This window comes from Streptomyces sp. NPDC059832 (assembly GCF_042731715.1).
Lineage (GTDB): Bacteria > Actinomycetota > Actinomycetes > Streptomycetales > Streptomycetaceae > Streptomyces.
The window spans coordinates 56,113-112,460 of record NZ_JBHWIY010000022.1 but is presented as its reverse complement, the minus strand read 5'-3'; the positions used below and the strand labels follow the sequence as shown (position 1 = coordinate 112,460).

General features: G+C 70.7%; 50 protein-coding genes and 3 pseudogenes (2 of these 53 only partly in view). 25 read left to right on the top strand and 28 right to left on the bottom strand.

Annotated elements, in window-relative coordinates:
• Positions 1–424 carry the 3' portion of a response regulator gene (locus ACFV8T_RS30945; RefSeq protein ID WP_385334097.1) on the top strand. It extends 242 nt beyond the left edge of the window, so the window shows 424 of its 666 coding nt (coding positions 243–666); the start codon falls outside the window, past its left edge; it ends in the stop codon at positions 422–424.
• Positions 425–501: 77 nt separating this feature from the next.
• On the opposite strand, the gene ACFV8T_RS30940 is transcribed toward ACFV8T_RS30945, so the two are convergent.
• Positions 502–2,013, bottom strand: coding sequence for an MFS transporter (locus tag ACFV8T_RS30940; RefSeq protein WP_385334094.1), 1,512 nt, complete (start codon positions 2,011–2,013; stop codon positions 502–504).
• Between the two features lie 87 nt (positions 2,014–2,100).
• Between ACFV8T_RS30940 and ACFV8T_RS30935 the strand changes: the two genes are divergently transcribed.
• Complete coding sequence (locus tag ACFV8T_RS30935) at positions 2,101–2,502, top strand: MarR family winged helix-turn-helix transcriptional regulator (RefSeq protein ID WP_385334091.1); 402 nt, start codon at positions 2,101–2,103, stop codon at positions 2,500–2,502.
• 55 nt (positions 2,503–2,557) lie between these two features.
• On the opposite strand, the gene ACFV8T_RS30930 is transcribed toward ACFV8T_RS30935, so the two are convergent.
• Together ACFV8T_RS30930 and ACFV8T_RS30925 are read right to left on the bottom strand one after the other, a co-directional pair.
• Entirely contained in the window at positions 2,558–3,313 is a 756-nt protein-coding gene (locus ACFV8T_RS30930; RefSeq protein ID WP_385334088.1) for a maleylpyruvate isomerase family mycothiol-dependent enzyme, read from the bottom strand.
• Positions 3,314–3,365: 52 nt separating this feature from the next.
• The gene (locus ACFV8T_RS30925) at positions 3,366–4,580 is read right to left on the bottom strand and encodes an MFS transporter (RefSeq protein WP_385334085.1); all 1,215 of its coding nucleotides are present in this window, start codon (positions 4,578–4,580) and stop codon (positions 3,366–3,368) included.
• Between the two features lie 108 nt (positions 4,581–4,688).
• Here ACFV8T_RS30925 and ACFV8T_RS30920 point away from each other — a divergent pair, with 108 nt between their 5' ends.
• From ACFV8T_RS30920 to ACFV8T_RS30900, 5 genes are all read left to right on the top strand, one after another.
• On the top strand, positions 4,689–5,903 hold the full coding sequence (locus ACFV8T_RS30920) for an ROK family protein (RefSeq protein WP_072485212.1): 1,215 nt from the start codon (positions 4,689–4,691) through the stop codon (positions 5,901–5,903).
• Positions 5,904–6,269: 366 nt separating this feature from the next.
• Entirely contained in the window at positions 6,270–6,731 is a 462-nt protein-coding gene (locus ACFV8T_RS30915) for a hypothetical protein (protein ID WP_385334082.1), read from the top strand.
• A gap of 718 nt (positions 6,732–7,449) precedes the next feature.
• Positions 7,450–7,740 (top strand): SHOCT domain-containing protein, encoded by a 291-nt coding sequence (locus ACFV8T_RS30910; RefSeq protein ID WP_385334079.1) that lies wholly within the window; start codon positions 7,450–7,452, stop codon positions 7,738–7,740.
• The gene (locus ACFV8T_RS30905; protein WP_385334073.1) at positions 7,737–8,525 is read left to right on the top strand and encodes an ABC transporter ATP-binding protein; all 789 of its coding nucleotides are present in this window, start codon (positions 7,737–7,739) and stop codon (positions 8,523–8,525) included. The genes ACFV8T_RS30910 and ACFV8T_RS30905 overlap by 4 nt, the downstream gene beginning before the upstream one ends.
• 4 nt (positions 8,526–8,529) lie before the next feature.
• The gene (locus ACFV8T_RS30900; protein WP_385334069.1) at positions 8,530–11,094 is read left to right on the top strand and encodes an ABC transporter permease; all 2,565 of its coding nucleotides are present in this window, start codon (positions 8,530–8,532) and stop codon (positions 11,092–11,094) included.
• Positions 11,095–11,204: 110 nt separating this feature from the next.
• On the opposite strand, the gene ACFV8T_RS30895 is transcribed toward ACFV8T_RS30900, so the two are convergent.
• Together ACFV8T_RS30895 and ACFV8T_RS30890 are read right to left on the bottom strand one after the other, a co-directional pair.
• Positions 11,205–11,726 carry an ATP-binding protein gene (locus tag ACFV8T_RS30895; RefSeq protein ID WP_385334066.1) on the bottom strand — a complete coding sequence of 174 codons (522 nt, stop codon included), beginning with the start codon at positions 11,724–11,726 and terminating at the stop codon, positions 11,205–11,207.
• Between the two features lie 186 nt (positions 11,727–11,912).
• Positions 11,913–12,230: a hypothetical protein gene (locus ACFV8T_RS30890; protein WP_072485217.1), complete on the bottom strand. Its 318-nt coding sequence runs from the start codon at positions 12,228–12,230 to the stop codon at positions 11,913–11,915.
• Positions 12,231–12,437: 207 nt separating this feature from the next.
• Here ACFV8T_RS30890 and ACFV8T_RS30885 point away from each other — a divergent pair, with 207 nt between their 5' ends.
• Complete coding sequence (locus ACFV8T_RS30885) at positions 12,438–13,568, top strand: PLP-dependent cysteine synthase family protein (RefSeq protein WP_385334063.1); 1,131 nt, start codon at positions 12,438–12,440, stop codon at positions 13,566–13,568.
• Positions 13,569–13,607: 39 nt separating this feature from the next.
• On the opposite strand, the gene ACFV8T_RS30880 is transcribed toward ACFV8T_RS30885, so the two are convergent.
• From ACFV8T_RS30880 to ACFV8T_RS30870, 3 genes are all read right to left on the bottom strand, one after another.
• Positions 13,608–14,087, bottom strand: a complete 480-nt coding sequence (locus tag ACFV8T_RS30880; RefSeq protein ID WP_385334060.1) for an SRPBCC family protein — start codon at positions 14,085–14,087, stop codon at positions 13,608–13,610.
• Positions 14,088–14,254: 167 nt separating this feature from the next.
• Positions 14,255–14,707, bottom strand: a complete 453-nt coding sequence (locus ACFV8T_RS30875; RefSeq protein WP_385334058.1) for an SRPBCC family protein — start codon at positions 14,705–14,707, stop codon at positions 14,255–14,257.
• 88 nt (positions 14,708–14,795) lie between these two features.
• On the bottom strand, positions 14,796–15,632 hold the full coding sequence (locus tag ACFV8T_RS30870) for a DeoR/GlpR family DNA-binding transcription regulator (protein ID WP_385334055.1): 837 nt from the start codon (positions 15,630–15,632) through the stop codon (positions 14,796–14,798).
• 187 nt (positions 15,633–15,819) lie between these two features.
• Between ACFV8T_RS30870 and ACFV8T_RS30865 the strand changes: the two genes are divergently transcribed.
• A complete protein-coding gene (locus ACFV8T_RS30865) occupies positions 15,820–18,222 on the top strand; it encodes a hypothetical protein (RefSeq protein WP_385334052.1) in 2,403 nt (800 codons plus the stop codon).
• Here ACFV8T_RS30865 and ACFV8T_RS30860 read toward each other — a convergent pair.
• From ACFV8T_RS30860 to ACFV8T_RS30845, 4 genes and pseudogenes are all read right to left on the bottom strand, one after another.
• Positions 18,192–20,630 (bottom strand): right-handed parallel beta-helix repeat-containing protein, encoded by a 2,439-nt coding sequence (locus ACFV8T_RS30860; protein WP_385334049.1) that lies wholly within the window; start codon positions 20,628–20,630, stop codon positions 18,192–18,194. The two genes, ACFV8T_RS30865 and ACFV8T_RS30860, sit on opposite strands and share 31 nt — an antisense overlap.
• A gap of 153 nt (positions 20,631–20,783) precedes the next feature.
• Entirely contained in the window at positions 20,784–21,392 is a 609-nt protein-coding gene (locus ACFV8T_RS30855) for a hypothetical protein (protein WP_385334046.1), read from the bottom strand.
• A gap of 224 nt (positions 21,393–21,616) precedes the next feature.
• Positions 21,617–22,108 carry a DUF6643 family protein gene (locus tag ACFV8T_RS30850; RefSeq protein ID WP_385334043.1) on the bottom strand — a complete coding sequence of 164 codons (492 nt, stop codon included), beginning with the start codon at positions 22,106–22,108 and terminating at the stop codon, positions 21,617–21,619.
• A gap of 579 nt (positions 22,109–22,687) precedes the next feature.
• Positions 22,688–22,792 (bottom strand): annotated as a pseudogene (locus ACFV8T_RS30845) (IS481 family transposase); the annotation flags it as partial.
• Positions 22,793–23,391: 599 nt separating this feature from the next.
• Between ACFV8T_RS30845 and ACFV8T_RS30840 the strand changes: the two are divergent.
• Both ACFV8T_RS30840 and ACFV8T_RS30835 read left to right on the top strand, forming a co-directional pair.
• Positions 23,392–24,291 carry a TIGR03619 family F420-dependent LLM class oxidoreductase gene (locus ACFV8T_RS30840; RefSeq protein ID WP_385334041.1) on the top strand — a complete coding sequence of 300 codons (900 nt, stop codon included), beginning with the start codon at positions 23,392–23,394 and terminating at the stop codon, positions 24,289–24,291.
• An 89-nt stretch (positions 24,292–24,380) separates the two neighbouring features.
• Positions 24,381–24,629: pseudogene (locus ACFV8T_RS30835) on the top strand (aldehyde dehydrogenase family protein); the annotation flags it as partial.
• 224 nt (positions 24,630–24,853) lie between these two features.
• Here the strand turns inward: ACFV8T_RS30835 and mdlC are convergent.
• The gene (gene mdlC, locus ACFV8T_RS30830; protein ID WP_385334038.1) at positions 24,854–26,464 is read right to left on the bottom strand and encodes a benzoylformate decarboxylase; all 1,611 of its coding nucleotides are present in this window, start codon (positions 26,462–26,464) and stop codon (positions 24,854–24,856) included.
• 273 nt (positions 26,465–26,737) lie between these two features.
• On the opposite strand from mdlC, the gene ACFV8T_RS30825 reads away from it, so the two are divergent.
• A complete protein-coding gene (locus ACFV8T_RS30825) occupies positions 26,738–26,986 on the top strand; it encodes a hypothetical protein (RefSeq protein WP_385334035.1) in 249 nt (82 codons plus the stop codon).
• A 450-nt stretch (positions 26,987–27,436) separates the two neighbouring features.
• Here ACFV8T_RS30825 and ACFV8T_RS30820 read toward each other — a convergent pair whose 3' ends face one another.
• The 6 genes from ACFV8T_RS30820 to ACFV8T_RS30795 all read right to left on the bottom strand — a co-directional run bounded on the left by ACFV8T_RS30820 (position 27,437) and on the right by ACFV8T_RS30795 (position 30,605).
• Complete coding sequence (locus tag ACFV8T_RS30820) at positions 27,437–27,760, bottom strand: MafI family immunity protein (protein WP_385334032.1); 324 nt, start codon at positions 27,758–27,760, stop codon at positions 27,437–27,439.
• 17 nt (positions 27,761–27,777) lie between these two features.
• Positions 27,778–28,056, bottom strand: a complete 279-nt coding sequence (locus ACFV8T_RS30815) for a hypothetical protein (protein WP_385334030.1) — start codon at positions 28,054–28,056, stop codon at positions 27,778–27,780.
• A 9-nt stretch (positions 28,057–28,065) separates the two neighbouring features.
• Positions 28,066–29,097, bottom strand: coding sequence for a hypothetical protein (locus ACFV8T_RS30810; protein ID WP_385334027.1), 1,032 nt, complete (start codon positions 29,095–29,097; stop codon positions 28,066–28,068).
• A gap of 123 nt (positions 29,098–29,220) precedes the next feature.
• Positions 29,221–29,547, bottom strand: coding sequence for a helix-turn-helix domain-containing protein (locus tag ACFV8T_RS30805; protein WP_385334025.1), 327 nt, complete (start codon positions 29,545–29,547; stop codon positions 29,221–29,223).
• On the bottom strand, positions 29,547–30,428 hold the full coding sequence (locus ACFV8T_RS30800; RefSeq protein WP_385334022.1) for a tyrosine-type recombinase/integrase: 882 nt from the start codon (positions 30,426–30,428) through the stop codon (positions 29,547–29,549). Before ACFV8T_RS30800 ends, ACFV8T_RS30805 begins: the two co-directional genes overlap by 1 nt.
• A gap of 15 nt (positions 30,429–30,443) precedes the next feature.
• Positions 30,444–30,605, bottom strand: coding sequence for a hypothetical protein (locus ACFV8T_RS30795; RefSeq protein ID WP_385334019.1), 162 nt, complete (start codon positions 30,603–30,605; stop codon positions 30,444–30,446).
• 112 nt (positions 30,606–30,717) lie between these two features.
• On the opposite strand from ACFV8T_RS30795, the pseudogene ACFV8T_RS30790 reads away from it, so the two are divergent.
• Positions 30,718–31,627 (top strand): annotated as a pseudogene (locus tag ACFV8T_RS30790) (Tn3 family transposase); the annotation flags it as partial.
• Positions 31,628–31,780: 153 nt separating this feature from the next.
• Here the strand turns inward: ACFV8T_RS30790 and ACFV8T_RS30785 are convergent.
• Genes ACFV8T_RS30785 through ACFV8T_RS30775 form a run of 3 tightly spaced genes read right to left on the bottom strand, consistent with a single transcriptional unit; the run spans position 31,781 to position 34,055 of the window.
• On the bottom strand, positions 31,781–33,244 hold the full coding sequence (locus ACFV8T_RS30785) for an MFS transporter (RefSeq protein WP_385334016.1): 1,464 nt from the start codon (positions 33,242–33,244) through the stop codon (positions 31,781–31,783).
• Positions 33,244–33,705 (bottom strand): SRPBCC family protein, encoded by a 462-nt coding sequence (locus tag ACFV8T_RS30780; protein ID WP_385334013.1) that lies wholly within the window; start codon positions 33,703–33,705, stop codon positions 33,244–33,246. The genes ACFV8T_RS30785 and ACFV8T_RS30780 overlap by 1 nt, the downstream gene beginning before the upstream one ends.
• Positions 33,702–34,055 (bottom strand): ArsR/SmtB family transcription factor, encoded by a 354-nt coding sequence (locus tag ACFV8T_RS30775; RefSeq protein ID WP_385334011.1) that lies wholly within the window; start codon positions 34,053–34,055, stop codon positions 33,702–33,704. The genes ACFV8T_RS30780 and ACFV8T_RS30775 overlap by 4 nt, the downstream gene beginning before the upstream one ends.
• A gap of 247 nt (positions 34,056–34,302) precedes the next feature.
• Between ACFV8T_RS30775 and ACFV8T_RS30770 the strand changes: the two genes are divergently transcribed.
• Both ACFV8T_RS30770 and ACFV8T_RS30765 read left to right on the top strand, forming a co-directional pair.
• On the top strand, positions 34,303–35,361 hold the full coding sequence (locus ACFV8T_RS30770; RefSeq protein ID WP_385334008.1) for a recombinase family protein: 1,059 nt from the start codon (positions 34,303–34,305) through the stop codon (positions 35,359–35,361).
• Complete coding sequence (locus ACFV8T_RS30765; RefSeq protein ID WP_385334006.1) at positions 35,358–36,323, top strand: DUF5996 family protein; 966 nt, start codon at positions 35,358–35,360, stop codon at positions 36,321–36,323. Before ACFV8T_RS30770 ends, ACFV8T_RS30765 begins: the two co-directional genes overlap by 4 nt.
• A gap of 304 nt (positions 36,324–36,627) precedes the next feature.
• Here the strand turns inward: ACFV8T_RS30765 and ACFV8T_RS30760 are convergent, their stop codons facing one another.
• Positions 36,628–37,254: an isochorismatase family protein gene (locus ACFV8T_RS30760; RefSeq protein ID WP_385334003.1), complete on the bottom strand. Its 627-nt coding sequence runs from the start codon at positions 37,252–37,254 to the stop codon at positions 36,628–36,630.
• Between the two features lie 425 nt (positions 37,255–37,679).
• Between ACFV8T_RS30760 and ACFV8T_RS30755 the strand changes: the two genes are divergently transcribed.
• On the top strand, positions 37,680–38,609 hold the full coding sequence (locus ACFV8T_RS30755; protein ID WP_385334001.1) for an NAD(P)H-binding protein: 930 nt from the start codon (positions 37,680–37,682) through the stop codon (positions 38,607–38,609).
• Positions 38,610–39,023: 414 nt separating this feature from the next.
• Here ACFV8T_RS30755 and ACFV8T_RS30750 read toward each other — a convergent pair whose 3' ends face one another.
• On the bottom strand, positions 39,024–39,404 hold the full coding sequence (locus tag ACFV8T_RS30750; protein ID WP_385333998.1) for a hypothetical protein: 381 nt from the start codon (positions 39,402–39,404) through the stop codon (positions 39,024–39,026).
• Between the two features lie 282 nt (positions 39,405–39,686).
• On the opposite strand from ACFV8T_RS30750, the gene ACFV8T_RS30745 reads away from it, so the two are divergent.
• Positions 39,687–41,009, top strand: coding sequence for a TerD family protein (locus tag ACFV8T_RS30745; RefSeq protein WP_385333995.1), 1,323 nt, complete (start codon positions 39,687–39,689; stop codon positions 41,007–41,009).
• 52 nt (positions 41,010–41,061) lie between these two features.
• Here the strand turns inward: ACFV8T_RS30745 and ACFV8T_RS30740 are convergent, their stop codons facing one another.
• Positions 41,062–42,234, bottom strand: a complete 1,173-nt coding sequence (locus ACFV8T_RS30740; protein ID WP_385333993.1) for a glycosyltransferase — start codon at positions 42,232–42,234, stop codon at positions 41,062–41,064.
• 58 nt (positions 42,235–42,292) lie between these two features.
• Here ACFV8T_RS30740 and ACFV8T_RS30735 point away from each other — a divergent pair, with 58 nt between their 5' ends.
• From ACFV8T_RS30735 to ACFV8T_RS30720, 4 genes are all read left to right on the top strand, one after another.
• Positions 42,293–43,078, top strand: coding sequence for a glutamate racemase (locus ACFV8T_RS30735; protein ID WP_385333990.1), 786 nt, complete (start codon positions 42,293–42,295; stop codon positions 43,076–43,078).
• Between the two features lie 59 nt (positions 43,079–43,137).
• A complete protein-coding gene (locus ACFV8T_RS30730; protein WP_385333987.1) occupies positions 43,138–43,701 on the top strand; it encodes a hypothetical protein in 564 nt (187 codons plus the stop codon).
• A 119-nt stretch (positions 43,702–43,820) separates the two neighbouring features.
• The gene (gene lnt, locus ACFV8T_RS30725) at positions 43,821–45,407 is read left to right on the top strand and encodes an apolipoprotein N-acyltransferase (protein ID WP_385333984.1); all 1,587 of its coding nucleotides are present in this window, start codon (positions 43,821–43,823) and stop codon (positions 45,405–45,407) included.
• Positions 45,408–45,437: 30 nt separating this feature from the next.
• A complete protein-coding gene (locus ACFV8T_RS30720) occupies positions 45,438–45,917 on the top strand; it encodes an NUDIX domain-containing protein (protein ID WP_385333981.1) in 480 nt (159 codons plus the stop codon).
• Between the two features lie 55 nt (positions 45,918–45,972).
• On the opposite strand, the gene ACFV8T_RS30715 is transcribed toward ACFV8T_RS30720, so the two are convergent.
• From ACFV8T_RS30715 to ACFV8T_RS30705, 3 genes are all read right to left on the bottom strand, one after another.
• Positions 45,973–47,358, bottom strand: coding sequence for an MFS transporter (locus ACFV8T_RS30715; RefSeq protein ID WP_385333978.1), 1,386 nt, complete (start codon positions 47,356–47,358; stop codon positions 45,973–45,975).
• Positions 47,355–47,798: a hypothetical protein gene (locus ACFV8T_RS30710; protein WP_385333975.1), complete on the bottom strand. Its 444-nt coding sequence runs from the start codon at positions 47,796–47,798 to the stop codon at positions 47,355–47,357. Before ACFV8T_RS30710 ends, ACFV8T_RS30715 begins: the two co-directional genes overlap by 4 nt.
• 502 nt (positions 47,799–48,300) lie before the next feature.
• A complete protein-coding gene (locus ACFV8T_RS30705) occupies positions 48,301–51,114 on the bottom strand; it encodes an AAA family ATPase (RefSeq protein ID WP_385333973.1) in 2,814 nt (937 codons plus the stop codon).
• Positions 51,115–51,310: 196 nt separating this feature from the next.
• Between ACFV8T_RS30705 and ACFV8T_RS30700 the strand changes: the two genes are divergently transcribed.
• The 4 genes from ACFV8T_RS30700 to ACFV8T_RS30685 all read left to right on the top strand — a co-directional run.
• The gene (locus ACFV8T_RS30700) at positions 51,311–54,163 is read left to right on the top strand and encodes an AAA family ATPase (RefSeq protein ID WP_385333970.1); all 2,853 of its coding nucleotides are present in this window, start codon (positions 51,311–51,313) and stop codon (positions 54,161–54,163) included.
• Between the two features lie 69 nt (positions 54,164–54,232).
• Positions 54,233–55,219, top strand: coding sequence for an alpha/beta hydrolase (locus ACFV8T_RS30695; protein WP_385333968.1), 987 nt, complete (start codon positions 54,233–54,235; stop codon positions 55,217–55,219).
• A 74-nt stretch (positions 55,220–55,293) separates the two neighbouring features.
• The gene (locus ACFV8T_RS30690) at positions 55,294–56,331 is read left to right on the top strand and encodes a helix-turn-helix domain-containing protein (RefSeq protein ID WP_385333965.1); all 1,038 of its coding nucleotides are present in this window, start codon (positions 55,294–55,296) and stop codon (positions 56,329–56,331) included.
• A protein-coding gene (locus ACFV8T_RS30685; protein ID WP_385333962.1) for a helix-turn-helix domain-containing protein crosses the window boundary here: on the top strand, positions 56,325–56,348 show its start. 948 nt of this gene lie beyond the right edge of the window; 24 of the gene's 972 nt are visible here — the first part of the coding sequence; it begins with the start codon at positions 56,325–56,327; its stop codon lies off the right edge, out of view. Before ACFV8T_RS30690 ends, ACFV8T_RS30685 begins: the two co-directional genes overlap by 7 nt.

Below are 56,348 nucleotides of genomic sequence, written 5' to 3'. Positions count from 1 at the left end.
CATGCTCACCACCTTCGAACTCGACGAGTACGTCTTCGAGGCGATCCGGTCCGGAGCCTCCGGCTTTCTGGTCAAGGACACCGAACCGGAGGAACTGCTGCGCGCCGTACGCGCCGTGGTGGGCGGCGACGCCCTGCTCTCGCCGGGGGTCACCCGCCGCCTGATCGCCGAGTTCGCGGCCCGTTCCAAGGAACCCGCGACGGCGGCGGGGCTGAGCGGACTCACCGAACGGGAAAGGGAGGTGATGGCGCTCGTCGGCATAGGGCTCTCCAACGAGGAGATCGCCCGACGGCTGGTCGTCAGCCCGCTCACCGCCAAGACCCATGTCAGCCGCACCATGGTGAAGCTGGGCGCCCGCGACCGGGCCCAACTCGTCGTGCTCGCCTACGAGTCGGGGCTGGTTCGGCCGGGCTGGCTCGGCTGATCCGGGCGGGGGACAGGTGCGGTGTCCGGCCGAGATGCCTGCCGGCCCGACACCGCGCCTGTCCCCGTCGCCGGTTGTCAGTCCCGCACCGACACCTTCTGCGCACCCGCGGTCTCCCTCGCCCCGGTCTCGGCCGCACGGTCCATCTCGGACGACGCGACCAGCACGGTGTGCTGAACCGGTCGGCGGCGCCGCAGGCCGGTGAGCGTGACCAGCAGTCCGGCGAACGCCACCGCGGTCACCACGACCAGGCCGGGCCGGTAGCTGTCCAGGACCGCCTGACGTGATCCGTCGCCGCTGCCGTGCGCCGTGATCACCGCGGTCACCACCGCCAGGAAGATCGCTCCGCCGACCTGGATCGAGGTGTTCAGCAGGCCCGAGACCATGCCCTGCTCGTCGTCGTCGACCCCGTTGGTCGCCTGGATGTTGAGCGAGGGGAAGGTCAGCGCGCAGGCCGCGCCGAGCAGCAGCATGGACGGCAGGATCACCACGGCGTACGACGGGGTGAGGGTGATCCGCAGGAAGAGCGCGTAGCCGACGACGAGGAATGTGAAGCCGGCCGCGATGACACGCGGTGTCCCGAACCGGTCCACCACATCACCGATCTTCGTCGAGGACAGGGCGACCAGCACGCCCGCGGGCAGGAAGGCCAGCGCGGTCTCCAGCGCGGACCAGCCCAGCAGCGACTGCATGTACTGGGTGACGAGGAACTGGAAGCCCACGTAGCTGCCGAAGAAGGCCGCGGCGCCCAACTGCGCCCTGACCTGGCTCCCGGAGCGCAGCACCGCCAGGCGGATCAGCGGGTTCGCGGTGCGCCGCTCGATCGTGACGAAGACGGTGAGCAGTACGGCTACGGCGAGGAACGACAGCAGAGTGCGGGCGGAGGTCCAGCCTGCCTCGGGTGCCTGTACGACCGTGAAGACCAGCAGCAGCATGGCGGCCGTGCCGGTGACGGCGCCCGGCAGGTCGTAGCCGCGGTGGGTGTCCTCGCGCTCGCTGTGCGGGATCAGCTTGAGGCCCGCGATCAGGGCGATCAGGGCGATCGGGGCGGGCAGCAGCATCGTCCACCGCCAGGACAGCTGGGTGAGCAGGCCCGAGAGGACCAGGCCCATGGAGAAGCCGGTGGCCGCGCAGGTGGTGTAGATGGAGAGGGCGCGATTGCGCTGCGGGCCCTCCTTGAACGTGGTGGTGATGATCGAGAGGCCGGCCGGTGCGGTGAAGGCGGCGCTCAGGCCCTTGATGAAACGGCTGGCGATCAGCAGCGGTCCGGAGTCGACGAATCCGCCGAGCAGCGAGGCGAGGGCGAAGACGCCGAGCGCGACGAGGAAGACCTGGCGCCTGCCCAGCAGATCGGCCGCCCGGCCGCCGAGAAGCAGCAGTCCGCCGTAGCCGAGGATGTAGCCGCTGACGATCCACTGGAGGGTCGACGTGGTCAGTCCGAGATCGTCGGCGATGGACGGCAGCGCGACGCCGACCATGGAGACGTCGAGGGCGTCCAGGAACATCGCGGCGCAGAGCACGAGGAGGGTGCCCCACAGGCGCGGGCTCCAACGCTCGTGGGAATCGGGGACGTTGAGCGGAGTGGTCATGAGGAGCACGGTACATGCACATGCATTGAATGCAAGTGCATTTAATTCCGGTGCAACAATCGGCCTCATCTCTGCTAACGTGCGGTTATGGCAGCGGACAAGTCCGAGCGGATGCTCGTCGACGAGTGGCGGGACATCCTCGCGCTGCACGCCAGGACGCTCTGTGAGCTCGACCGCGAGCTGCACCGACACGGCCTCGGCGCCAGCGATTTCGAGGTGCTCGACGTCCTGGCGGAGGGCGCGCCCGAGGACGGCGGCTCCGCCTGTCGCGTGCAGGAGCTGGCTTCCAGGGTCCATCTCAGCCAGAGCGCGTTGTCCCGTCTGGTCGCGCGGCTGGAGAAGGACGACCTCGTGCGCCGGGGGATGTGCAGCGAGGACCGGCGGGGCGTCCGGGTGGAGCTGACGGCGAAGGGCCGGGCGCGCCATGCCGAGGTGAAGCCGTTGCAGAGGTCGGTGCTCGCCCGGATGCTGAACGGGGCGGGGGACTGACCGCGGCGTCGGAGCGGGCCGGGGGACCGGGCGTCTCGCTCGCCCCGGCCGGTCGTCAGGACCAGGTGATCCCGGATTTCTCGCACCAGGTCCGGGCGGGCTCCGGGTCGCCCGTCACGGTGACCGCCGTGAGCGGCAGCCGGTTCCAGAGCGTCAGGTAGAGCCTCTCGGCCGGCCCGCTCAACTCGCAGTCGACGGGCCTGCCTTCGGGCGCCCCGTCCGCCCGTACGGCCTGTGGCGGTTCCGGCGAGAGCCGTACGGTCCAGGCGGCGCCGGTGTCCGTGGCACGTACCCGGAGGGAACACGGCGCCGGGGTGCGTACCCGGCTCTTCGGGCGGGCGTGCATTCCGCGCAGCAGTTCGTCGATCCCGTCCACCGCGTGAGCTGCCGGGACCGGTGACAGCGGACCGCCGCGGGCCGACTCCGCGTCCACCCGGTGGATCGTGGTCTCGTGCGCCTGCCGCCGGGCCCAGAAGGCCAGGGGCGACGGCGCGGGCAGGAAGGACCAGCACTCCAGCCCGGCCGGTGCGGTGTCCAGCGCGTCCACCAGGAGGCCGTGGCCCTCGCGGAACCAGTCGAGCAGTTCCGGCCCGTCCAGATCCGGTTCCCCGCCGTCGGGGTGGTACGAGGTGTGGCCCTCGACCACGAACGCGGTCGCCCAGCGGTGGACCATCCCGGCGTGCCGCAGCAGATCGTGCACCCGCCAGTCCGGACACGTCGGCACCCGCGCCCCGGTCCCGGCCTCCTGCGCGGCGGTCGCCAGCAACTGTCCCTCGGTGGCCAGGGACTTGATGTGGTCCGTGATCTCCATGGCTTCGATTGTGCCAGTGGTACGGGCCTCCGGGCGCGGTGAGTTCGGCCGCTCACGCGTGGGTCGCGTTGCGTGCTCCGTACCCCAGTGCCGCGGCGGCGGTGGCCAGCAGCGCCACCGTGGTGAGGGCCACCGGGAGCGAGGACCAGTCGGTCAGGAAGCCGATCGCGGGCGGCCCGAGCAGCATGCCGCCGTAGCCGAGCGTCGACGCGGCGGCCACTCCGCCGGGTCCGGCCAGCTCACCGGCCCGGCCGACCGCGACCGGAAAGATATTGGCCAGGCCGAGGCCGGTGACCGCGAAGCCGAGGAGGGCCGCCCATGTGGTGGGAGCGAGCGAGCCGAGCAGCATCCCGGCTGCCGCCGTCGCACCGCCCATGACGAGGGTGCGGGTCTGGCCGAGCCGTTCGAGCAGTGCCGTGCCGCTGAGCCGGCCCGCCGTCATGGCCAGTGCGAACAAGGAGTAGCCGGCGGCGGCGACGCCCGGGTGGGCGTGCAGGTCCTGTTCCAGGTGGAGGGCGCCCCAGTCGGCCAGCGCGCCTTCGCCGTAGGCGGTGCAGAGCGCGATCACGCCGAACAGGAGCACCAGCCGGCGGGCCCTGCCGCTCAGCCGCCGCGGCGCCTCGGAGCCGTTGGCCACGGCCGCGGGCCGGGGTGCCGGGTGGCGCAGCAGCACCGGCCCCACCGCCGCGGTGACCAGGAGTCCGACCCCGGTGAGGACGAAGAGGTGGGTGGCGGGGGAGAGGCTGCCCGCGACCAGCCCGCCGAGTCCGGCGCCGACCATTCCGCCGAGACTGAACGCGGCGTGGAAGCCGGGCATCACGGGACGCCTCAGGGCGGCGACCAGATCGACCGCGGCGCTGTTCATCGCCACGTTCAGCCCGCCGTACGCGGCACCGAAGACCAGCAGCACCAGGCCGAGCGCGAGCGCCGAACGCGTCTGCGCGGGCAGGGTGATGGCGAGGGAGAACAGGACGCCGCAGACCACGGTCACCAGGTGACTGCCGAAGCGCCGGCACAGCCGGCCGGTGAACATCATGGTCACCACGGCCCCGGCCGAGACTCCGAGCAGGGCCAGGCCCAGGGTGGCGGCCGAGGCACCGGTCTGGTGCTTGATGGCCGGGATGCGGACCACCCAGCCGGCGAAGAGGAAACCGTCGAGGGCGAAGAATACGGTCAGGGCGGTACGGAGGCGGGCCGACGAAGGTGCGGCGGTGATTCCGCCAGGTCCCCCCGGTAGGGCCGTCCGCAGTTTGTTTAGTTGCGGCACAAACTCAGCATAGGGGGGCCTCGACAGCGCGCGCAAGACGGTTGCCAGGGGCGCGACCGCGCCACCGGGGCGTCGGACGCACCTTCGGACCATGGGAGACTCGCCCCCATGAACGGCAAGGTGTCCACCACCCGGACAAAGTTGGAGAGGGGCCGCAGCGCGCTCGGACCCGCGCTGGAACTGGTCCACACCGGACGCGCGCCCACCCGCGCCGTCCTCACCTCCGAGCTCGGCGTCACCCGTGCGACGGCCGGTGCGGTCGCCGCGGAACTGGAGGCACTCGGCCTGATCCGGGTCGACTCCCGGCCCGGTTCCGCCGCCGGCTCGCAGGGCCGCCCCTCGCACCGGCTCTCGGTCCGGGAGTCCGGACCTGTCGCCATCGCCGCTCAGGTGCACGCCGACGGATTCCGGGCCGCGCTCGTCGGGCTGGGCGGGCGGCTCGTGGCCACCGCTCCCGGCTGTGTCACCGTCACGGCGGACCCTGCGCAGGTCATCGGTGAAGTGGTCGACGACTGCGCCCGTTTGCTGCGGGACAGCGGACTGCGCTGCGTCGGCGCGGGCCTCGCGGTGCCGTCGGCGGTCGCCGAACCGGAGGGCACCGCGCTCAACCCGCTGCACATCGCCTGGCCGGCCGGCGCCCCGGTGAGCGAGATCTTCGCCGACTGCGTACGCGAAGCGGGCATCCCCGGACCCGCGTTCACCGGGAACGACGTCAACCTCGCCGCGCTCGCCGAGCACCGGCACGGCGCGGGCCGCGGCGCCCAGCACCTGCTCTGTGTGGCCACCGGCCACCGGGGAGTGGGCGGCGCCCTGGTCCTCGACGGCCGCCTGCACACCGGGAGTTCGGGACTCGCGCTGGAGGTGGGCCATCTCACCGTGAACCCCGAGGGGCGCCCCTGCCACTGCGGCGGGCGCGGCTGCCTGGACGTCGAGACCGACCCGCTGGCCTTCCTCGTCGCCGCCCGACGCGAACCCGGCCCGGAGGAGTCGCTGCTCAAGCAGGCCGGCGATCTGCTGCGCACGGAGTACGAGGACGCGGCGGTACGGGGTGCGGCCGAGGAGCTGATCGACCGGCTCGGCCTAGGGCTCGCCGGTCTGGTCAACATCCTCAACCCGGACCGCATCATCCTCGGCGGACTGCACCGCGCCCTGCTCGACGCGGACCCGGAGCGGCTGCGCGCGGTGGTCGCCGACCGCAGCCTGTGGGGGCGGAGCGGCAGCGTGCCCATCCTGCCGTGCACGCTCGACCACAACAGCCTTGTGGGCGCGGCGGAGTTGGCCTGGCAGCCGGTACTGGACGATCCGCTGGCCGCACTGGCCTGACGGGGACTCGGAGCGGTCGTACATGCCCCGGCATTCGGCGTAGTACGGGTCCGAAGCCGTCCGTGCCGCCGCGCGCCGCACGCCGAGGTCAGTCGAGCCGATGCCTTCGGTCGGCTCGTCGACGAAGAGGTCGTCGAGGCGGGCGCGGAGACGGCCGGCGGATCCGCTGACGACGGAACCGGTGCAGGTGGGCGATGCCGCGCTCGCGGTCGATGGCTTGTGGACTTTCCGGGGCCCAGGCACAGGGGCAGCGGCGAGGCAGGCGTCCGCTGTCTCCCCGCGGCGGGTTCTGCAGTCGCGGCGCCGAAGGATTGCGGTGATCCTGGCAGAGGAGCGTGGCTGGCCTCGCACGGGCAGTGTGCGTCGGTGACCGCGCTGTACAGGAAGGCGACGGCCATGACAGCGATGCCGGACAGGACACGGCCGCGGCACGGCGGGCCCGACAGCGAAAAGGTCAACGGCGCGTCCCTGTTCGCCGGGGCTGCGCTGATGCTCAGCGGGCCACTCAGCATTCTGATGGGCGCCGCAGGCATCGCAGAGGACACCCTGTTCGCCGCCTCGTCCCACTACGCCTACCGGTTCGGCCTGACCTCGTGGGGCGTGATTCACCTCGTGGTCGGAGTGGCGCTCGTTGTCGCCGGCCTGGGAGTCCTGACAAACAAGAGCTGGGGCCGCGGGGCCGGCGCAGCAGTCGCAGGGATCAGCCTGATCACCCAGTTCATGTTCGTTCCGTACTACCCGGCGTGGGCCATCCCCATGATGGCACTCGACCTCATGATCGTGTTTGCGCTGACGAGGTTCCATGCCGGAACCAGCGGCGGTCAGTGAATCCGGACAGGACCGTGGTCGGTAGGAACCGTGCCTGCGTACCACCGCGAGCCCTCGTCGCATCCGCGGCGGGGCTCTTTCGTGTTCTACGCACCCGGACCCGCGTGTACAGGACGTCACCCCTGGGCGTGCACAAGGCGTCACCCCTGGCGCGCGATGGGCGGCGGAGGCCGGTTCTCCTCGTGAGGTCGACAGTCGGCCCTTGTCCGTCCGTACCCGAGCCCCCGGTCCCTCCTGCACAGGCAGGTGCCAGGCAGCGGTATCGGCGGGGGCGAGCACGGACAGCAGACCTCGGACGCCCGCGCCGAAGGCGTCCGGTGAACCGGAGGCGCGGGCCGGCACATGGCCGCCCTGCACCGTCGCGACGATCGTCCCCGCCACCTCCTCGGCGACGATCGGGCGGGTGAACCCGCCCTGGTCCAGGCCCTCCTGAACGATCCCGGTGAGCCGGTTGCGCAGCCGGTCGAGCATCCTGTCGACCGGCGCGCGCATCTGCGAGGCCGTACGGCGGAGGGCCGCAAGCGCGAGATCGGGCCGGCCCGCGACGTGGTGGTACACGCCGGGCGCCTGCGGGAGCAGCCGGGGGAGCGCCACGTACTCCCGAGGGGGTATGCGTACGGCCGCTGGCCGTACGACGACTCGGACCCCCTCTCCGGGCGAGGCTCTGAAGCGTCAGGAAAACCTGAACGCGAACCCCGAACCGAGGGAGCTGACCGAGATGAACACCCTGGCGTACAGCGGTGGTCCCGGCCCCTGGATCCTCCTCTTCCCGCTCTTCTGGGCTGCCGTCGCCATCGGCGGCGGCACCCTGCTGCGCCGTACCGTGTGGCGCGGCCGGCGAGGCCCGTGGCAGGCGCGTCCCACTCAGGAGGCACCCGCCGAACCGTCACCGATCACGCTGCTCGGCCGGCGTTTCGCGGCCGGGGAGATCGACGAGGACGAGTACTGGCGCCGACTCTCCGTCCTGGACGAACAGTTCGGCCGCGGCAGCAAGGGAGGCGTGGCATGACCACCACCGTCCCCATCTCCGGACCCACCCCCACGCCCACTCCCGCCTCCGCTGCCCGGGTCGTCGACGCCGTGAAGCTCTACGGTGCGGGCGACACCCGGGTCAGGGCCCTGGACGGGGTGAGCGTCGACTTCCCGGCCGGACGCTTCACCGCGATCATGGGGCCCTCCGGCTCCGGCAAATCCACCCTGATGCACTGCGCCGCCGGACTCGACACGCTCACCTCGGGCTCCGCCTTCATCGGCGACACCGACATCAGCGGGCTCGACGACCGCAGGCTCACCCTGCTGCGCCGACGGCGGATCGGCTTCGTCTTCCAGTCCTTCAACCTCCTGCCGACGCTCACCGTCGCCGAGAACATCACCCTTCCCCTCGACCTCGCGGGGGAGCGGCCCGACCCGGAATGGCTCGACGCCCTCGTCGACACCGTCGGGCTCCGGGACCGGCTGCACCACCGGCCCGGCGAACTGTCCGGCGGACAGCAGCAGCGGGTGGCGGTGGCGCGGGCGTTCGCGGGCAGCCCCGACGTCGTCTTCGCCGACGAACCGACCGGCAACCTCGACTCCCGCTCCGGCCAGGAGGTGCTCCGGCTGCTCGGCCGCACCGTCCGGCAGACCGCCCGTACCGTCGTCATGGTCACCCATGACCCGGTCGCCGCCGCCCACGCGGACGAGGTCGTCTTCCTCGCCGACGGCCGCCTCGTCGACCGGATGCCCGACCCCACGGCGGAGCGCGTGCTCGACCGCTTCAAGTCCTTCGCCCCCCACCCCTCGCACAGGCGGTGACGGAATGAACGGCACCCCGGCCTCCGTACGCCTGAGCATCGCCTCGCTCCGCGCCCACAAGCGCCGCTTCGCCGGTACGTTCGTCGCCGTGCTGCTCGGCGTCGCGTTCCTCACCGGGACGCTCGTCATGGGCGACACGCTCCGCGCGAGCTTCGACACCATGTTCGCCGACGCCAACGCCGGAACCGACGCCGTCGTGCGCGGCTCCGACGTGGTCACCGTCGCCGGTGAGACCCAGGGCACCCGGCAACCGGTGAGCACCGCACTCGTGAAGCGGATCGAGCGGACGCCCGGCGTCGCCGCCGCGGCCCCCGACATCCAGGGCGCCGGCCAGCTCATCGGCTCCGACGGCAGACCCATCGGCGGTCAGGGCCCGCCCACCCTCGCCGGCAACTGGATCGCCGACCCGGAACTCAACCCGTACCGGCTCGCCGCCGGCCGTGCCCCGGCCGCACCCGGTGAGGTCGTCGTCAACCGCGGCACCGCCGACCGGGGCGGGCTCAGGATCGGCGACACGACCGTGCTGCGCACCCCCGACCCCGTACACGTCACGATCGTCGGGCTGGCCACCTTCGGCGGCCAGGACGGCATGGGACAGGTCACCTACACGGCCATGACACAGGCCGACGCCGAGAAGTACCTCACGCCGAAGCCCGGCCAGGCATCGGCCATCCAGGTCCGCGCCGGACCCGGCACCAGCCAGCGGGAACTCGTCGACGCGCTGCGGCCCGTACTGCCCAAGGGCGTCGAGGCCGTCACCGGACAGGCCGCGGCCGCCGAGAACCGGGACATGATCTCCGGTGCCTTCCTCGGCCTGTTCACCACCTTGCTGCTGGTGTTCTCCGGGATCGTGCTGCTCGTCGCCACCTTCTCCATCCACAACACCTTCGCGATCGTCGTCGCCCAGCGGACCCGCGAGAACGCCCTGCTACGCGCCCTCGGCGCCGCACGCCGTCAGGTCGTCGCCTCGACTCTCGTCGAGGCGACCGTGGTCGCCGTGATCGCCTCCGCCGCGGGTCTGGCGGGAGGCATCGGCATCGCCGCCGGACTCCAGGCGCTCTTCCCCGCCGTCGGATTCCCGTTCCCCGACGGCTCGCTGGTGATCGGCGCCGTCTCGCTGCTGCTGCCGCTCGCCGTGGGGGTCCTCGTCTGTCTCGGCTCCGCCGTCCTGCCCGCCGTCCGGGCCGGACGCACCGCTCCGCTCGCCGCCCTGCGCGAGAGCGGCGTCGACGACTCGGGGGCGTCCCGGACGCGGGCCCTCGCCGGGCTCGTGCTGCTGGTGGCCTCCGTCGGCGTCATCCTGACCGGCGCCCTGGCCGCCCCGTCCGTCTGGCTCTCCGCCGTCGGCGCGGTACTGGCACTCGCCGCGTTCGTGGTCCTCGGACCGGTCGCCGCCACGTACGCGGTACGCACCCTCGGCGCCCCGCTCGACCGGTTGCGCGGTGTCAGCGGCCGACTGGCCAGGCGCAATGCCCTGCGCAGCCCCCGGCGGACCGCGTCCACCGCGACCGCGCTGATGATCGGCGTCGCCGTGGTCTCCCTCTTCACCGTCTTCGGCGCATCGCTGAAGGCGACCATGAACCAGACCGTCGACCGCTCCTTCGCGGGCGATGTCGCCATCAGCGCGCCCGCCTTCGGGGCGGGCGGCAGCGGCCTCAGCCCCCGGCTCGCCCCGGCCGTCGACCGGCTGCCGCAGGTGGCGACCGCCGTCGGCCTCGGCAAGGGGGTCGCGGAGGTCGACGGTGCGGGCCGCGCCCTGACCGTCACCGACCCGGCCGCGCTCGGCAGGGTCTTCGACCTCGGCCGGGTCGACGGCTCGCTGACGGGGCTGGGCACGAACGGGATCGCCGTCTCCGGCACCGAGGCCGCGAAGCGCGGTCTGCACCCCGGCTCCTCCGCCCGGCTCTCCTTCACCGACGGCACACGGCGCGCCTTCACCGTCCGCGCCGTCTACGAGCGGTCGGAACTGGCGGGCGACTACGTCATCACCCGCCAGGCCTGGGCCCCGCACCGCGCCCAGGACTCCGACTCGCTGATCGCCGTCTCCTTCAGGCCCGGCGTGTCCGTCGCCGACGGCAAGGCGGCGGTCGCGAAGACCGCGGCGGCGTACGGCGACCCCGACGTGCAGACCCGCGGCGAGTACGCGCGGTCCTCGGCCGGCGGCATCGACATGATGCTCACCCTGGTCTACGCCCTGCTGGCACTCGCCGTACTGATCGCCCTGCTGGGCATCGCCAACACGCTCACCCTCGCCCTCCACGAACGCACCAGGGAGATGGGCCTGTTGCGAGCGGTGGGACAGACCAGGGGCCAGTTGCGCTCGATGGTCCGCTGGGAATCCGTCCTGGTGGCCGCGTTCGGCACGGCGGGCGGCCTGCTGCTCGGCGGCTTCCTCGGCTGGGTGCTGGTCGAGGCGTCCGCGGGCGACACCGCCGTCGCCTTCGACCTGCCGCCGCTGCGGCTCCTGGTGGTCGCCCTCGTGGGGATCGCCGCCGGAGCGCTGGCGGGCCGGCGCCCGGCCCGCCGGGCTGCGCGGCTGAACGTGCTCCGCGCGATCGCCGCCGAGTAGCGCACGGTGGAGGGGCGGGACGGCCGCGGGAAACCGCCGTCCGGCGCCTCGCCCCTCCACCGTCCGCCGGGGCCACCGCCACCGCCACCGCTGGCACCGGCACCGGCGCTTCAGCCGACCACCGCCGACCGCGTGACGGAAGGCGCGGCGCTCTCCAGACAGGTGAGGGCGGCCAGCTCGAACGGCCCGTCGGTGGTGGCCCCGTACACCGAATGCGGCGGGAACGGGGCGCACCGGGGAGGCGCCGAAAGGGTGAACCAGACGACCTTCCCCGCCCCGCCCGTCGGCCGGACCCCCCAGCTCTCGCTGACCGCGGCGATCAGTGCGAGCCCGCGTCCCGATGTACTGGACGTGCTGGGCTCGCGCACGGTCGGCAGCCGTGGGTCGTGGTCATGCACGGACACCGTCAGCCGTTCGAGCAGCAACTCGATCTCGACGGTGCATGATTTGTCCGGCTGGGCATGCCGGTGGACATTGGTCAGCAGTTCTGTGACGCCGAGCGCCGCCTGGTCGATCAAAGGATCGAGATGCCAGTAGCGCAACTGCGCCGAGACGATTCTGCGGACCTGACCGATCCGCGACGGCAGGGCCTGGAGCTCCACCGTGCAGTGCCTGCTTGGCTCGCTGATCACGGCTGCGACTCCCCGAAATAGGTCCGGAAGAAGACGAAGGAACGGATCCAGCAGCTGGCCGGCTGCTGATGGGCACCCAGCGGCATGGATCACAGTGTCACTGCCGGTGAACCATGAGTGACGTGTCCAATGTCACCCAGGGGTCACGGCTCCGCAACTCGCGGCCCTCCGTCGCCGCCGCCCGTCTCAGGTCATCCGTCCGCCCGCACTGCGCAGCGTCTCCAGGAACCGACGGGCCGGTCCGGCCCGATCCGGACCGCGGTTGCGCTGGCCCATCGTCAGCCGGTACCGCGTCCCGTTGAGGCGGGCCACGGCCGCACCGGCCCCGGCGAACCACGGTCTGCCCGCACTCACCGTCACCACCGGGGCGCTGTCGATCTCCCGCCCGTTGCTGGTGAGCAGAGCCAGCCTGCCGTCCTTGACGATCACCTGCCCGGCCCTGGTGAGCGAGCGGGCCCACCGCTCGATCCGTACCCCCGTCGCGCTGAACTCCGTTTCCGGCATGACTGCTTCGCCCCCTTCGTGACACTTCTGATGGGAAGTCTGCACAAACCGGGAGCGGCGCGCCAGATCGCGTCCCGGACCGGTGCCGCGGTTGCCGTGCCGGCCGACGCCAAGGCAGGGCTATGGAGCACCAAAGTAAACGTTTGTGCAGGTACGAGGAATAGGTTGTGGGTGGAGAGTGACGATGACACGAGGAGGAACGTGCTGATGGGCACCGAGAAGCACGGAGGCGGCGGCCGGGCCGCGGCGACGATCGACATCGACCGTTCCGACACCGGGTACCGGGCCTGGCTGAAGGAGGCGGTGCGCAAGGTCCAGGCCGATGCCAACCGCTCCGCCGACACCCATCTGCTGCGCTTCCCGCTGCCCGAGGCGTGGGGCATCGACCTCTATCTCAAGGACGAGTCGACGCATCCCACCGGCAGTCTCAAGCACCGGCTGGCCCGCTCGCTCTTCCTCTACGGGCTCTGCAACGGCTGGATCCGGCCGGACAAGCCGGTGATCGAGGCGTCCAGCGGTTCGACGGCCGTCTCGGAGGCGTACTTCGCCAAGCTGATCGGCGTGCCGTTCATCGCCGTGATGCCCCGTACCACCAGCCCCGAGAAGTGCCGGCTGATCGAATTCCACGGCGGTCGCTGCCACTTCGTCGACGACTCGCGGAAGATGTACGAGGAGTCCGCCACGCTCGCCGCGGAGACCGGCGGTCACTACATGGACCAGTTCACCTACGCCGAGCGGGCCACCGACTGGCGCGGCAACAACAACATCGCCGAGTCGATCTACCAGCAGTTGCGGCTGGAGCGCTATCCGGAGCCGACGTGGATCGTCGCCACGGCCGGAACCGGCGGCACCTCGGCGACCATCGCCCGCTATGTGCACTACATGCAGTTCGACACCCGGATCTGCGTGCCCGACCCGGAGAACTCCTGTTTCTTCGACGGCTGGACCAACCACAATCCCCTGGCCACCAGCGACTGCGGTTCCCGGATCGAGGGCATCGGCAGGCCCCGGATGGAGCCCAGCTTCGTGCCCGGGGCCATCGACCGGATGATGAAGGTGCCGGACGCGGCCAGTGTCGCGGCCGTGCGCGCCCTGGAGAAGGCCATCGGCCGCAAGGCCGGCGGCTCCACCGGTACCGGGCTGTGGAGCGCGTTCAAACTGGTCGCCGAGATGGTCGAGCAGGGCAGTGCGGGCAGCGTCGTCACCCTGATCTGCGACCCGGGCGACCGCTACCTCGACAAGTACTACTCCGACAGCTGGCTCGCCGGACAGGGCCTGGACATCGCCCCGTACACCGCGACCATCGACTCTTTCCTGGACGACGGCAACTGGCCCTGACCGCCGGGACGGAACCGGGTGCGTGCGGTGCGGCAGCCCTCAGGGCGCGGACCCGGTCAGCCGTCGGTCGAGCTTGCGTACCGCGTCCCGGAAGGACCGGCCCATGCCCGACCGGGCCAGCCGCAGGGTGAACCGGAAGGGCGCGGAGCCGTCGGCGGCGAAGGTCCACCGCACCAGTGTCCCGGTCCCGGCCGGAGTGAGCCGCCATTCCTCCAACAGGGCCCGCATGCCCGGGGCGTTGGTCCGGTCGGCCCGGTAGGCGTACCGCTTGCCGGACTCCGCCGCCATGATCGTCTCGTGGATCACGAAGCCGCCCCTGAGCCGGACCTCGCGGCCCGCGCCGTCCTCGGTGGGCCGGGCGGCCGTCACCGCAGTGAACCAGTCAGGCCAGCCCGGCACGTCGTCGGCGAGCGCGCGGTAGACCACCTCGGGAGCCGCAGCCACCTTGGCGGCGAAGGCCAGCTTCAGCGAAGCGGTATCGACGAACTCAAGTTCCACGGAACGGAGTCGGCGTGGCATGGAACGCACCTCCCGTGCGGTCGGCGGCGGACGGACGGGTTCGCGCACACCATAGCTGACGCATCATCAGGTGTCGCTGTCGCTGTCGCTGTCGCTGTCGCTGTCGCTGCCGCTGTGCCGTCGCCGTCCGTGCGGACCTCATGGACACGCTCCGGGGCGGGCGCCCGCTACGGACGGGGCCGCGCCGGACGGTCCAGCATGCTGTCGAGCACCCGGCCGAAGACCCGGCGGCCCGCTCCGGCGATCAGCGGGTCGCCCCACCGCGGCAGCAGCCGGACGGCCAGCTCCTCCACCCACACCACATGGGATCCGAAGTCCGTCGGATACACGTCGATCGAAGCCCGGCCCAGCACCAGCGAACCGCGCTTCTCCAGCCGGCACAGCCCCGCGCGCCCGGCGGCGGGAGGCGTCCACCGCACCACTTCCATCGGATCGTCGAACGCCAGCGGCCCCACACCCGTACGCGCCACGAAGACGGTCCCGACCCCGGTCGGCAGGCCTGCGGGGACGGTGATCCTGGTCAGCGGTACATGCGCGGCGTGCCGTTCCCAGTCCGTCACCCGGCGCCAGGACTCGGCGGCGGGGAGGGAGGTGAAGCGCTCGATCCGGAAGACGGCCACGCCCCGATCCTAAGGGCTCGCCGCCGAGGTCCCGGCCCCGCGCACCACCCGGCGCGAGCCGAGCGGAACCCGCGCACGGCCCGGCGGCTCAGGCGCCGCCGTCCGCGGTCCGGCCCGACACCACCAGGCCCGGCAGATGCTCCTCGATCTCCGCACGGGCGGCGTCCGACAGCCCCGCGTCCGTCACGAACGTGTCCACCTGCTCCAGCGCCGCGAACGAACTCAGGCCCACCGTGCCCCACTTGGTGTGGTCGGCGACCACCACCACCCGCCGGGCCGACTGGACGAAACGGCGGTTGGTCTCGGCCTCCGCCAGATTCGGCGTCGAGAGCCCGGCCTCCACCGAGATCCCGTGCACCCCGAGGAACAGCACATCGAAATGGAGCGAGGCGATAGCCTGATCGGCGACCGGACCGACCAGCGAGTCCGAAGGGGTCCGCACCCCGCCGGTGAGCACCACCGTGGCGGCCCCGGGCCGCGCTCCGGCCGCGCCCCCCGACCGCTGGGCGGAGTGGAAGACATCGGCGACCCGTACCGAGTTGGTCACCACCGTCAGATCCGGTACGTCCAGCAACTGCTGGGCGAGCGCGTACGTCGTCGTGCCACCGGAGAGCGCGATGGCGCTGCCGGGCACGGCCATGGCCGCCGCCGCTCGTGCGATGTCCTCCTTGGCGGACAGCTCCAGCGCCGACTTCGCCTCGAACCCGGGCTCGTGCGTACTGGCCTCGACCACCGGAACGGCCCCGCCGTGCACCTTCTCGATGACCCCCTGGCGGGCCAATGCGTCCAGGTCCCGGCGCACCGTCATGTCGGAGACATTCAGCCTGCGGGTCAGCTCATTGACCCGGACCCCGCCGCGCCTGCGCACTTCGTCGAGGATCAGGGCGCGCCGCTGCTCCGCGAGCAGGTTCTGATTCTCGCTCAACGCCGGGTCCGGTCCTTCCTTCTGGCCGTGCAGCAGTCTCTTCGAACGGGGTCATCCTGCCACGCGGTGTCGCCTGCCGCCGCACTGGGGAGATTCCGTGAGAGAGGCGCGGCCGCCGGCCCGCTGCCACGATTCTGATGACCACGCGTCAACACTCCCCCCACAAACGAGAGAGCGAGTCACTCCAGTGCCACCTGCCACCCAGGCCCCGCAGAGTCCGGGGCCCGCGCTGGAATTGCTGGTCCACGGCGTGGGCGGCGCCACGCCCCAGGAGATGCTCGACGATCCGCGTACGGTCCGCCTCACCGGCGACGCCACCGCCGCCATCTACCGGCGGGCCGAGGACACGGACGCCGAACAGCACCCGGAGCGGTACCGCGACCGGCCCATCCCCGAGGCCTACTGCTGGTCCAACCTGACCTCCGGCAACGGCTCCCGCGCCCTGTGGCTGCTGCTGCTCCCGTTCATGGTGGTCAACCTCGCCCACTGGATGCGCCCCACCGCCCGGTCCCGCACCCGCGCGGTGCGCCTGTACGGCGTCCTCGTCCGGCTCGTCGCGCTCAGCCTCACGGTCCTGCTGACCGCGGCGGCCTGCGAGGTCGCGCTCGATCTGACGGCCTGGCAGTGCGCGGGCGTGCCGGACTGCTCGAACCAGCGGTCCTGGCTCGGCTTCCTGTCCACGGCTCAGGGCGGCTGGTGGTCCCAGCCGGGCCGCAGACTCGCCCTCGCCGCCCTGGTGCCCACCGCCCTGGTGGTGCTCCTCTGGTTCCTGTCCAACCGGACCTGGAGCGCGTACGAATCACAGCGCCCGCTCACCGGAACCGAACCGGACGACGACGACCTCGACCCGGCGCCCGCCCCCGCACCGGACACCACCGGCACCGCGCCCGTCGGCCGCCCCGCCCTCGGCCGGCCCGGATTCTGGTACGGCCGCCGCCTGGTCGCCCGGCTGCGCGCCGCCCACACCGCCGCCGGATTCCTGACCGTCGCCGCGTCGGTCGCGGGCGCAGCCGCCCACCACGACCGCGCCGCCGACGGCCCCGTGCCCGGCATCCTCGGCCGGCTGATCGAGGCGGCACTGGTCCTGGGCGGCATCGTCGTGCTCTGGGTGGTCTGCCGCCGCGGCCGCAGCGAACGACGTCTCGACAACCGCCTCGACCGTGCCCTCATCACCTATCTGCCCGGCGCGGCCCTGGCCCTGCTCGTCCTCGCCGCGGCGTACACCGCCTGGTCCCGTCCCGACTGGGTCTCCGCGGGTGCCCTGCCCGGCGACCTCGCCTTCAGCGTCATCACCCTCGGCCAGGGGGTACTCGTCGTCGTGCTCGCCGTGGTGTCGCTGAGCCTGTACCGCAGGACCCCCGAACCCCGCACCGTCATGTACGGACTCGGCGGGCCCGTGGTCGCGATGCTCGCCTGCGCCCTCGGCGGCGTCATGAGCGGCGGGGTCTCCCAGCGCGTCGCCGACTGGCTCGACGGCCCCGGCACCCCCGGCATGGGCAGGAGCTCCGTCATCGAGGGACCGCCGGTGCTGCTCAGCTGGCAGGCCTCCGTCATCCCCGTGCTCCTGGTGCTGCTGGCCGTCCCCGCACTCCTGCTGCTCGTGCGGACCTGGCTGGCCGCCCGCGCCCTGGAGCCCCGTATCGACCAGGAGTACGAGGAGGAACGGCCGGACCCCGCCCGGACCCGGCAGATCGCCCGGATCCGGGCCACGGCCGCCCTCACCGACTCCGCGCCCTGGATCCTCGGCCCGGTCTGCGGCGCCACCCTGCTGCTCGGCGCGGCGGCGGTCTGTGGGGCCTGGGTGAGCGGAGAGGTGCCCGGTCTCGCGATGAAGGGCAACGGCCCGTTCATCGAGTCCGTCGCCCAGGCCGCCCAGTCGACCGGCTCCTGGATGGTCGGACTCGGCTTCATACTCTTCGTCACCTGGGGCCGCCGCGCCTACCGCGACGCCTCGGCCCGGCGCACCATCGGCATCCTCTGGGACGTCGGTACGTTCTGGCCGCGCGCCGCCCACCCCTTCGCACCGCCCTGCTACGCCGAGCGTGCCGTCCCCGACCTGGCGTCACGGATGTCCGGCTGGACCGGACTCACCCGCGGCAGGCTCGTCATCTCCGGGCACTCCCAGGGCAGCGTCCTCGCGGCGTCAGCGGTCTGGCAGCTGCCCGCCCACACCCGGAGCCGGGTCGCCCTGCTCACCTACGGCTCGCCGATCGAGCGACTGTACGGCCGCTGGTTCCCGGCCTACTTCGGCCCGGGACCGCTGCACGCGCTGCACCGGTCCGTGCACTGCTGGCGCAATCTGTGGCGGGCCACCGACCCCATCGGAGGCCGGGTCCGGCTCGACGTGGGACCCGGGCCCGAGGTGGACCGCGGCCCGCTGAAGGACCCTCTGGTCTACGGGCGGACCCCCGAACATCCGCTGCCCGAAGCCGTTCTGGGGCACTCGGACTACCAGGCCGACCCGGTCTTCGCCCAGGAACGGGCCGCGCTGCTGGAGCGGCTCGACCCGGTCCTGCCCCGCCAGGCCGGCGGGGAGGACGGCTCCGAGGCCCTGCGGAGTCAGGGCAGTTCCGGCAAGTCCTCGGGGTAGAGCAGGGTGAGGTCGTCCGTGCTCGGCTCGGCGAGCTGGGCGACCCGTCCCGCGTGCCGCTCCACCATCGACTCGAAGGTCTGGCGCGCGGTGCGGCCGTTGCCGAATGCCGGGCCCTTGGGCAGCTCGGTGAAGTACTTCAGCAGCGCCTCCCCGGTCCCGGAGGCCAGGCTGTACTCGTGCTCGTCGGCCTGCTGCCCGACGATCCGCAGCAGCTCGGCGGGCTCGTAGTCGCTGAAGGTGATGGTCCGGGAGAAACGGGACGCCACCCCGGGGTTGACGGTGAGGAACCGCTCCATCTCGTGGGTGTAACCGGCGACGATGACGACCACCGCGTCCCGGTGGTCCTCCATCAGCTTCACCAGCGTGTCGATCGCCTCCCGGCCGAAGTCCCGGCCGGAGTCCTCGGGCGACAGGGCGTACGCCTCGTCGACGAACAGCACCCCGCCGCGCGCCCGGTCGAAGGCCTCCTGCGTACGGATGGCGGTCGAGCCGATGTGCTCACCGACCAGATCGACGCGGGACACCTCGATCAGATGGCCCCGTTCCAGTACCCCGAGCGAGGCGAGGATCTCGCCGTACAGCCGGGCCACGGTGGTCTTGCCGGTGCCGGGGGAGCCGGTGAAGACGAGGTGGCGCCGGACCGACGCGGCCTTGAGCCCGGCCTCCTGGCGCCGGCGGCCCACCTCGATCATGTCGGTGAGGGCGCGCACCTCCCGCTTGACGCTGTCCAGGCCCACCAGTGCGTCCAACTCCCCGAGCACCGCGTCCGACGCGCGCGCCGGCTCGATGGCGGGCGTCTCGGCCGGGGCGGGCTCGACGGCACGCTGCCCGGGGACCCCGCCCAGCAGCCCGGGGGCCGACTGGGTCGCCGTCAGCACGGTGGGCGCCGGGGGAGCGGGGGCGCGCAGCGCGCTCTCGTCGCTCGTGCAGTTCTCCACGACGGGGCCGGTTCCCTGGCCGTCACCGTGCGCGGCGGGCGGCTCGGCGAACTCGTATCCACCGCGTGCGCACCGCTCGGTCCGGCAACGGGTCAGCGTCGTACGGCAACCGTCCATCACATGGAAGCCATAGCCGTCGCTGCCGGTGACCCGGCAACTGTCGAACGTGCCGCGGCCCTCGGCGGAGACGTAGAAGCCGGCCTCGGCGGGCGAGGTGACCGTGCAGCGCTCGATCGTCGGGTCGGCGCCCTTGGTGACGATCACTCCGGTCTGTGCCGTGTCGATGGTGCAGTTGTTCAGCGTGCCTCCGCTGCCGTGGTCGCGGAACCAGGCACCGGTGGACGTCTCACGGATGCGGCAGTCGTCCAGCTGCGCGGTCGCCCCGTCACTCACCGACACCGCGGTGTTGCGGACCTGGGACAGATCGCTGTCGACGACATCGGCGCGCGAGCCCCGGTCGAGGACGAAGATGGCGTCCGGCACGTCGTGGACCCGGCAGGAGTCCAGTATCACGGTCGCCCCGTCGCTCACCCAGACCGCCGGATAGTCGCCCGTACTGTCGTGGATCTCGCACTGGTTGGCGTCGACACGGGTGCCTGGATCCCAGACCGAGAGGCCGTTGCGGCCGAAGCGGCGCACCGTGGAGCGGGTCAGGGTGAGGACCGAACGGGAGCGCAGATCCACCGCGTTCTCCGGGATGTCGTGGATGTCGCAGTCGGCGAGCGTCAGCACGGCGTCGGTGTCGAGCGTGACGCCGTCCGCCGAAGTGCGGTGCACCGTGCAGTCGGTGAGGTGGGCGGCCGCGCGGGCGGTCACCTGTATCCCGCTGCCCTTGATCTCGTACACCTCGCAGCCGACACCCTCAAGGGCACTGCCCTCTCCGGTGACGCTCAGACCCGCGCCCGACGCGTGGTGGATCCGGCAGCGATCAAGCCGCGGATGCGCGCCGTCGCGCACCGAGACGCCGGACTGCCCGGCGGAGACGACCTCGCACTCCTCGAACACGCCGCCCGCGCCGTCGAGTACGGCGATGCCGACCCCGGCGGGGTTGTCGACCGTGCAGCGGCGCACGGTCGGCCGGGCCGTGCCGCGCACCTCGATCCCGGCGGCGGAACGGGTGACGATCCGCAGGTCCGCGATCTCCGCTGCGCCGTCCTCGACCAGCAGCGCGGGGGCCGTCGAGTCCTGGCCCTCCACATGGAGGTCCGAGACGACGGCGGAGGCGCGGATGGTGAGCGGCACGCCGTCGGCCGGCGCGATCCGCACGGAACCGACGGAGCCCTCGGGCCCGCGCAGGGTCACCGCGCGGTGCAGGATCAGATTCTCCCGGTAGGTGCCCGGTGCGATGGTGAGGACATCGCCGTCGGCCGCGGCCTCCAGGGCTGCGGTGAGGGAGGCGTATTCGCCTGTGCGGCGCCGCCACCGCGATGTGCCGGTGTGCGTCACCTGGACCGTGCCCTGTGCCATGGCGCTGTTGTGCCCCCACCTCGTGCGTGCGTGATGCCCGTGTCACCGGCCTTGCGGCAGCGGCGAATCCCCGGGACCGCCCACCGGGAAAGCGGGCGGGCCGGTCCACCGTAGCGCGCGCGGCGGGCGGGAGTTGACCCGATCAGCAGCTGATCAGCTGCCGGTCCCGGTCCTGCCCCAGTCCGGACCGGTCTCGGCCCAGTCCCGGTCGATCCGGGTGTACCGCCCCCGCACCATGTGCCGGACGATCAGTTGTCGGACGCCCTCGATCAGTCCGAGGGTGAGCAGCATCGCCCCGAACCCGGCCAGCACGGCGTGGGTGCGGGCGGTCGGAGCGTCCATGGGGCGCGATACGGGGCGGCCGTCGAGGTCCGTCCAGATCTCCACCTCGGCACCGGGTCCGGTCTTCCGGGAGGAGGTCGTCACGGTGCCGCGGCGGTTCGTGCCGTCCGGGGCCTTCCAGCGCGCCACCACCGAGGTCTGCGAGCCGCGCTCCGAGGAAATCTCGGGATCGGCGACGACGCGCGGCGCTCGTGGCGACCGCCGCACCACGACCGCGGTGGTGGCATGACGCCCGGCCCGCTGGGCCCGTACCGATTTCTGCAGGGCGTCGTCGGTGTGCGCCCCGCACACCCAGCCCAGTGCCGGCGCCGCCAGCACCATGAGGAGCAACGCGACAAGAGCCACCCATGCCTCGCGCCGGTCAGTGGCGCGGCGCAGGGGATTGTGCCGCCAGCGCCACACACCCGTAACCGCTCGCACAGTCCTGCACCCCCTTCCGTATCCGTCTTAGCCTGATACGGCATGCTTCGCGCGCGGAAGGAGCGAAGAGAGAGCAACTTCACCCCGGTCAACGCACGGACCACCCACGTGAGTTCCCGCCCACCGGGCCGGACTGACGGTCCGTCCGGTGCGGGAACGCCGAAGTCGCCGTCGAGTCCCCATGGCTCGACGACGACTTCGCGCGACCGTGCGTGATCGTCGGCTCAGTACCCCCGGCCCTGGTACGGGCGGTTGTACGGGTCCTCGTAGGGCGAGGGCGCCGGGGCCGGGCGCGGTGACGCCGGACGCATCGCCTCGTAGCCCGTGCCCGGCGCGGGCCGCTGCTGTTGCTGCGGATGGGGCGGCTGATACCCGCCACGGGCCGCGGTCGGCTGCTGCGGGATGTACGGCGCCGGGGCGTGCTGCAACTGCGCGTGCTGCAACGGCGCGGGCTGCATCGGCGCGTAACCCTGCTGGGCCGGCGGCTGCTGGTAGCCGTACGACGGACCGGGCTGGGAAGGTGCCGCGGGAAGCGCCGGCAGCGCCGCCGGGAGCGCCGGCAGGTAGCTGTTGCCGGTGTCATAGGCGGCAGGCACTCGGATCGGAGCGATCTGAGGGGTGCCCCGCTCCGCGACCAGGGAGTCGTAGATCGGAGTGTCGGGGAACGACGGTGCGGCGTAGTAGCCGCCGCCGTAGGTGGAGCGGGGGGAGGTCATGACACCTAAGTTAAGCCCACGATGTGCTGGTTGGGGAGTCCCAATCTTGGGGTCATCCGTTTTACGCTGATTCTGTCCGCCTGACCTGCTAAGACATCGATAAAGCTTTCGTTGGCAGCGGGGGCTTTTCCGTTGGAGGGTTCCATGAGCACGCCTGTGGAGATTTTCTTCGCCCCGCGAGATCTGGAACGACGGTGTCCCTTTGCCTCACGTCCTCGTCCTGTTCAGCGAGTACCCCGAGTTCCGTGAGTACACCCGTGCTCACCACGAGTTGGTCGCCGAGTGCGGCGAGGCTCGGCGTGATCTCCGAGGAGTGGCTGCACTCCATGGGACAGTTCCACCACACGATCGACAGCACGCTCACGGGAGCCGACACGGTCGGGGCGGCTCCGAATGTGCTTGCCGGGGAGGGGCGTACCGCCCCGCTGACGCACCGGCGCTTCGCCCGAATGCCGCGCGTGGTGACGCGACGGGCCGCCGCCGGGCTCTTCTCCGAGCCGGACCGGGCAGTGGCGCGGGGTACCACTCACTCCGGCAGCACCGTTTCCGCCGGCCCTCGGCCCGGAAACGCGCCACCTACCGGTGCGCGCACTGCCGCGAGACGCCCAGTTCCTTGGCCACGTGCGCCACCGGACGCAGGTCGTGCACGACACAGCGCACCAGAAGGTATCTGCCGTGCACCAGAAGGTATCTGCCGTGACACCTGGAGGACGGGAGCGGCTCAGGCGGGCTCGCGCTGCTGCGCTCCCTGCTCAGCGACCAATCCCGACTCGCCGTTGGCGCCGGCTGCCCACGCTCGGCACAGTCCGGCGATGGCTGCTGATTCGTGGCCGAGGCGGTCCAGCATCGGCAAGCAGCGGGTTGCGGAACTGATAGGCCTGATGGCGGACACGTTGTCCAGCCTGTTGCCGGGCGCGGTAGATGGGGTCCTCCGCCCGCTATTATGGATGCTCAGCGAAACTGATGCGGGTCAAGTGCCTGAATATCCCCCCTGGGGTGCTGGGCCCATCGTGGCGGTGACCGGTGTCCGTTCGGGACGCCTCGGCCGTGGGGCGAACGCGCGTCACACTGGGCGGCATTGATTGCCGTGTACACGGCATGGGCATCTTCGTATGCCCATTCTCGGAGTAGCCGTGCCGCGGGAGTTGGCAGTCTTATCCGAACGGTCAGGGCCTTGGCCGACCGCGGTCCGCGAGGGACCGGACGGGCCGACGGTCTCACATCGCCGTTTGCTCATTGCGGCGGCGTGCATGTCTCCACGACGAAGTATTCCAGGAGGGCCCATGTTGACAGGCGTCAGGTTTCCCTCACAGGAGATCGGTTCGGATCGCGCAGTAGTGCGCGATTGGGCCCTGCAGGCGGCCGATGTCGGCTTCTCCTACATCGTGGTGAACGACCACGTAGTGGGTGTGGACCCGGATTCGCGGCCCGACTACGGCGCTGGATTCCCGGCCGGCGCACAACGGACGGCGTCGGCCTACTCGGTGAACACGGAGTTCCATGAGCCACTGACGACTATCGCCCACCTCTCTGCCCTCTGCCCGGACCTCGGCTTTTCGACCGGTGTACTGGTCTGTCCGCAGCGGCAGACGGCGCTCGTCGCGAAGCAGGCCGCGCAGGTCGACATCCTCACCGGCGGGCGGTTGCGACTCGGGATCGGCGTGGGCTGGAACCTGGTCGAGTACGAAGCGATGGGGGCCGACTTCCGGACGCGCGGACGACGGATCGAGGAACAGGTTTCGATCCTCCGCGCGTTGTGGACGCGCCAGGTCATCGATGTCGACGGCGAGTTCGACCGTGTGGTCGGCGTGGGCCTCGAGCCACGGCCGCCGCAGCAGCCGATCCCTGTGTGGATGGGCGGATGGAGCGACATCGTGTTGGACCGGATCGGCCGGATGGCCGACGGTTGGTACCACGGCCGCGAATTCGAACCGGACGTCCCCAGAAAGTTCGAGGTGATCGCCGCCTCCGCCGAGCGAGTCGGCCGCCTGGCCTCCGACATCGGCCTGGAGGGTGCCGTCGAGCTTCGGTACGGCCTCGACGGGATCGAGAACAGGGCCCAGAAGTGGGCAGGAGCCGGCGCCACACATCTGGTCGTCGATCCCATGCACGCCGGGTGCCACGGCAGCGAGCACATCGATCACCTTGCTCGCATCGCCGCGAGGCTGTCGGTACGAGGCTGAGCTCGGGTTCGGTGCCGGAAATATTGCCTGCCTCTCCAGCCTTGCCCAACTGTCCCGGCGATCCCGCCCCCGCAGACGCCGCCCCAGGAATGGGACCTGGCCCGTCCGGCCACGCCTTGACCGGACGGGCCGCCGTGCGTGCCGCGCACGAGGGCTTCCTCCCCTGGAGCCGGCCCACCCCGCGTGAACGAAGCACCTGTCTGCGCAAGGCGGCGAAGCTGATCCGCAGTCACGGCGACGAACTGGCAGCACTGGAGTGCAGCGAGGTCGGCAAGCCCTGCAGCCAGGCTCGCACGTTCGACCTGGAGGCGTGCACCGGCGTCTACGAATTCTTCGCCTCGCTCACCGAGCCGGGGCAGCGCCCGGGACGTCGGCTTCTGACCGAGGTCGCACTGAGCGCCGTCGTGGGAAACGGCAAGGCCGGGATCGGCTCGCCCACGGATCCGGAGAGCACGCAGCCGAGCGCCCTCGCCCGGCCTTCCGGCAACGGCGTGGGACAGACGCACCGGGCCCTGGAAGACCGGCTTGAAGGCGTCACGATCGGATCGTGTGGGCTCGTGCCCTACAACATGGCTTTCTGGGGTTGCGTGGGCACCACGATGACTGTGGTGGTGCCGGCGGTCAGGGCCGCCTTGAATTCCCGCTCCAGATCCTCGGTGGTCTCCACGTCGACCCCACGACATCCGAAGCCGCGGGCCACGGAGGCGATGTCGAGCCCCGGCAGGTCGAGTCCCGGAACGCCCGGAGTCTCCTCCAGCACCGCGAACGACTTGAGGATGGAGTACTCCTGGTTGCGCATGACCACGTAGACGATCGGGAGGTTGTGCTGGGCCGCCGTCCAGATGGCCTGCACGGAGTACTGGAAGGAACCGTCGCCGATCAGGCCGATCACCGGCCGTTCGACGCCCCTGTCCCGGTCGCCGAGCGCGACCCCCACCGCAGCCGGGGTGCCCCAGCCGATCCCTCCGCTGGCCGTGGCGAAGAACGATCCGGTCCTGACCGTGGGAAGCCACTCGACCTGCTGTGCCATTGTGGAGGTCGATTCGTTGGCGATGACCGCGTCGGGCGGCCGGACCCTGCTCAGGGTGGCGTAGACCTCCGGTGGGGTGAGCGGGCTGTTCGGCACCCGCGGCAGCTCACGGGGCCGCGCCATCGGCTCCGGAGCGGTCCGCGCGGATCCCTGCGCGACCATGTCCAGGAGCAGCTCGATCGCCGCCTTGGGATCACCGATGAGGCTGTCGCCCACGCGTGCAGCCGCGGCGACGTCGGGGTCCGCGGTGATCTGCAGCAGTTCGGTGCCTGCGGGGAGGTAGTCGCCGGGCGCGTAGGGGTAATAGCGGAACACCTCCGCGCCGATCACGACCACCAGGTCGTGCCCGGTCAGCCGGTCGCCGACGGTCCTTGCCGACATGCCGAGCGGACCGCGGAAGAGGGGATGGTCCTCCGGGAAGGAGGCGCGGTCCAGGAGCGGGGCGCCGTAGACGGCCGCGCACAGCTTCTCCGCCAGGGCCACGGCCCCGTCCCATCCGCCGGCGCGATCCACCTCCGGCCCGAAGACCAGCGCGGGACGACGGCTGGCGGAGATGCGACCGGCGAAGCCGTGCAGCCGCTCCGCGTCGGGAGCGACGCGGTCGCTCACCGTCCGCACACGCGTGAAAGCGGACAGCGGTTCCTTCCAGTCGTTCATGGGAATGGACAGATGAACCGGTCCTGCCGGTGGCTGCAGCGCGATCGAGTAGGCCCGCATGAATGCCTCCGGTACATCCTGGGCGCGGGCCGGCTCGTAGGACCACTTCACCCATGGCTTCAGCAACGTGGTGGACTCCGGGTTGCCCAAGTATGGTTCCCCGATCATCAGTTCACGGTGCTGCTGTCCCGAGGTGACGATCAGGGGAGTGTTCCCGCGGTAGGCCGATATCAGGTTTCCCATGGCGTTACCCGGACCGGCCGCGGAGTGCAGGTTGACCAGTGCCGGGCGCCGGGTGACTTGCGCGAAGGCGTCGGCCATCGCGATGACGGAGGCCTCCTGCAGTGCCAGTACGTACGTGAAGTCCGCCGGGAAATCCTGCAGAAACGGTTGCTCGGTGGAGCCGGGATTGCCGAAGACCGTGGTGAGGCGGAGAGTCCGCAGCAGATCGTAGGTCACGCTTCGGACGGTGGGTTGCTCGGTCATCGTTGGTCACCCTTTCCTGCGGTGCGGAGGTGGCTGTGCCTGTGCGGCGGCCCCACGCGGGGCCCACAAGCACCTGTCGGGCGGGGCTGGTGGCAAGCAAGTCTCGCCATGCGGTGGGTGCCTTTCCGTGCAGGCGTGGGAGCCCTCCTGCGCGTCGTCGGACGCCAGAACCGGTGCGACGATCCGGTCCTGCTCGACGAAGGCGTCCTGGCCGCTGAACGCTCGCCGTTCGTTGACGACAAGTTTGACGGCTGATACGGCCAGGGGCGCGTTGTGCGCGATGTCGGTGGCCGGTTCCAGGGCTCGTCGCAGGGTCTGGCGCGGTTCTGTGAGGTAGTCGACCAGGCCGAATCGCTCGGCGGGCAGAGGCACGAGCGCATGAGGTGGACTGCTTTTCCGACCTTTGACCCGGACTGCATCGAGCGCGCCGCCGTCCGGTGCCGCCTCGAAGCGGCCGTCGCAGTCGGCCACGACAACGACGACCTCGCCGCCGACGACTACTTGCGGAACCCACCGTCGTAGTCCGTATGCGGGCTGTCGTTCCGGTCCCGGTCGCCCGGGGCCACCAGAGCAGAATGGCTCGCCCCTCCTTCTCCGGAATACGCACGGCTACGTGAAGGTAGGGCCACTCCCGCGCGTGACGCTGCCCAGCGGACAGCCGGCGCGGGTCGTGAAACGGTACGCCGAGGTGCAACAGGTGCTCGCCGATCCGAGGATCAGTAACGATGTCACCCGGCCGGGCTTTCCACACCCGCTGCCTGATGGTTCGGCGGGACCCGACGAACTGCACGAGGGCGAGTTCTTCAATATGGCCCCCGAGCACGATGTATACGGACGGACGCTGATCCGCGCTCGACCCTCAGGCGAAAAGGGTGGGGCTTTCGGACACCCACCGCGTCCTCGGCCATGGGACTGGTAGGCCCGCATGTTGAGGTGTCGTGTATTCAATGCCCGTGACAGGAGTTCAGTCACTCAACGTGTGTCGTTGCTCTCAGATGCGGCTGCGATGTGGCGACGACAGAGATCTGCTGAGGTGAGATGCGGCTTGTCGAGAGCGGCCGAGTAGAGGTTCATCTCACGAGCTGCCTCGTCGAGGTGCTGCCAGAAGGCCAGCGGAAGCTCACGATCACGCCCCAGATCGACAAGGTCGTCGAAGGCGAGTCCCAGTTCGTTGTGGTCGAGCCACTCCTGCACGCCGCTTGGGTCGATCTCTGCGGTTTCGGTAAGGCAGGACATCGCTGTGGTGAGATGGTTGCGAGTGGTGGTCCACGAGGAGGCAAGCGGGTGATCAGTCACCTGGAGATCCTCTCGGATTAGGTTCGGCCGTGGTCACCAGGGGCGTATCGGCTCCAGGTTCCGCCGGCTTCGGTGACCAGCCGAGTGGCGGTCTTGTCGTGGTAGCCGAGCGCCTTCGCGATGACGGGCGCTGGGGCCTGGAGGACGAGTTGGCGGATCGCGGAAGTCCTGCCGCGCTGCGGGGGGACGCCGATCTCGCGCAGGTGGGCCTGGAGGCTGACCGGGCTGACGGCCGGGGAAGAGCCATCGGGCGCTTCGGCTGCTGGCGTAGGGCAGGTGCTGGCGGGAGCGGACATAGTCCCGCATCAGTTCGGCGATGGGTTGCGGGAGGGGAGACGGTGGATCTCCCAGGCGGACGGCGATGATGGTGATGTCGTCGATGGTGAGGCGAACGATGCGGCTGACGGGCTGGGCACAGAGGAGAACGAGTGCGGCAACGATGCGGCTCCGCAGAGGCAGGGAGTCGTCGTTGAGGACCCGCCGGAGCATGGCGAGTCGGCGGTGCTGGTGCAGTGGCGCCTGGTCCTGGGTGATGACCTGGGGTGGAGGGTGAGGCCGGGCATCCGGCCCGTCTTCATGCACCAGCGAAGGAATGTCTGGGCTGGGCGCCGGGCGGCTAGCTTCTCGGTGTGCCAGGCGTCGAGGTCAGCCTGCCGACAGTGCTCGATGGTGCGACCTCGGTCGGCGAGCCAGATATGGAAGGCGCCGGCCTGGGTGGCCTCCTGTTTGGCCTGGTGGGTCCGGGAGCGTCCCAGCGGCCCCTTCTCTGCCGTGGTCCGTAGTCGGCGCATCTGGTGCCAGGTGGCGAAGTGCCGGAGAAGCCGGTGGTGTTCGGGGTCCTCGATGGTGGCGACTCGTTCGGTCGGCCAGCGCTGGTAGAGCAGGAGTTGACGGTCGATGCGTGGCAGGACGCCGCTGTCCATCAGCAGGTCGCGCAGGTGGGCAACGGTTGGCCAGGGTGCTTCATGGTGCAGCCCTTCGTGGGTGAGCGGGATGGTGCCGGTGGCCAGGCCCCGCAGCAGTCGGACGACGTTCGGGTTGCGGAGCCAAATCAGCCGGCTCTTGGGCCGGTCCGTCTCCAGCAGGGAGGTGATCAGCGGTTGCAGCGGAGGGGCGACGTGGCCGGAGCCGTCGTCGAGGCGGCGGGTGAGGGTGTCGGCCAGGGTGCAGCGTTCGCAGAGGCGCCCGCCGAGTAGGAGCCCCTCGAAACCGCAACGGTCGCAGAAGAAGTCACGGGTGATGCCCGCGCAGTCGCGGCAGATCGAATTGCCGGCGGTGACCGGACCGGGTAGTAGCCGGTCGGTTCGGCAGATGGGACAGGAGCCGCGGACGCGCACCGCGCGGTCGTAGCAGGTCCGGCAAATTGGGCCGTCCGACCATTCCGCCGACTTCGCCGCCCGACGGCCGCAGCGTGCGCAGTTCCGGACATGCCAACGCTCGTACTCTTCCGGCGTCATCGCTCAGCCCTCGGGAGTCAGCCGGACCCGCGTGGGGCGTCGGGCAGCGAGGTTGACCGGTGCCTCTTCGCCGGCGGCGCGACGGACGGGGAGGTTCTGGGCCGAGGTGGCGATCAGATCGGCGGGTGTGCAGTCGAGGATGTCGCAGAGGGTGGCCGGCACCGGCAGGGACAGCCGTTCCGGGGTGCCGGAGACCAGACGGTGGACCTGGGAGGAGGACAGTGTGATGCCGCGTTCGGTCAGGTGCGGCATCAGTTCGGCGACGGTGAACATGCCGCGGGCGGCCATCAGCTCGCGCAGACGCCACCTGTAGGTGATCTGGCGTGGCATCAGGAAGTCCTTCCCGGTCGTAGAGCGGCCTCGATGGTGGCGTCCAGGACGCGACGCAGGGAGCGGGTGCGGAAGTCGGAGGAGACGCATGTGTAGATCGCGGTTGTGGAGGCGTGGTCGTGGCCGACCTGTTGCTGGACGAACAGCGGGTCGTGGCCGTCCTCGATCAGGTGGGTGATGTGGGACCTGCGTAGCGAGTGGAACTCCAGCGCGGGGTCCAGGCCGACGGCGTCCCGGTAGGCGGCGAAGCGGGAGTCCAGGCGTTGGACCCCGACCCGCGGGCTTCGCTCGGACGGCCGGAGGGCCCGGCTGGTCGAATGCCGCATTCCAGGCCGCACCTCGCTGACCCACTCCTCGACGGTGCCGGGTGTCCAGTGCCAGACGGTCAGCACACTGCGGCGCTTGGGCGGCGACCTCTTCTTGGCCTTGCCGTACCGGACCAGCAGGGTGCCGTACTCACCGAACTCCCGGCCTTCCGGATTGCGGCCGAAGTCGGTGAGATCCAGCATCCGGGTCTCGTTGCGTCGCAGGCCGTAGGCATACGCGACCTTGAACAAGGCGGCGTCCCGGAAGGCCGGCAACCAGCCCTTGCGGCCCTTGCCACGAACACGCAGAACTTCCTCGTCGGCGTGGTCGAAGAACGCCTCCAACTCGGGCCGGGTGAAGACCCGGCGTTCTGGCTCGCCCTCGGCCTCGTCGGCGTGCGTCGCAGCGTTCCAGTCGTAGACCACCTGGCCCGGGTGGGTCCCGAAGTACCGCAGGCACTTGTCGGTCCAGCCGTAGGCCGGGTTGGCCAGGAAGTCGCAGAACTGACGCACGGAGCCCTGGTAGTTGCGCAGGGTGGAGCGGACGCAGCCGTGTACGGCCCGCAGATCGGCCAACCACTCGTCGACGTGCTACGGCGTCCACTGCCACGGCATCGCATCGGCATGCCGGATGAAGGCCCGCACCGTGCGTTCCTGGTCATTGACGTACCCCGGCGAGAGATTCCAGGCGAGCTGCTGGTTGCGCCAGCCCTTGATCGTCGCCTCGCAGACCTGCTCGTCCGGCCGCAGCAACGGCAGACCGTCAATCAGGTGCAGCCGAGCAGATCCTGGAACGAGAACGTTCCCACCCATCCGCCATCACTCTCCGTCTATCGCATCTGACGCGAGAATTTCGCATCAGATGCGACCCGGGGGCGTCTTCGCAGTTCAATCGCTCAATGACCAGGTCATCGGGATCGGGCAGATGGTGGTGCCCGGTACCCCGCGCGACTCGCTGTTCATCCTGGACGCTTTGCTGAACCTGGACGGCGGGGTGAAGCCGGAGATGGTTGCCACTGACAACGCGTCCTACTCGGACATGGTGTTCGGCATCTTCAAGATGCTCGGCTACCGCTTCTCCCCGTGTTTCAAGGACCTTCAGGACCAGCGGTTCTGGAAGGCCCAGATGCCCGGCGCCGAGACGGTGGGCGGGTACGGGCCGCTGGAGGCCATCGCGCGCAACAAGGTGAAAGTGAAGAAGGTGCTCACCGCGCGGCCGGACATGCTGCGGGTGGCCGGCTCTCTGGTCACCAACCAGGTCCGCGCCTACGACTTGCTGCGGATGTTCGGCCGAGAGGGCCACCCGACCCCGCTGGGGCAGGCGTTCGCCGAGTACGGGGCGCATCGCCAAGACCTTGCACCTGCTCGCCGTCGTCGACCCGGTCGACGACACCTGTCGCCGCCAGATGCACAAGCAGCTCACCGTCCAGGAGTCCCGCCACAAGCTCGCCCGCGACATCTGCCACGGCAAGAAGGGCACCATCCACCAGGCTTACCGGGACGGAATGGAGGATCAACTAGGGTCACTGGGAATGGTTCTGAACGCGGTAGTCCTGTGGACGACACGCTACATCGACGCCGCCGTCGCCCAGCTGCGCGCCGAGGGCCACGACATCAGGGACGAGGACATCGCCCGGCTGTCCCCGCTCAAGCACAAGAATCTGAACTGCCTGGGCCGCTACAACTTCACCGCCTCCCAGCCCGTCGATGGCCTGCGGCCCCTGCGCGACCCGGACGCCGTCGACCTCGACGATGACGACGGAGAGGAGGAGTGAGCCGGGTGCCGTCCGCACCCGCAGCGACACCGAGGACCTCGGCGCAGGGGGCGCTGGTGAGGCTGGGGCCTTGTCGCCGGATTCGGGTCCGGCCCGCCACGGAATGCGGAACAGGAATCACGCCAGGAGCGAGCCAAGGGTGTGTCCCGTGGATCAAGGTGAGGTCGACGGTGCCCCGGTAGATACGTTCTCGCTTGAGTCTGCCGACACACTGCGGGATAGGCCGGATCGCTTGCTGAGGAGCGTCAACGCGGTGATCAAGGCGAGAGCGGCGAAGACGCCAGCTGCCCCAAACGCGGCATGCTGCCCGGTGGTGAGTGCGAGCGGTGTCGGACCACCGATCGCGGACGTGCGGGCGGCAGCGACGCTGGTGCAGATGGCAGTGCCGAGGGCGGTGCCGACGGCGAAGGAGGTGTCGGCGAGGCCGGCGGCCAGGCCTGAGTCCTTTTCGGTGACGCCGGTCAGCGCGGCGATCTGTGCGCATACCGTGACGGCGCCCATTCCCGCCCCGAACAAGAACAGGGCCGCCGGCAGAAGACTCATCGGGCCACCGGCCGGTATGCGGGTGAGCAGCAGGCAGCCACAACCGAGCAGGACGGTCCCGGCAGCAGCTACCCGCCCCAGGCTGAGCCTGGGCACGATCCGTTGGCTCAGCAGTGCGCCTGCGGCCGCGGTGACGGTCATCATCGCGGCCGCCAGCCCGAACTGCGCCGCCGGCCAGCCGAGCACCTGCTGCACGAAAGAGGTGAGGGTGACGAGCATGCCGTCGACGGTCATGCCGGCGATGAGCAGGAGGAGGTTGCCGCCGATCAGCATGCGCGAGCGCAGCGACTGAAAGGAAACGAGCGGGGCCACCGATCGCTTCTCTATCAGGATGAACATCCAGACCAGCACGGCCACGGCGGCCAGTAGCCCGATGCTCTGTCCATTCGCCCACCCGGATGTCGGCACCCGGGTGATCACGTATACGAGCAGAACCAGTGCTGGGGCGATGGTCAGCGCACCAGGGATATCGAAGGAACGGGAGCGTGCCCGGTCCCGGCTTTCGCGCAGCATGGCGGGGGCGAGCACCAGCACGAGGGTCCCGACCGGGACGTTGACCCAGAACACCCACTGCCAGCCGAAGATATCGGTGATGATGCCGCCCAGTAGTAGACCGGCGGTGGCGCCGAACCCGCCGAGGCCGCCCCAGACACCGAGCGCCTTGTTCCGCTCGATCCCTTCGGGGAAAGTGTTCATGACCATCGACAACGCGGCCGGAGCGATGATCGCGGCCGAGACGCCCTGCACCGCCCGAGCGGCCACCAGGGCCTGGATGGATGGAGCGAGCCCGCACGCCAGCGAGGCCACGACCCGCAGCACCATCCCGGCGATGAACACACGCCGACGGCCCAGCAGATCCGCAGCGCGGCCGCATAACAACAGCAGCCCGCTGAAGGCCAGCGCGTAGGCCGTCACGGTCCATTGGATGGCAGGACCGTGCAGACGAAGGTGGCCTTCGATCGCGGGCAGAGCGGCGAGCAGGCTGGTGCCGTCCAGAATCGTCATGAAGAACGCCGTGCCCAGCAGCGCCAGCACCTGCCAACGGCGAGTCTGCGAAAGGTTGCTCGTGGTCATCACTGTTGCTCGATGCTTCGCAGCAGTTCGGCGGCGAGCGCGTCAAGCCACTTGCCGGTGCCCTGCTCCCGCCAGCTTGGTTCTTCGCGGCCGTCGAGGAAGGTGCTCTGCTCGGTGAGCAGCAGCCGGGTGCCACCACCCTCAGGGAGGAACTCCACCGTCGTCAGCGACACTGTCGCAAGGTCTTGCCCCTCGGACAGAGTGGAGGTGTAGACGATCCGCTCGTCCTGGACGATGTCGCGGTACCAGGACTCGAAAGTCAGCACCGGCCCACCGCCAGAGCGGCCGCGGTTGACCTCCCGCCCACCGACGCGGAAATCAAGCTCGTGCTCGGCGTCGAGGCCGGAGAACCAGCGGGCCTTTGCTTCGGGCACGGCCCACGCGGCGAACACTGTGGCCGGTGAGGCCGCGTAGAGGCGTTCGAGGGTGAACGTGGCATGCGTGACCACGTGATCGGTCATTGTGTGCTCCCTTGATCTGGGCTGTCGCAGTGTTCGGTCAGGTAGTCGCCGAGGCGATCGAGGCGGTGTTCCCAGGCAGTGCGCTGCGCAGCGATCCAGTCCTCGGCCATTCGCAGCACACCCGGCTCGATGTAGCAGGTGCGTACCCTTCCGGCTTTCTCAGACCGGACCAGTCCGCACGCCTCCAGTACCTGTAGGTGCTGCATCACCGCTGGCAGCGACATGGCCAGCGGCCGGGCCAGCTCACTGACCGAGGCAGGCCCGCGGATCAACCGCTCAACGATGTCCCGGCGAGTCGCGTCCGCCAGCGCTTGGAACACCCGGTCCAACGAATCAGCTTGGTTAAGCATGCGCCTAACTATTCGATGCCGGCAGCGAATAGTCAAGCATTTGGTTAACTTTTCTTCCGTCGGGGGTGCGCCGTTCCCTCGCATACGTCTCGTCCGGGAGTGCGCGCCTGGGCCCCACTTCTCACAGTGGTCATCTGTGAGAGTTCTGCGAGAGGGCTGGAAGCGGTTACGTTTCACCAGGTGGCCATTTGCAAAAGTCCTCTCGAAACCCGCACGTCGTGCGAGGCACTTCTGAGGGACTGCCGTCATGGATTTGACACCCGATCAGGCCGCATTGGCGGTGGAACGTCACGACTGCCCGAACTGTGACGCGCCCGTCGGCAGCGCCTGCCGTACCCGGGGCGGCAAGACCGCCGCGAAGTACCACACCCCGCGCTTCGTTCTCGTTCCCGCGCTCCGCGAGGAACTGGAGATCCCGGTGCCCGCCGACCGCGGTCCCGGCCGCGCATGGAAGCAGGGGCCCGCGCTCGCGGTGGTGCCCGCGCCCCGCACCGAGCGGCCGGTGCGAATCGGATACCCCCGCACGTCGACCGCCCGGCAGGAACTGGCGAGCCAGCTCGAAGCCCTCCGCCGGGCGGAGTGCCACAAAGTCTTCTCCGGGCAAATCAGCACCCGGGTCAAGGTCCGGCCCGAGCTGGAGAAGGCGCTCGCGCTGGCCCACCAGTTCAAGGAGGCCGCGCCCGAGACCCCCGTCATCTTCACCGTCCACGAACTCAAGCGCCTCGCCCGCAACGCCGCCGAGCTGATGACGCTGTCCTCCGAACTCCAGGCCGGCGGCATCCAGCTCGAACTCCTCACCGGCCCGCTCACCGGCATCTACGACCCCAACGGCATGGGCGCGATGTTCTTCGCTGTCCTCGCCGTCGCCGGGCAGATCGAGCGCAACTACATCCGGGAGAAGACCCTCGAAGGCCAGGTCATCGCCGCATCCAAGGGCAACCACGGAGGACGCCCGAAGGTCATCGACGACGACATGCTCACCTTCGCCGTCCCGAAGAGATCGACCTGCGCGAACGCCTCCAGGCCCAGGCACACCCGAACGCGGAGACCCGCAGCTAGCGACCATGATCAAGGGCTTAGCGCCAACGGCTGTACCGATGGTCCCCAAGGCCGGTCCTGGCTGCTGGCCCAGCACGTCGGACGCCCGACACCACCGAGTGGGCAGAGGCCTGACCTGAGTGTGAGAATTGGGTACTGGATCGCAGTTCGGTGTCCGAGGCCCGCCCGTTGCTGCACGGGGGAGCGGGCGCATCACTTGACGTCCCCTCCCTCTGATCCCATCGACACGCTGGGAGGCTCTCCGTGAGCGAACGTCTCAACGCGTGGCCGACGTTGGTCCATGAGGACCTGGCGCCCATGGTTGACTACGCCAACCGGGTGGTACAGGTCGCAGGTAAATACACCCTCGACGAGCCCTTCGAAGTCGGCTGGGGAAACATCGTCCTCGATGTCACCCCCAGGGGGCTCAGTACGCCAACCCTTCGGCAGCGCGGCGTGACCTTCACGGTGCACTACAGCCTGCTCGACGGACGCGTGGTCATCGAGGCCGACAATGGCTCGCGCACGGTGCCACTGTCCAAGGGATCGGTCGCCACGTTCTATGCGTCCTTCTGCGATGCGGTGGACGAGCTCGGCATACACCGACCGCGCAGCTCGTTGATCTGCGAGATTCCGGATGCCCCGCCGCGCTTCGAGGACGATCACGTCGAACGCACCTGGGACGGCCACGCGGCCCGGCTGATGTGGACAGCGTTGAACCTCGCCGCTGACGGGCTCGAGGCGTGGCAGGCGCCCTTCCTGGGACACCGCCCCCGGGTCGGTGTGATGTGGGGCGGATTCGATCTGTCCGCCACACGTTTCCGGGCGCAGCCCACCGTGCCGCCGCCCCACCGGCCGCCGTTCATGCAGAACGCCCAGCTCGACGCGTACGTGTCGGTGGGATTCTCCTTCGGGGATGCCAAGGCGCCGAACGTCGGCATGTACGCGTACATCTGGCCCCAGCCGGACGGTCTTGAGGGCCGGTCCTGGGGTGTTGAGGGCGCCGCCTGGCATCCCGACGCCGGTCTGGTTCGTCTGCCGTGGGCCAAGCTCAGGGAGACAGCGGACCCGCACCAGGCCATTGTGGCGTTCGGTGACGCCGTCTACGACGCCGCCGTCGAGACGGCAGGCTGGCCGTCCGACCTCGTCGGACCACGTGTCGAGGGTTGGTACATGAGCAGGACACCGCCCGCGCTCGTCCAGCACCAGCACCAGCACCAGCACGGCTGACTCAGGTCGAGATTCCCTGACTCGGAAAACCAGGAGCCGGTCTCAGCAACGGGGGCTGCGGGGCGCCGAGACGAAGGGCCATTGCCGTGGTTGACGGCTGGTGGGCGAAGTGGCGCTCGGGCGGCGGGAGGCTCTGGCCGTCTCAAGCGCAACCTGCCGATGCCCAGCCGGGCCACCGCATCGCCAGGGAACACGCCGTCTCCGGGCGCCGGTTGTACGCCGTCCTCGCCCACGCCGGCGAAGTGGGTCATCGGCGAACGCCTGGAAGCGGCCTGCCGCCCGAGTCGGCGCGGCGGCCGTAACACTATGCGTGGTAGGCCGCGGAAATCTGGTCGACCAGGACGGCGAACGGCATGTCGAGGGCGGCGTAGAGGGCGCCGGAGTCGGGGGCGGCGTTGTCGGCCAGGGCCTCGACCATGAGGGTGGCGTAGTCGCTGACGATGACGCCCGCCTGCTGCATCCGCAACAGTCCGGCCTCGCGCTTGGCCCGGCTGAAGGTGCCGGAGGCGTCCACGGCGACGTACGCGTCGTGGCCGGCAGCCGTCGCGGAGATCGCAGGCAGCGCAGCGCACACTTCGAGCGACACCCCGGCGAAGACCAGCTTCTGTCGGCCAGTGGCTTCGATGGCTCCGCGGACGCGGTCGTCGTGCCAGGCGTTGACAGTGCTGCGGTCGATGATCTTCTGTCCGGCCGGCAGCGCCTGGACCAGCTCGGTGGCGGTCGGCCCCCACATGCTGTCGGCCGCGGTGGTGGTGACCACCAGCGGGATGCCCAGTACGGTCGCCGCGCGTGCCAGCGCCGCCACGTTGTGTTTCAGCTCGCCGAGCGAGATGTCCCGGACACCGGACAACAACCCCACCTGGTGGTCTACCAGGACCACGGCGACGTTCTCGCGGGTGATCGGCTCCAGGAATCTGCTGTGCTCGCTCATGTTCCGCTCCTTCAGAAGGTTGAGCCACAGCCTTGTTCGCCAAGTTTAGTGACTTTGAGACCATGACTCAGCCCTGGAGGCCAGCAGCGGACATGCGCCGCGCTCCAGGTCCTTGGCGGTGTCGATGTCGACGGCGCGGCGGCCGAGCCGCGGGCCGGGAAGGCCATGCCGAGCCGGGCAGGCAGGTCGCGAGTACCGGGATCCGGTCTCGGCCGAGGAACTGGAGCGGTTCGAGACCGAGCCTCGTGCTCTCCTGCTCCCCATGGCCACCGTCCGAATCCAAACCAGCGCCGCCTGTCCACGACCGGCCGTATCGCGCCCTGTCCCGCCCTCTTCACGGTGCGGTCATGCGACCGATAGGGCCTGCGTACGAGGTTCGTCGGGCTCCAGTTGCGTCGCAGTCGTGGGTACCGCAGGCTGCCCCTATGAACCGCACCCGAGAGGTCGGCGTGCCGCCCATTCTGGTGACGGGCGCGGCGGGCAGTGTCGGTGCCGTCGGACGATCCGTGGCCGAAGGGCTTCGACGACGGGGCCTGCCCGTCCGGGCCATGGTGCGTCGGGACGACGAGCGGGCGCAGGCGCTGCGCGCGACCGGCGCCGAGGTCGTCGTCGGAGACCTGACGCGCGCGGGCGACGTCGCCGATGCCCTGGCAGGCTGTGAACGCATGTATTTCGGCATGGGTGTGTCGGCGCAGTATCTGCAGGCTGCGGTGACGGTGGCGGCCGTCGCGCGTGCGTACGGAGGCCTGGAAGCGTTCGTGAACATGTCCCAGTTGACAGTCGCCGAGATCGGCCTCACCAGCACCTTCGAGTCCGTGCAGCAGCGGCAGCAGTGGCTGGTGGAGCAGGTTCTCGCCTGGTCGGGCCTGCCCGTTGTCCAGATCAGGCCCACCGTGTTCATGGAAAACCCCCTGTTCCGTGCCGGCTTCTCCTCGGTCGCGAAGTACGGGACCATCAGACTGCCCTTCGGCCAGGCGAAAACCTCCCCTGTGGCGGCCGGCGACGTCGCCGCGGTCGTGGAGGAGATCCTGGCCGACCCGGCCCCCCGCATCGGCAGGACCTACGAGCTGACCGGCCCGCGCTCGGAGGACATCGCCGCCATGGCGGCGGAGGTCTCCACAGCCCTGGGCCGACCGGTCGGGTACACCGACGTTCCCCTGCAGGAATGGATCGACGACGATCTCAGGCCGTTGGGGCTGCCCGAACACGCCTTCCAGCACATCACCACCATGGCTCGCCTTCACGCGGAGAATCGATACGACCGCAAGGCGGAAGGGGTCGAGCAGGTCACCGGGCGGCCTCCTTCAGGGGTGGCCGCGTTCGTCCGTAGGAACCCCAGCCTGTTCAGCTCCTGAAGCCGCTTCCCCGTCGTGCGTCGTCGAGCCTCTTGCGGGCTGACCGTTGGAGGCGCCGGCCGACTGTCATGCAGGGGTCCGGCCGCTACCCGGACAGAGGTGTCGAGTTCCGAGACCGTCTTGGAAGAGGGCACGGTCCGCACGCTGAGGGCTGTTCCGCGGATTGCGGAACAGCCTCGACCGCTCTTCGCTCCGTCCGTACCGTCTCACGCCGACGGCGTGAGACGGGCGCGACTGCGCCCTCATCTGCTCATCCACACACGACGGAATACAGCTGTTGCCGTGCTGTGTGAGGCAGTTCAGTGAGCCTTTTCCAATCTCATGCTGACGCGTGATGAAGGACGGGAACGGCCCGGACGATTGCGGTGATGCGGTTGGTGCTGCGGCGGAGCTTCCGCAGGAGGCGCCAGCCCTTCAGCGGCCCGCGAGACAGGCCGCAGCGCGCGATCCGGGTCCGCGTTCTCGTGGGGACCGGGCATGCGGGCCGGCTCGGGGACCGCGGCAGCCGGCCCGGCAGTCGCCACGAACCAGCAGAGACGCGGGGAGGACGGTGCAGTACTCCCGGACCGGCCTCCAGGACGCGGGCAGTGGTTCGTTCGCGTTCTCGTGGCGGGCCTTCCGCGCGGAAACCTCTTCCTCCTGCGCTGGCTGCCCGATGGCGTTGCCGAGAGCCTGCTGGAGTCCGGCGAGCCGGTCGTCGGGGCACTCGCGGCACACCGGCGTCATGACGTCGAACTCGTCGGCGTACGGCGGACACTTCAGACGCTCGCCGGGATCGCCCGGGAGCGGCTGCATGAAATGACTCCTCCCGAGCAGGCCGAAGTCTTGGACCCCGGCCAGCAGCTCCATGCCCTCGGCCCGGATACCTCGCTCGCTCCAACGGAGCCAGGTGCTCGCCGCTGTCGCCCAGGGGCCGTACTGCTGAAAAGGGCGCCCGAAGGCGCTCAGATCGTGTAATGGGCAAGTTCACAGGAGGTTACCGGGGGATCGCGGGACCGGGACCGGACGTCCCCGACCCCTGTGACGGTCCGGGGGATTAGGTTGGCGGGGAAAAGTTTTCGGGCAGCCGGACTCGCGATGGGGGCGAGCATGACCATGCTAAAAGGAGCCAATGTTCCGGTGGCGGCTCAGGCCGTGCGGGTCGAATTGGGGTGGCGCGCCTCCCCGGGGACACCGGATGTCGATGGCTCGGCGCTCCTTCTCGTGTCGGGAAAGGTGCGCAGCGACGCCGACTTCGTCTTCTACAACCAGCCCTCCCACGCATCCGGTGCGGTGCGCCACGAGGGCAAGCGGACCGCCGGCGGCGGGATGACGGACAACCTCGCGGTCGACCTGGCCCGCGTCGAGCCGGCCATCGACCGCGTGGTCCTGGCGGCCTCCGCGGACGGCGGCACCTTCGGCCGGGTGGCCGGGCTGTACGTACGGATCACGGACGCGGCGAGCGGCCGGGAGATCGCGCGCTTCGACAGCGCGGACGCGACGGTCGAGACCGCGTTCATTCTCGGGGAGCTCTACCGGCGCCAGGGCGCCTGGAAATTCCGCGCCGTCGGCCAGGGATACGACACCGGCCTCGAAGGCCTCGCGACCGACTTCGGTATTTCCGTCGATGAACCACAGCAGGCCCAGCGGACTCAGCCGTATCACCAGCCCCAGAGGCCTCAACAGCCTGTGAGCACAACGCGGGTCGACCGCCTGCCACCGGTCCCGCCCGCACCGCCGATGGCACCGCCGGTGCCTTCCGCACCCCCTGCCACCGCGCCCGTCCGCCTGTCCAAGGTGACACTCACCAAGGACGCGCCGTCGGTCTCCCTCGCCAAACAGGGCGGCACTTCGGGAGCGCTTCGCGTCAATCTCAACTGGGAAGTACGCAAACAGTTCAAGGGCTGGGGAAGCAAACTCGGCAGAGCGGTCGCCAACCACGCGGACCTCGATCTCGATCTCTGCGCTCTCTACGAACTGACCGACGGCCGCAAGGGAGTCGTGCAGGCGCTGGGAAACGCGTTCGGCGCACTCCAGCACCCTCCTTATATCCATCTCGACGGGGACGACCGCACCGGCGCCGTCGCCACCGGCGAGAACCTCACCGTCAACCTCGACCACAAGAACAAGCTCCGACGCGTCCTGATCTTCGTCACCATCTATGAAGGCGCCCGGAGTTTCGCCGATCTCCACGCGACCGTCACTCTCCAGCCCCAGCACGGCGCACCGATCGACTTCTCGCTCGACGAATGCACCGTCCCGTCCACCGTCTGCGCACTGGCGCTCCTGACCAACAACGGGGGAGACCTCACGGTGCAGCGCGAGGCCCGCTATCTCGTCCCCGAGCGAGGAGTGAGCCCGCAGCGCACCATCGACTACGCCTACGGGTGGGGCATGAACTGGACGCCCGGCCGTAAATGACCCCCCGGCGGTCCGCCCGGCCCTGCCGCCGTCGGCCCACCGCCGGCTCCGCTCACCGGTCCGGCGCGGCCTCGGGACGGGCGTACGTACGCCCCTTCCAGGCCGCGCCGCGGCCCCGGTGGTGCTGCACCGCCGAATCGACCGTCATCAGCAGATAGAGCACCGCGGTGAACGGCAGCAGCGGCGCCTGCCACAGCGACTGCCGGTAGTAGCCCAGCATCGGCAGATACGTCCCGGTCATCACCGCCCACGCCGCGCCACCCGCCCAGCCGGCCACCGGATCACCGGTCAGCAGCCCCGTGACGAGCGCGACCGGCGGCACGAGATAGACCAGCGCGAGCCCCAGCACCGTCCCCAGCAGCAGCGGCGGACTGTGCCGCAACTGGGCGTACGCGCTCCGCGACACCATCCGCCACAGATCCGCCAGCCGCGGATAGGGCCGCACACTGTCCACCCGCTCGGCGAGCCCCAGCCAGATCCGCCCGCCGCTGCGCTGCACCGCCCGCGCCAGCGACACGTCGTCGATCACCGCCTGCCGGATCGACTCCGGCACCCGCGCCCGCTCCGCCGCCCCGGTCCGCAGCAGCACGCAGCCACCGGCCGCCGCGGCCGTCCGCGCACCCGCCCGGTTCACCCACCGGAACGGATAGAGCTGCGAGAAGAAGTACACGAAGGCCGGGACGACCAGCCGTTCCCAGACACTCGACACCCGCAGCCGCGCCATCTGCGAGACCAGGTCGAAGCCGCCCGACACGGCGGCGGCGACCAGCTCCCGCAGACTGTCCGGCTCGTGCGCGATGTCGGCGTCCGTCAGCAGCAGATAGTCCGGCTCCCGGGTCCGGGCCAGCGCGATCCCGTGCCGCACGGCCCAGAGCTTGCCCGTCCAGCCGGGCTCGGGCTCTCCCGGCGACACCACCGTCACCGGCAGTCCTCCATGCCGTACGGACAGTGCACGGGCGACGTCCCCGGTCCCGTCCTTGCTGCAGTCGTCGACGAGGAAGATCTCCGCCCTCCCCGGATAGTCCTGCGCCAGCAGCGACGGCAGACTCACCGGCAGCATGTCGGCCTCGTCACGTGCGGGCACCACGATCGCGACGGACGGCCATCGGTCCGGGGCCTCCCGGTGCGGCAGCCGCTGGGCGGTCCGCCAGAAGAACCCTTGTCCCAGCAGCAGCCACACCCATGCGGCCAGCGAACCCACGGCGATCCAGGCAACGGCACTCATTTGCCGCAGTCTGCCCCACCCCAACGGATCCGCAAGGGCGGTCGACTATGGTGACCGGGTGAAGATCGCGCTCATGGACTCAGGAATCGGCCTGCTCGCGGCAGCCGCCGCAGTACGCCGGCTGAGGCCCGACGCCGATCTGGTGCTCTCCTCCGACCCCGACGGCATGCCCTGGGGACCGCGTACGCCCGAGTACGTGACCGCCCACGCGCTCGACGTGGCCCGCGCGGCCGCCGCCCACCGGCCGGACGCACTGATCGTCGCCTGCAACACGGCCTCCGTGCACGCCCTGCCGGCGCTCCGCGCCGAGCTCGAACCCACGCTGCCGGTCATCGGCACCGTCCCCGCCATCAAGCCGTCCGTCGCCGGTGGCGGCCCCGTCGCGATCTGGGCCACGCCCGCCACCACGGGCAGCCCGTACCAGCGCGGACTCATCGGCGAATTCGCCCGCTCCGTCGACGTCACCGAGGTCCCCTGCCCCGGCCTCGCCGACGCCGTGCAGAACGCCGACGAGAGCGCGATCGACCTGGCCATCGCCGCAGCCGCCGCCCTGACCCCGCGCGATGTCCGGGCCGTGGTCCTGGGCTGCACCCACTACGAACTGGTCGGCGAGCGCATCCGTGCCGCCGTGCGGCAGCCCGGTCTGCCGCCCGTCGCACTGCACGGATCCGCCGGTGCCGTCGCGGCCCAGGCACTACGCCGGATCGGGGCCGAACCCGCTCCGTCGGCCGAACCGTCCGGAGGTCTCACCGTGCTCCTCAGCGGACGCCCCGCCGACCTGCCGAAAGCCGCTCTGGCCTACGCCGAGGGGCAGCTGCTGGGGGCCGTCAGCCCGGTCCGCTGACCCGTCGGGGGCCGTTGGACCCATCCCCGGCGTGCGGAAATTTAAGTACGCTGCTTGGCATGAGGGACCATCCCCGAGAACCCCGGCACACCGGAGCCGAACCCCACTCCGCCGTCTGGATCGGCCGGGCCACCAACCGGGCCCAGTGGGTACTCGCGGCCGCGGGCGCGGCCTGTCTGGCGCTCGGCGTCCAACTGGCCGTCAGCTCCAACTGGACCTCCGGGATCATTCCGCTGCTGATGTCCGTGATCGGCTGTGTCGCCGCCGGACTGCTCATGCTGTTCGGCACCCTCGCCTTCGTGAACGTGGCCGTCAGGATCGACGGGGACGCCCTGGAGGTGCGCTGCGGCCACATGGGCCTGCCGCGCCGCCGGATTCTGCTCACCCATGTGGTGGGCGCGGAGTTCGCACCCGAGGTCACCCCGCGCCAGTGGGGCGGCTGGGGCTACCGCTGGCGCCCCGAGCAGGGCACGGCCGTGGTGGTCCGCAGGGGCGAGGGCCTGGTGCTCCGGCTCGGCGACGGCAGGACGTTCACCATCACGGTCGACGACGCGGAGGCGGGCGTACGGTTCATCCGCGAGCGCCTGCACCTGCCCGCGACCGGTGCGACGGCCGGAGCCTGACGCCGGGACGACAGCGGGCCGGATCTGTGCGGGAAAGCGACGGAACGATCCGGTACGAAGGGTTCCACCACACGGGCGGGGCTGCCGGACCCACAGCCGGTCACCGTAGACTCCGCCGGGTGAGCGCCACCATCACCCCAGTCGAAGCCGCGCAGCCGGCCTCATCCCCCCTGTCCCGGAAGCGACGTCTGCTACGGCCCGTCGCCGCCGTGATCGCGGGTGCACTGCTGTATCTGAGCTTCCCGCCGCGCCCCCTGTGGTGGCTGGTCCTGCCCGGTTTCGCCCTGCTCGGCTGGGTGCTGCACCGGCAACGGCTCCGCGCCGGGTTCGGACTCGGCCTCCTCGCCGGACTGGGCTTCATGCTGCCGCTGCTGCACTGGACCGGCGAGGAGGTCGGCCCGGTGCCGTGGCTGGCCCTCGCCGCCGCCGAGGCCGTGTTCATCGCGGTCGGCTGCATCGGGATCGCCGCCGTCAGCCGCCTCGCCTGGTGGCCGGTGTGGGCCGCCGCGGTCTGGACCCTCGACGAGGCGGTCCGGGCCAGGGTCCCGTTCGGCGGCTTCCCCTGGGGGAAGATCGCATTCGGACAGGCGGACAGCGTGTTCCTGCCGCTCGCGGCCGTGGGAGGCACACCGCTGCTCTCCTTCGCGGTGGTGCTGTGCGGCTTCGGTCTCTGCGAAGCGGTACGTCAGCTCCGTGCCCACCGCCGTACGGGCAGGCTGCCGCGGGCGGCCGTCGCCGCCGCGGCGGCGACCGTCCTGGTACCCGTCGCAGGCGCCTTCGCCGCGCTGCCCCTCGTCGACGACTCGGCCGAGGACGGCACCGCGACCGTCGCCGCGATCCAGGGCAACGTGCCGCGGCTCGGACTCGACTTCAACTCCCAGCGCCGTGCCGTCCTGGACAACCATGTGCGCCGCACGGAGCAGCTCGCCCGGGAGGTGAAGGAGGGCAAGGTCCCGCAGCCCGACTTCGTCCTGTGGCCCGAGAACTCCTCCGACCTCGACCCGTACCGGAACGCCGACGCCCGGATCGTGATCGACGACGCGGTCAAGGCGATCGGCGTGCCCACCGTGATCGGGGCGGTGGTCGAGCCCGACACCGGGAATCTGCGCAACACCCTCATCCAGTGGGACCCGAAGAAGGGCCCGGTCGACACGTACGACAAGCGCCACATCCAGCCGTTCGGCGAGTACATGCCGATGCGTTCCATCGCGCGGATCTTCAGCTCGGACGTGGACCGGGTGCAGCGTGACTTCGGCCCCGGGAAGAAGGTCGGCGTCTTCGACCTGGCGGGGACGAACGTGGGGCTGGTGACCTGTTACGAGGCCGCGTTCGACGACGCCGTACGGGACACCGTCATGCACGGCGGCCAGCTGATCGCCGTACCCAGCAACAACGCCACCTTCGGGCGCAGCGAGATGACCTATCAGCAGCTGGCCATGTCCAGGGTGCGGGCGGTCGAGCACAGCAGGTCCGTCGTCGTCCCCGTCACCAGTGGGGTCAGCGCGGTCATCCGCCCGGACGGGACGATCGTCCGGAAGACGAAGCTGTTCACCCCGGACGCGCTCGTGGACGAGGTGCCGCTGAGGTCCTCGCTGACGCCCGCGACCCGGATGGGCACGCTCCCCGAAGGTGTGCTCGCGCTGATCGCCGTGGCCGGGCTCGGCCTGGTCACCGTCCGTTCGGTACGCAGCCGGCGCGGCCGGTGACCCACCGGCCGCGCAACGTAGGGTCGCTCCATGGCTACTCCTGATTTCATCCGAGAGATCCGCGCAACCGCAGGTCAACAACTGCTCCTGCTGCCCGGGGTCACCGCCGTCGTCTTCGACGACGAGGGCAGAGTGCTCCTCGGCCGCCGCTCAGACTCCGGCAAATGGTCGGTCATCGGCGGCATCTGCGAGCCGGGCGAGCAGCCGGCGGCGACGGCGGAGCGCGAGGTGTACGAAGAGACCGCCGTGCGCTGCGTGGCGGAGCGGGTGGTGCTCACACAGGCCCTGGAGCCCGTGCAGTACGCGAACGGCGACCGTTGCCAGTACCTCGACGTCACCTTCCGCTGCCGGGCGACCGGCGGCGAGGCACGCGTCAACGACGACGAGTCGCTGGACGTGGGCTGGTTCCCGGTGGACGCGCTGCCGCCGCTGAACGAGTTCGCGCTCTTCAGGATCAAGCAGTCCATGACCGATGAACCCACCTGGTTCGAACCCACCGCCCAGCAGTAAGGACCCGTTGTCCGCCGGGCGGGCCCGGTTTCCCGGCCCGCCCGGCGGACGACGCTCAGACGGTACGGGCGTCCGCCGGCAGCGCCTCGGACGCGTCCGGGGCGGCCGCGCTTTTGTCGATGTCCGTGAGGTCCCGGTGCCTGGTCTCCCTGGCGCAGCCGACCGCCAGCAGGGTGATGAGCGCCGCGGCGATGACGTACAGCGAGATGGGCGTCGAGCTGTGGAAGTCCGCGAGCAGCGCCGTGGCGATGAGCGGCGCCGGAGCACCGGCCGCGACCGAGGAGAACTGCGCCCCGATCGACGCGCCCGAGTACCGCATCCGGGTCGCGAACATCTCCGAGAAGAAGGCCGCCTGCGGTGCGTACATCGCCCCGTGGAAGATGAGCCCGACGGTGACGGCGAGCAGCACGCTGCCGAAGTTCCGCGTGTCGATCAGCGCGAAGAACGGGAACGTCCACAGCCCGACACCGATCGCGCCGACCAGATAGACCGGCTTGCGCCCGACCCGGTCCGACAGCGCGCCCCACATCGGGATGACCGCGAAGTGGACGGCCGAGGCGATGAGCACCGCGTTGAGCGCCGTCTGCTTGCTCAGGTCCGCCGCCGTGGTCGCGTAGACGAGCACGAACGCCGTGATGACGTAGTAGCTGATGTTCTCCGCCATCCTGGCGCCCATGGCGATCAGCACATCGCGCCAGTGATGCCGCAGCACGGCGACGAGCGGCATCTTCTCCGTCGTCCCGGCCGCGGACCTGCGCTCCTCGGCCTGTGCCAGCGCGGCCTTGAAGACCGGTGACTCGTCGACGGAGAGACGAATCCACAGACCGATGACCACCAGGACACCGGAGAGCAGGAAGGGGATGCGCCAGCCCCACGCCCCGAAGGCGGATTCCGACATCAGTGCGGTGAGCGCGGAGAGCACCCCGGTGGCGAGCAACTGCCCGGCCGGCGCGCCCGTCTGCGGCCAGGAGGCCCAGAAGCCGCGCCGCTCGGCGTCCCCGTGCTCCGACACCAGCAGCACGGCCCCGCCCCACTCACCCCCGAGCGCGAAGCCCTGCACCAGCCGCAGGACGGTGAGCAGCACGGGGGCGGCGGCCCCGACCGTGGCATGCGTCGGCAGCAGTCCGATGGCGAACGTCGCTCCGCCCATCATCAGCAGACTGAGCACCAGCAGCTTCTTGCGGCCGAGCCGGTCGCCGTAGTGCCCGAACACCAGGGCACCGAGCGGCCGGGCGGCGAAGCCGACCGCGTACGTGAGGAAGGACAGCAGCGTGCCGACGAGCGGGTCGGACTCGGGGAAGAACAGCTTGTTGAAGACCAGCGCGGCGGCTGACCCGTACAGGAAAAAGTCGTACCACTCGATGGTGGTGCCGATGAGACTTGCGGCGACGATGCGTTTGAGGTTCGAGGGGGCTGGCGGAGAGGTTGCTGGGGCGGTCATGGGTACCACTTCCGGAGGGTGGGCGGGGACGGTTCTGTGTCGCCACACCGTAGGAAGGGGCAGGTCAGCGGCGTATGTGGCGGGACACCATAGTTCTCGGGCCGGATGTGCGCGGGGCCACTACGACAGGCACGTCGAGACTGCTTCGAGGACCGTATTGAGGGCCGGCAGGCGCCTGTCAGGAGGACCAGCACCGCGCTGTCGCCGGCCCAGTCAAGGCCGGCAACGCCCAGATCGGCGATGCCGTCCGGCACGATGCCGCTGTATACGCCGAACAGCACTTGGTGGACGATGACGACGCGAGGGCTGGGGAAGAGCGATTCGCGTACTTCCACGAAGAAGCGCTGATGGCCATGGCCGATGCGATAGCGCGTCTGGTCGTAGGACAAGCCGATGCGCTCGCCCAGCTCCCGTGTCGTCGCGGGCCCGCAGTGAACCATCAGCCAGAAGATGTTCTCCCTTGTCCAGCCGTCAACCCGAACACTCTCTTCATCTCATCGCTGATCGGGTAACCCGCCACTGCATCGACCTGAATGCCCATGGCCTGAGGCTATTGGCAGCTTCCGACACGCTGAACCCACAGCTCCTCCGCCTCGTCGACCACGGCGCGCCGGCTGGACCGTCCGAGACCGGTGATTTCACTGACTGAGCGCCTGTCCGAGGCAGTACTGCGACGGAGGGCAACCGCTCCACACAATTTGGGCCAGAGCCATGGCCGGCTGGGACAGCGCGACCTTCTACCCCGGCCCCGTTCTACTGGAGTACCTGCCTACCGCTCCGGGCCAACGCACCCGCGATGCCAATGGCCTGGAGCGCGGCAGGTGAGCAGCTCACCAGCCTCGATCTGCCGACGCGGCAGGTGGCGGTTGCGGGATGACGACTGCGTTCGTCGTCCGACGGCCGTGCGGGCACACTTCATGGCCGTGCTCGCACGGCACCCGATCACTGCGGCGAATCCTGCGACAGGGCGTCGCGGAGTTGGGCCCTGGCGCTGATACCCAGCTTGGGGAAGATCTTGTGCAGGTGGTAGCCGACGGTGCGAGGTGAGAGGTACAGGCGGGCCGCTATGTCGCGGTTGGTCAGGCCCTGGGCGGCCAGTTCGGCAATCTGCCGTTCCTGCGCGGTAAGCGCGTCCGCCGCGCTCGCGGCCCTTGCCGCTGCCCCCGGGACTCCTGCTGCCCGTAGTTCCGAGGCGGTGCGATCGGTCCAGGGCCGGGCGCCGAGCCGCTGGAAGCATTCCAGCGCCGCGTTGAGGTGCGGGCGTGCTTCGGTGCTGCGGCGGCGCCGGCGCAGCCACTCGCCGAAGTCGAGTTGGGCGAGCGCCTTCTCGAAAGGCCAGCAGTCGGTGGCGGAGTCGGCGAGGGCGGCGCGGAAGTGGTCCTCGGCGTCCTCGGTGTCGCTCAGCAGGGCGGTGGCTCGGTGCAGAACGGCGGCCAGTCGGGGGGACCTGTCGGATTCCAGGCTGTGCTCGACGGCCTCGACCACCGCGCGCGCGTCGTCCGTTTGTCCGGCGCGGACCGCCGCGGCGGTCAGGTCGCCCAGGTAGTAGACGGAGGCGTGGTAGTGCACGGGAGCGGGGTGGAAGTCGCGGGTGAAGACCGCGCGCAGCTGCTCGTAGGCGTCGGCGTGGTCCCCGGCGACGAACGCGGCCATTCCCAGGGCGTGCCGGTGTCGGACCTGGAGGCTCAGGGACCTGCGCAGGTCCACGCCCCGTACGGCTTCCATGGCCTGCGTCCGCGCGGTCGCATGGTCGCCCCGCAGCGCGCGCAGGGTGGCCTGGAGGATGCAGGAGCCCAGGGTCACGTTGTCGGCTCCTGCCTCGGTCGCCATCCAGAACGCCTCGTCCGCCGCGTCCTGGGCCGCCGTCCAGGCACCGCTCTCGAACAGGGCGAGGGCGAGCGCCTGCGTGACGGTCGCGTTCGTGCCCGCGCTGCCGGCGCGGCGTATGAGGTCCATGGTCCGGCCGAGAAGGTGAACGGCCTGCTCGGTCTCGTCCAGGATCCAGGTCGTGCCGCCGAGCGCCGTGAGGTCCCCCAAGGATTCCGGCGACATGGCGGCCAGCGCGCCCTTCAACAGCCCAAGAAGCCGGGTTCGTTGGCGGTGCGGGTCGACAGCCGCTCGGGCCCAGGCGTGGGCGGCGGGATTGCCGGTTTCGTCGATCAGGGCGCTGATCCGCCGCAGTTCGGCCCGGTGGAAGGCTGACCCGGAGTTGTAGACGGATGTCGCGGCGGTGCCCAGGGTGCCCGACGCCAGGTCCGGTGCCGAGGTGGCGGTGGCCTCGGCTACACCGAACAGCAGTGCCAGCGCCTTCTCGTGGCGGAGCGTCACACCCAGGGACCACCCGCCCAGGAGGGAGGCCTCCGCCCGCAGCCGGGCGTCCTCGGTCAGGTCGCCGACCCGGCCGCTCAGCTCACCGACCCATTGTGGATGGCCTGCGAACATGGCGGCCTGAGCAGCCGTCAGCAGGCGCCGGGCGCGTAGCTCCGGCGCCGGGGTCAGCTCCGCGGCGCGTTCCAGCGCCGACGCGGCCGCCGCGTACCCGCCCCGGGCGCGGGCGCGCTCGGCACTCTCCGCCAGGGCGTCGGCGACCTCCGCGTCCTGACCCGTCGCCGCGGCGGCCAGGTGCCAGGCGCGGCGGTCCGGTTCCACGGCGAGAGCGGAGGCCAGCGCGAGGTGGGCCCGCCGACGCTCGGCGAAGGAAGCCGCATGGTTGATGGCCGAGCGCACCAGCGGGTGACGGAGCAGCGCTTGGCCGTCCTCGATTCGCACCAGTCCGACGCGCTCCGCAGGTTCCAGCGCCTGCACGATGTCCAAGGACGGGGCGGCGCGCAGCAGGTCGGCCAGGTGTCCGGTGCCCGCTGCGGCGACCAGGAGGAGTGCTTCTCGCGTGAACTCGGGCAGCCCGGGCAGGTCGGCGGCGAACAGGTTCTCCAGGCGCGCCGTGAGCGGCAGCGTGGCGCCGCCGTCCTGACCCGCGCCGGTCCGGCCTTTGGCAAGGGCCCTGGACAGCTCGATCAGGGCCAGCGGGTTGCCGGCGGCCTGCTGGAGGATCTGGGTGCGAGCCCGGCTGCGAGGCGGGTTCGACTGGGCGTCGAGCAGCAGCCCTGCCGCCGCCCGGCTCAGCGGGCCGACGCTCACCTGCGGGAAGTCCCGGTCGAAGCGGGCCGGCACGGCCTCCTCGCGGGCGGCGAGCAGCAGCACCACCGGCTTGCCCTCCAGGCGCCGGGCGAGGAAGCCGAGCACGTCCACCGAGCCGAGATCCAGCCACTGGGCGTCGTCCACCAGCAGGAGCAGCGGCCGGCGCGCAGCGGCGTCGCCGATGAGGGCGAGCACGCCGACACACAGCGGCAACTGGTCGAGAGCCGCGTCGTCCGGTGCCGCCGTCAGCCCGAAGGCGCGGTCGAGGGCTTCCCGCTGCGGGGCGGGCAGTGTGTCGCCGGGAAGCAGCGGATGCAGAAGCTGATGGACACCCGCGAGCCCCAGTCCGGCCTCGCCCTCGCTGCCCCGCACGCGCAGGATCCGCAGCCCGCGGGCCCGGCCCTGCTCGGCCGTCCAGTCGACGAGGGTGCTCTTGCCCGCTCCTGGCTCACCGGTCAGCACCAGCACCTGGGAACCGGTGCTGTCCACCGCCCCGAGCAGCTCCTCAAGGCGGGACAGTTCGACGGATCTGCCCAGAATGCCCGGATCGGCAGGGTAGTCGGGCCCCACGTGCACCACGGTCGCACTCCTCCAGCCGGTGATCATGACCCCGGTCATCCTGTCAGCCTCGGCCGGCTGCACGAGTACAAGCCGCCGCAGGACCGCCGCTCGCGGTACCGACCCCGGTCAGGACCGGAAGCGGCGGACGACCGGTCATGTGACAGAAGCGTCGCGACCTCGGTACCACGATTATTCACTCGGCCAGGAAACATGCCCACAGCCGTGGGCAGCCGAGCAGGTCCGGAGTACGTGCATGACTGCCCAGCCATCCCGACCGGCGGCCGGCGAGGAAGCCGGCAGCCGGTCCTGTCGTACGACGGCGTCGCGTCCACTGGGCCGCGACAGCGAGATCGAGCGGATCCTGCGGTGCGTGACGGGACAGCCCGGCAGTCCCCAGGCGCTGCTGCTCCTCGGGGAGGAGGGGATCGGGCGTACCACCATGCTCCGCCACGTCCGGGAACCGGCCGCCGGCGACGGCATGCTCGTACTGTCGGCGCAGGGCTGGGCCGCCGACCATCGGCACGCCCGCGCCTGTCTGCAGCAGCTGCTGGTGCCGGTCCTGGACGAGTTGCCCGGCCTCCCCGCCGTACAGGGAAAGGTGTTGAGCGCCGCGCTGAGTCCCGCCTCCCACGACGACGGGCCGAGCGACGGCCAGGTGCAGGCCGCATTTCTGGCGTTACTGGACCGGCTCGCCACGTCCCGGCCGGTACTGGTGTGCGTGGACGACATCCACGCCTGCGACCGTGCCTTTGTCGACGGGCTCTGCGCGGGGGTCCGGCGCCTGGCAGGCCGCCCGGTCAGGCTGTTGCTCACCGCGCGAGGCGAGGCGCCGCCGCCCAGCCTGCCCCCCGGTATGGAGACCTTGCATCTGCGTCCACTGAGCACCCTCTCGGCTGTGGCGTTGCTGGCCGGACAGCCGGGGGCGCCGACCGGTCGGCGCAGGCTGGAGATCCTGGAGGAAGCCGAAGGCAACCCTTTGGCCCTCGTGGAACTGAGCCGCCGTATGCCAACGCCCTTCCGAGCGGGAGGTGCCGACGGTGCTCCGGCGCGACGCCCGCTGATGGCACACGCCTTCGCGGCGCGACTCGACGCGCTGCCCCCCGAGACGGGACGTGCCCTGCTGTATGCCGCGGCCGCGGTGCCGGGGGAGAACATCGCCGTCCTCATGGCCGCCCTGGACACCGACGACGTCGCGGTGTGGGCGCCGGCGGAGGCGGCCGGTCTGGTCTCGCTGATGGAGGACCGCCTCGTTTTCCGGCATCCGCTGGCGCGGTCGGCCGCGTTCTCGCGGCATCCGGCTGGCGAACGGCAGCAGGCTCATCTGGACCTCGCCGAGGCCGTGACGCGGCCGGAGAGCAGAGCCCGCCACCTGGCCGGCGCCACCTTGCAGCCCAGTGAGTCCGTGGCCGCCGCGCTGGAGGACTCCGCATGGCGGCACGGCGACGTCATGGGCACCGCGCGCGCCCTGGAGCAGGCGGCCCGGCTCAGCCCGCAGCGGCGGGAACGCGCACGTCGCCTGGCCGAAGCTCTGGTGGCAGCGCATGCGGTGGGGGATCCCGGCTGGGTGAGGGACCTGTACGGCCGGTTCGTCCAGGACTCGGGAGATCCGGAACTCGACTGCGTCGCGGCCGGTGCCCTGGCCTCGATTCTGTCGCTGGGCTCTTCCCAGCGGGAGGCCTTCGACGTCCTGGTCAACGCCGCGGAGCACTTTCCGGCGGTCGGCCGGTCCGCCGCGCTCGCGTTGACGGCGGTGGCGGCGGGCATTGCCGTCCAGTCCGGACTGCCGGAACACCGGGCCGGCCTGTCCACGCTGCTCGACCGTGCCCGGAAGACCGACCGTGCCGGGGAGACCGAGCGTGTCGACCGGCCCCGGACCTCGGTGACGGGGCTTCGAGGCTGCCTGGACCGGCCGGACACACAGCAGGCACTGGACGCGCTGGTCACCGCGGTGGTCCGGCCGCAGGCCGCGACCGGCTCGCCGGCGAGCCTCGGACATCCGCACGGTGCGCCGCTGGACGGTCTGGACACGCCGGCCTGCCGCGTGGCGGCCCTCTCGGTGGCCTACCTCGCGGACGAGGCGGACGTGTGGCTCGGGCAGTTCCGCGAGGTCGACGCCCAGCTCAGGACCGCTCGTGCCTTCGGTATCCGCGGCTGGACCGTCCTCGCTCTCGCGGAGACCCTCATGGGCATCGGGTGGTTCATCGAGGCCGAGGACTTGGTCCGGGAGGCCACGGCCGAGGCCGCGGTGCTGCGCCTGCCACGCCTCCAGGCGGATCTGGAGGCGCAGGCCCTGGCCCTGCAGGCGCTGCGCGGAACCGTCCTGCCGGAGCCCCGGCTCACCCCCTCGATCTGGCGCGCCGTCTGCCTGAACGAGAACATGGCCACCCACGCGCGCCTGCTGCGCGCTCGGGGACTCGCCTCCATCGCACACGGGGACTGGGACGGCGCCTGGCGACACCTGCGCGAGCTGTTCACCGCCGACGGTTCGCCGTCGCACCCCGTCCTGTCGCCCCGGAGCGTCGCCGAACTCGCGGTCGCGGCCCGACGCACCGGCCGCACGGCCGAGGTTGTTCCGATCCTGGTGCGCGTCCGGGCGGAGCAGGGGGATCGCCCGAGCACCAGGATGACGCTGCTCCTGCACCATGCCACCGCCCTGGTCGACCCGGACGAGGACGCCGAGCAGCACTTCCACCTCGCCCTGGTCAACCACGAGGCGGACCGGTGGCCTTGGGAACGCGCCCACGTCCGCCTCAACTACGGCATCTGGCTGCGGCGCTGCCGCCGGATACGTGAGGCGCGTCAGCAGCTGACCACCGCACTGGAAACCGCCGAACGTATCGGCGCGGGCGCCCTCGCCGCGGCCGCGGCCCGCGAACTGCGCGCCAGCGGAGCGGCACCCACCCCCGACACCGCGGCTCTGCTGGAGCAGTTGACGGCACAGCAGGGGCAGATCGTCCAGCTGGCCGCGCGCGGCCTTTCGAATCGTGAGATCGGTGAACAGCTCTTCCTCTCGCCACGTACCGTGGGCTACCACCTGTACAACGTCTACCCGAAGCTCGGCATCAGCCGCCGCCAGCAACTGCGTGACCTCCTCCAGGACAGATGAGGCGCAGACCATCCGGTTCCGTGCGCACCTGCGGGCCAGCGGCGCGGCCCAGCCGGAGGGGAGTGCGTGATGCCGGGAGTCTTCGGGGACCGAGCCGGTGGTGACTCCCCCGCGACCTTCCTCCTCGACCCCGTGGTGCAGCGCGTCGTCGCCGCGTCCGCCACGCCTCCGTCCCTCGACGACCTCGGGCCGGAGACGGCTCGGCAGGCGCTGCGGGAGACCCAGGTGGACCGTTTCGAGGACTTCGACGTGGAAGCGGTCTACCGCGTGGCTTGCGTCGGTCCCTCCGGACTGGTCGGGTTCTGGACCGTCCGCCCGGCCGGTGCGACCGGCCTGCTTCCCGCGCTGCTGTACCTGCACGGTGGCCGGTGGACGCTCGGCGAGGCGCAGACCCACGCCCGCCTCATCAGCGAACTCGTCGACGGCGCGGGGGCGTGCGCCGTCGTCCCCGAGTACAGCCGTACCCCCGAGGCCCGCTATCCCGTCGCGCTGGAGGAGTGCTACGCGCTGCTGGCCTGGGCGGTCTCCCGGGCCGACGAACTCGGCCTGGACGCTGACCGGCTGGCCGTGGCGGGCGACTGCGCGGGGGCCACGCTGGCTGCCGCGGTGACCATGCTGGCGAAGTCCCGGGGCGGGCCACGGTTCAGCGCACAGTTGCTCTACTACCCGCTCACCGACTCCCACTGCGCCAGCCCCTCACAACGGCAGTTCGCCACCGGATACCTGCTCACTCGCCAGGCGCTGCGCGCGTACTGGGCGCGCTACGTCACGGACCCCGCCCTGCGGGAGGAGCCCACCACGTCACCGCTGCGGGCACGGACCGAGGACCTGGTGGGGCTGCCGCCGGCGCTGGTCGTCACCGCCGAGGCCGACGTGGTCCGGGACGAGGGCGAACAGTACGCGCGCAACCTGCGTACGGCCGGCGTCGAGGCGTCGGCCGTGCGGTTCCTCGGCACGATCCACGACTTCGTGGCGCTGCACGCCCTGCACAGCAGCGCGCCCACCCGGGCAGCTGTGGTGACCGGTTGCGCTTTCCTGCGCGCCCGATTGCGCTGAAGGGCGCGGAACGGGCACGGTGACCAGTCGACCGACTGATGCGCCGGCCAGTACGGCTACAGCATGCTCAGACCATGCCAACCGTGATCGGCTCCTTCGAGGAGAGACGCTGGAGGCCGGATTCCGGCGCGAGTCGAGCCCAGGTGCTGAGCACGCGCTCGGTTCCGCCGCGCGAGAGCCTGGACTTCTGGCACGACGCCGTGCTCGCGACCTTGGTGGGGATGGACATCGCCACCGACGGCCCGGCCTATGACGCGGCCCTGCGTACCGACCACCTGGGGAACCTGCGGATCACCACGGTGGAGTGCGACCCGGGGCGCGTCCACCGGTCGCCGCGCTTCATAGCCCGCGGCGACGGACGGGACGTCTTCGTGGCGCTCCAGAGCGGCGGCCGCGCCCAAGTCGAACAGGACGGCCGTACCACCGAGTTGCGGGCCGGTGACATCGGGTTCTTCGAGACCATTCGGCCCTTCCGCACGACGTTCCCGGAACGCTTCCAGCTGAAGATCTTCGCGGTCCCGCGGAACCTGCTCGGGCGGTCGGAGGCCGATCTGAGGCAGCTCACCGCGCGGGCCGTGCGCCCGAGCGGCGGCTTGCCCGCCCTGCTTGCCCCGTTGCTGGAACGGCTGGCGGACACCTCCGAGGCATACGCGACGCCGGTGGGCGAGCGACTGGCCGAGGGTGTCCTCGACCTGATGGCGGCCACGGCGGCGGACCGGCTCGGCGAGGACACCGCCGTCCTGCCGGGTGCCGACCGGGTCCTGCTGCTGCGGATCAAGACCTTCATCCGCTGGCACCTGTCGGACTCCGGTCTGACCCCCCGGGCCGTCGCCCAGGCCCATGGCGTCTCCGTCCGCTATCTGCACCGGCTGTTCGAGGCCGAGGACATCACCGTGTGCCAGTGGATCCGCGAGCTGCGGCTGCACGAGTGCCGTAGGGAACTCGTCGCACGGGCACCGGGATCGGTCAGCCTGGGCCAGGTCGCGCGACGCTGGGGCTTCACCAGTCCCGCCCGGTTCAGCAGGGCCTTCCACAGCTCCTTCGGCCTGTCTCCCACGGACTGGCTCGACCGGGAGCGTACAAGCCGTGGGACGGGAGAAGTGCCGTGCTGACCGGATCGCTGACCACC

Excerpts from the sequence above, each read along its gene's own strand:
- ACFV8T_RS30890 (WP_072485217.1), bottom strand. The coding sequence starts at position 12,230 with ATGCCGGAAACGGAGTTCAGCGCGACGGGGGTACGGATCGAGCGGTGG.
- ACFV8T_RS30690 (WP_385333965.1), top strand. The coding sequence starts at position 55,294 with ATGCCAACCGTGATCGGCTCCTTCGAGGAGAGACGCTGGAGGCCGGAT.
- ACFV8T_RS30715 (WP_385333978.1), bottom strand. The coding sequence starts at position 47,358 with ATGACCGCCCCAGCAACCTCTCCGCCAGCCCCCTCGAACCTCAAACGC.
- ACFV8T_RS30700 (WP_385333970.1), top strand. The coding sequence starts at position 51,311 with ATGACTGCCCAGCCATCCCGACCGGCGGCCGGCGAGGAAGCCGGCAGC.
- ACFV8T_RS30710 (WP_385333975.1), bottom strand. The coding sequence starts at position 47,798 with ATGGTTCACTGCGGGCCCGCGACGACACGGGAGCTGGGCGAGCGCATC.
- ACFV8T_RS30750 (WP_385333998.1), bottom strand. The coding sequence starts at position 39,404 with ATGCAGCCGCTCCCGGGCGATCCCGGCGAGCGTCTGAAGTGTCCGCCG.
- ACFV8T_RS30785 (WP_385334016.1), bottom strand. The coding sequence starts at position 33,244 with ATGACCACGAGCAACCTTTCGCAGACTCGCCGTTGGCAGGTGCTGGCG.
- ACFV8T_RS30775 (WP_385334011.1), bottom strand. The coding sequence starts at position 34,055 with ATGCTTAACCAAGCTGATTCGTTGGACCGGGTGTTCCAAGCGCTGGCG.
- ACFV8T_RS30910 (WP_385334079.1), top strand. The coding sequence starts at position 7,450 with ATGAACACCCTGGCGTACAGCGGTGGTCCCGGCCCCTGGATCCTCCTC.
- ACFV8T_RS30755 (WP_385334001.1), top strand. The coding sequence starts at position 37,680 with ATGAACCGCACCCGAGAGGTCGGCGTGCCGCCCATTCTGGTGACGGGC.
- ACFV8T_RS30745 (WP_385333995.1), top strand. The coding sequence starts at position 39,687 with ATGGGGGCGAGCATGACCATGCTAAAAGGAGCCAATGTTCCGGTGGCG.
- ACFV8T_RS30840 (WP_385334041.1), top strand. The coding sequence starts at position 23,392 with ATGTTGACAGGCGTCAGGTTTCCCTCACAGGAGATCGGTTCGGATCGC.
- ACFV8T_RS30940 (WP_385334094.1), bottom strand. The coding sequence starts at position 2,013 with ATGACCACTCCGCTCAACGTCCCCGATTCCCACGAGCGTTGGAGCCCG.
- ACFV8T_RS30900 (WP_385334069.1), top strand. The coding sequence starts at position 8,530 with ATGAACGGCACCCCGGCCTCCGTACGCCTGAGCATCGCCTCGCTCCGC.
- ACFV8T_RS30695 (WP_385333968.1), top strand. The coding sequence starts at position 54,233 with ATGCCGGGAGTCTTCGGGGACCGAGCCGGTGGTGACTCCCCCGCGACC.
- ACFV8T_RS30720 (WP_385333981.1), top strand. The coding sequence starts at position 45,438 with ATGGCTACTCCTGATTTCATCCGAGAGATCCGCGCAACCGCAGGTCAA.
- ACFV8T_RS30760 (WP_385334003.1), bottom strand. The coding sequence starts at position 37,254 with ATGAGCGAGCACAGCAGATTCCTGGAGCCGATCACCCGCGAGAACGTC.
- ACFV8T_RS30880 (WP_385334060.1), bottom strand. The coding sequence starts at position 14,087 with ATGCCACGCCGACTCCGTTCCGTGGAACTTGAGTTCGTCGATACCGCT.
- ACFV8T_RS30860 (WP_385334049.1), bottom strand. The coding sequence starts at position 20,630 with ATGGCACAGGGCACGGTCCAGGTGACGCACACCGGCACATCGCGGTGG.
- ACFV8T_RS30905 (WP_385334073.1), top strand. The coding sequence starts at position 7,737 with ATGACCACCACCGTCCCCATCTCCGGACCCACCCCCACGCCCACTCCC.
- ACFV8T_RS30740 (WP_385333993.1), bottom strand. The coding sequence starts at position 42,234 with ATGAGTGCCGTTGCCTGGATCGCCGTGGGTTCGCTGGCCGCATGGGTG.
- ACFV8T_RS30885 (WP_385334063.1), top strand. The coding sequence starts at position 12,438 with ATGGGCACCGAGAAGCACGGAGGCGGCGGCCGGGCCGCGGCGACGATC.
- ACFV8T_RS30815 (WP_385334030.1), bottom strand. The coding sequence starts at position 28,056 with ATGTCCGCTCCCGCCAGCACCTGCCCTACGCCAGCAGCCGAAGCGCCC.
- ACFV8T_RS30705 (WP_385333973.1), bottom strand. The coding sequence starts at position 51,114 with ATGACCGGGGTCATGATCACCGGCTGGAGGAGTGCGACCGTGGTGCAC.
- ACFV8T_RS30805 (WP_385334025.1), bottom strand. The coding sequence starts at position 29,547 with ATGCCACGCCAGATCACCTACAGGTGGCGTCTGCGCGAGCTGATGGCC.
- ACFV8T_RS30920 (WP_072485212.1), top strand. The coding sequence starts at position 4,689 with ATGAACGGCAAGGTGTCCACCACCCGGACAAAGTTGGAGAGGGGCCGC.
- ACFV8T_RS30730 (WP_385333987.1), top strand. The coding sequence starts at position 43,138 with ATGAGGGACCATCCCCGAGAACCCCGGCACACCGGAGCCGAACCCCAC.
- ACFV8T_RS30780 (WP_385334013.1), bottom strand. The coding sequence starts at position 33,705 with ATGACCGATCACGTGGTCACGCATGCCACGTTCACCCTCGAACGCCTC.
- ACFV8T_RS30770 (WP_385334008.1), top strand. The coding sequence starts at position 34,303 with ATGGATTTGACACCCGATCAGGCCGCATTGGCGGTGGAACGTCACGAC.
- ACFV8T_RS30930 (WP_385334088.1), bottom strand. The coding sequence starts at position 3,313 with ATGGAGATCACGGACCACATCAAGTCCCTGGCCACCGAGGGACAGTTG.
- ACFV8T_RS30935 (WP_385334091.1), top strand. The coding sequence starts at position 2,101 with ATGGCAGCGGACAAGTCCGAGCGGATGCTCGTCGACGAGTGGCGGGAC.
- mdlC (WP_385334038.1), bottom strand. The coding sequence starts at position 26,464 with ATGACCGAGCAACCCACCGTCCGAAGCGTGACCTACGATCTGCTGCGG.
- ACFV8T_RS30850 (WP_385334043.1), bottom strand. The coding sequence starts at position 22,108 with ATGACCTCCCCCCGCTCCACCTACGGCGGCGGCTACTACGCCGCACCG.